The 57,671-nt window shown below is 69.4% G+C and carries 46 protein-coding genes and 2 pseudogenes; 39 read left to right on the forward strand and 9 right to left on the reverse strand.

Annotated features, from left to right (window positions below; translation table 11 throughout):
• Nucleotides 1–5: 5 nt before the first annotated feature.
• The 4 genes and pseudogenes from CM1CMNOD_RS09065 (at nucleotide 6) to CM1CMNOD_RS09080 (ending at nucleotide 5,918) form a co-directional block, all read left to right on the forward strand.
• Nucleotides 6–1,417 (forward strand): annotated as a pseudogene (locus CM1CMNOD_RS09065) (LLM class flavin-dependent oxidoreductase).
• Between the two features lie 79 nt (nucleotides 1,418–1,496).
• Nucleotides 1,497–2,636 (forward strand): isopenicillin N synthase family dioxygenase, encoded by a 1,140-nt coding sequence (locus CM1CMNOD_RS09070; protein WP_013873359.1) that lies wholly within the window; start codon nucleotides 1,497–1,499, stop codon nucleotides 2,634–2,636.
• Between the two features lie 129 nt (nucleotides 2,637–2,765).
• Nucleotides 2,766–4,073, forward strand: coding sequence for a bifunctional o-acetylhomoserine/o-acetylserine sulfhydrylase (locus CM1CMNOD_RS09075; protein ID WP_013873360.1), 1,308 nt, complete (start codon nucleotides 2,766–2,768; stop codon nucleotides 4,071–4,073).
• Between the two features lie 291 nt (nucleotides 4,074–4,364).
• Complete coding sequence (locus CM1CMNOD_RS09080; RefSeq protein WP_013873361.1) at nucleotides 4,365–5,918, forward strand: NAD(P)/FAD-dependent oxidoreductase; 1,554 nt, start codon at nucleotides 4,365–4,367, stop codon at nucleotides 5,916–5,918.
• Nucleotides 5,919–6,237: 319 nt separating this feature from the next.
• Here CM1CMNOD_RS09080 and CM1CMNOD_RS09085 read toward each other — a convergent pair whose 3' ends face one another.
• A complete protein-coding gene (locus CM1CMNOD_RS09085) occupies nucleotides 6,238–7,401 on the reverse strand; it encodes a helix-turn-helix transcriptional regulator (RefSeq protein ID WP_050803455.1) in 1,164 nt (387 codons plus the stop codon).
• Nucleotides 7,402–8,303: 902 nt separating this feature from the next.
• The gene (locus CM1CMNOD_RS09095; RefSeq protein ID WP_013873364.1) at nucleotides 8,304–9,932 is read right to left on the reverse strand and encodes a long-chain fatty acid--CoA ligase; all 1,629 of its coding nucleotides are present in this window, start codon (nucleotides 9,930–9,932) and stop codon (nucleotides 8,304–8,306) included.
• A 924-nt stretch (nucleotides 9,933–10,856) separates the two neighbouring features.
• Between CM1CMNOD_RS09095 and CM1CMNOD_RS21665 the strand changes: the two genes are divergently transcribed.
• From CM1CMNOD_RS21665 to CM1CMNOD_RS09115, 4 genes are all read left to right on the forward strand, one after another.
• The gene (locus CM1CMNOD_RS21665) at nucleotides 10,857–11,966 is read left to right on the forward strand and encodes a LuxR C-terminal-related transcriptional regulator (RefSeq protein ID WP_165001419.1); all 1,110 of its coding nucleotides are present in this window, start codon (nucleotides 10,857–10,859) and stop codon (nucleotides 11,964–11,966) included.
• A 77-nt stretch (nucleotides 11,967–12,043) separates the two neighbouring features.
• A complete protein-coding gene (locus CM1CMNOD_RS09105) occupies nucleotides 12,044–13,024 on the forward strand; it encodes a zinc-binding dehydrogenase (protein WP_013873367.1) in 981 nt (326 codons plus the stop codon).
• A 29-nt stretch (nucleotides 13,025–13,053) separates the two neighbouring features.
• Complete coding sequence (locus tag CM1CMNOD_RS09110; RefSeq protein ID WP_013873368.1) at nucleotides 13,054–13,839, forward strand: enoyl-CoA hydratase/isomerase family protein; 786 nt, start codon at nucleotides 13,054–13,056, stop codon at nucleotides 13,837–13,839.
• Between the two features lie 143 nt (nucleotides 13,840–13,982).
• Entirely contained in the window at nucleotides 13,983–15,653 is a 1,671-nt protein-coding gene (locus tag CM1CMNOD_RS09115; RefSeq protein WP_013873369.1) for an AMP-binding protein, read from the forward strand.
• A gap of 135 nt (nucleotides 15,654–15,788) precedes the next feature.
• On the opposite strand, the gene CM1CMNOD_RS09120 is transcribed toward CM1CMNOD_RS09115, so the two are convergent.
• On the reverse strand, nucleotides 15,789–16,247 hold the full coding sequence (locus CM1CMNOD_RS09120; RefSeq protein WP_013873370.1) for a MaoC/PaaZ C-terminal domain-containing protein: 459 nt from the start codon (nucleotides 16,245–16,247) through the stop codon (nucleotides 15,789–15,791).
• Nucleotides 16,244–16,699, reverse strand: coding sequence for an FAS1-like dehydratase domain-containing protein (locus CM1CMNOD_RS09125; protein WP_013873371.1), 456 nt, complete (start codon nucleotides 16,697–16,699; stop codon nucleotides 16,244–16,246). Before CM1CMNOD_RS09125 ends, CM1CMNOD_RS09120 begins: the two co-directional genes overlap by 4 nt.
• Before the next feature lie 143 nt (nucleotides 16,700–16,842).
• Between CM1CMNOD_RS09125 and CM1CMNOD_RS09130 the strand changes: the two genes are divergently transcribed.
• Together CM1CMNOD_RS09130 and CM1CMNOD_RS09135 are read left to right on the forward strand one after the other, a co-directional pair.
• The gene (locus CM1CMNOD_RS09130) at nucleotides 16,843–18,018 is read left to right on the forward strand and encodes an acyl-CoA dehydrogenase family protein (protein ID WP_013873372.1); all 1,176 of its coding nucleotides are present in this window, start codon (nucleotides 16,843–16,845) and stop codon (nucleotides 18,016–18,018) included.
• 2 nt (nucleotides 18,019–18,020) lie between these two features.
• Nucleotides 18,021–20,024 carry an AMP-binding protein gene (locus CM1CMNOD_RS09135; protein ID WP_013873373.1) on the forward strand — a complete coding sequence of 668 codons (2,004 nt, stop codon included), beginning with the start codon at nucleotides 18,021–18,023 and terminating at the stop codon, nucleotides 20,022–20,024.
• 62 nt (nucleotides 20,025–20,086) lie between these two features.
• Here the strand turns inward: CM1CMNOD_RS09135 and CM1CMNOD_RS09140 are convergent, their stop codons facing one another.
• Entirely contained in the window at nucleotides 20,087–20,854 is a 768-nt protein-coding gene (locus CM1CMNOD_RS09140; protein WP_013873374.1) for a FadR/GntR family transcriptional regulator, read from the reverse strand.
• A 95-nt stretch (nucleotides 20,855–20,949) separates the two neighbouring features.
• Here CM1CMNOD_RS09140 and CM1CMNOD_RS09145 point away from each other — a divergent pair, with 95 nt between their 5' ends.
• From CM1CMNOD_RS09145 to CM1CMNOD_RS23945, 11 genes and pseudogenes are all read left to right on the forward strand, one after another.
• Nucleotides 20,950–22,059: an acyl-CoA dehydrogenase family protein gene (locus tag CM1CMNOD_RS09145; protein ID WP_013873375.1), complete on the forward strand. Its 1,110-nt coding sequence runs from the start codon at nucleotides 20,950–20,952 to the stop codon at nucleotides 22,057–22,059.
• A gap of 74 nt (nucleotides 22,060–22,133) precedes the next feature.
• The gene (locus CM1CMNOD_RS09150) at nucleotides 22,134–23,300 is read left to right on the forward strand and encodes an acyl-CoA dehydrogenase family protein (protein WP_013873376.1); all 1,167 of its coding nucleotides are present in this window, start codon (nucleotides 22,134–22,136) and stop codon (nucleotides 23,298–23,300) included.
• Complete coding sequence (locus CM1CMNOD_RS09155; protein WP_013873377.1) at nucleotides 23,300–24,049, forward strand: SDR family NAD(P)-dependent oxidoreductase; 750 nt, start codon at nucleotides 23,300–23,302, stop codon at nucleotides 24,047–24,049. Before CM1CMNOD_RS09150 ends, CM1CMNOD_RS09155 begins: the two co-directional genes overlap by 1 nt.
• The gene (locus CM1CMNOD_RS09160; RefSeq protein ID WP_013873378.1) at nucleotides 24,049–25,251 is read left to right on the forward strand and encodes a thiolase family protein; all 1,203 of its coding nucleotides are present in this window, start codon (nucleotides 24,049–24,051) and stop codon (nucleotides 25,249–25,251) included. Before CM1CMNOD_RS09155 ends, CM1CMNOD_RS09160 begins: the two co-directional genes overlap by 1 nt.
• Entirely contained in the window at nucleotides 25,248–26,477 is a 1,230-nt protein-coding gene (locus CM1CMNOD_RS09165) for an acetyl-CoA hydrolase/transferase family protein (protein WP_013873379.1), read from the forward strand. The genes CM1CMNOD_RS09160 and CM1CMNOD_RS09165 overlap by 4 nt, the downstream gene beginning before the upstream one ends.
• Nucleotides 26,478–26,536: 59 nt before the next feature.
• The gene (locus CM1CMNOD_RS09170) at nucleotides 26,537–27,466 is read left to right on the forward strand and encodes a hydroxymethylglutaryl-CoA lyase (protein WP_013873380.1); all 930 of its coding nucleotides are present in this window, start codon (nucleotides 26,537–26,539) and stop codon (nucleotides 27,464–27,466) included.
• Between the two features lie 90 nt (nucleotides 27,467–27,556).
• A complete protein-coding gene (locus CM1CMNOD_RS09175; RefSeq protein ID WP_013873381.1) occupies nucleotides 27,557–28,315 on the forward strand; it encodes an SDR family NAD(P)-dependent oxidoreductase in 759 nt (252 codons plus the stop codon).
• A 136-nt stretch (nucleotides 28,316–28,451) separates the two neighbouring features.
• Nucleotides 28,452–29,249 (forward strand): enoyl-CoA hydratase/isomerase family protein, encoded by a 798-nt coding sequence (locus CM1CMNOD_RS09180; protein ID WP_013873382.1) that lies wholly within the window; start codon nucleotides 28,452–28,454, stop codon nucleotides 29,247–29,249.
• A gap of 147 nt (nucleotides 29,250–29,396) precedes the next feature.
• The gene (locus CM1CMNOD_RS09185) at nucleotides 29,397–29,891 is read left to right on the forward strand and encodes a helix-turn-helix domain-containing protein (RefSeq protein ID WP_050803458.1); all 495 of its coding nucleotides are present in this window, start codon (nucleotides 29,397–29,399) and stop codon (nucleotides 29,889–29,891) included.
• Nucleotides 29,892–29,902: 11 nt separating this feature from the next.
• A pseudogene (locus tag CM1CMNOD_RS23940) lies at nucleotides 29,903–30,700 on the forward strand (enoyl-CoA hydratase/isomerase family protein); the annotation flags it as partial.
• A 129-nt stretch (nucleotides 30,701–30,829) separates the two neighbouring features.
• Nucleotides 30,830–31,645, forward strand: coding sequence for an enoyl-CoA hydratase-related protein (locus CM1CMNOD_RS23945; RefSeq protein WP_043605967.1), 816 nt, complete (start codon nucleotides 30,830–30,832; stop codon nucleotides 31,643–31,645).
• Between the two features lie 195 nt (nucleotides 31,646–31,840).
• On the opposite strand, the gene CM1CMNOD_RS09200 is transcribed toward CM1CMNOD_RS23945, so the two are convergent.
• Nucleotides 31,841–32,746 (reverse strand): SDR family oxidoreductase, encoded by a 906-nt coding sequence (locus CM1CMNOD_RS09200; RefSeq protein WP_013873385.1) that lies wholly within the window; start codon nucleotides 32,744–32,746, stop codon nucleotides 31,841–31,843.
• A gap of 236 nt (nucleotides 32,747–32,982) precedes the next feature.
• Entirely contained in the window at nucleotides 32,983–33,780 is a 798-nt protein-coding gene (locus tag CM1CMNOD_RS09205) for an enoyl-CoA hydratase-related protein (protein WP_013873386.1), read from the reverse strand.
• Nucleotides 33,781–34,457: 677 nt separating this feature from the next.
• On the opposite strand from CM1CMNOD_RS09205, the gene CM1CMNOD_RS09210 reads away from it, so the two are divergent.
• From CM1CMNOD_RS09210 to CM1CMNOD_RS09235, 6 genes are all read left to right on the forward strand, one after another.
• On the forward strand, nucleotides 34,458–35,783 hold the full coding sequence (locus CM1CMNOD_RS09210; protein ID WP_013873388.1) for a cytochrome P450: 1,326 nt from the start codon (nucleotides 34,458–34,460) through the stop codon (nucleotides 35,781–35,783).
• Nucleotides 35,780–37,018 carry an NAD(P)/FAD-dependent oxidoreductase gene (locus tag CM1CMNOD_RS09215; protein WP_013873389.1) on the forward strand — a complete coding sequence of 413 codons (1,239 nt, stop codon included), beginning with the start codon at nucleotides 35,780–35,782 and terminating at the stop codon, nucleotides 37,016–37,018. Before CM1CMNOD_RS09210 ends, CM1CMNOD_RS09215 begins: the two co-directional genes overlap by 4 nt.
• 124 nt (nucleotides 37,019–37,142) lie before the next feature.
• On the forward strand, nucleotides 37,143–37,463 hold the full coding sequence (locus CM1CMNOD_RS09220) for a 2Fe-2S iron-sulfur cluster-binding protein (RefSeq protein ID WP_013873390.1): 321 nt from the start codon (nucleotides 37,143–37,145) through the stop codon (nucleotides 37,461–37,463).
• Between the two features lie 157 nt (nucleotides 37,464–37,620).
• Entirely contained in the window at nucleotides 37,621–38,727 is a 1,107-nt protein-coding gene (locus CM1CMNOD_RS09225) for an alcohol dehydrogenase catalytic domain-containing protein (protein ID WP_043605970.1), read from the forward strand.
• 59 nt (nucleotides 38,728–38,786) lie between these two features.
• The gene (locus tag CM1CMNOD_RS09230; protein WP_013873392.1) at nucleotides 38,787–40,247 is read left to right on the forward strand and encodes an aldehyde dehydrogenase; all 1,461 of its coding nucleotides are present in this window, start codon (nucleotides 38,787–38,789) and stop codon (nucleotides 40,245–40,247) included.
• 205 nt (nucleotides 40,248–40,452) lie between these two features.
• Complete coding sequence (locus CM1CMNOD_RS09235) at nucleotides 40,453–40,890, forward strand: ester cyclase (protein ID WP_013873393.1); 438 nt, start codon at nucleotides 40,453–40,455, stop codon at nucleotides 40,888–40,890.
• 284 nt (nucleotides 40,891–41,174) lie between these two features.
• Here the strand turns inward: CM1CMNOD_RS09235 and CM1CMNOD_RS09240 are convergent, their stop codons facing one another.
• Nucleotides 41,175–41,870, reverse strand: coding sequence for a FadR/GntR family transcriptional regulator (locus CM1CMNOD_RS09240; RefSeq protein WP_013873394.1), 696 nt, complete (start codon nucleotides 41,868–41,870; stop codon nucleotides 41,175–41,177).
• 427 nt (nucleotides 41,871–42,297) lie between these two features.
• On the opposite strand from CM1CMNOD_RS09240, the gene CM1CMNOD_RS09245 reads away from it, so the two are divergent.
• From CM1CMNOD_RS09245 to CM1CMNOD_RS09290, 10 genes are all read left to right on the forward strand, one after another.
• Nucleotides 42,298–43,419 carry an amidohydrolase family protein gene (locus tag CM1CMNOD_RS09245; RefSeq protein ID WP_013873395.1) on the forward strand — a complete coding sequence of 374 codons (1,122 nt, stop codon included), beginning with the start codon at nucleotides 42,298–42,300 and terminating at the stop codon, nucleotides 43,417–43,419.
• A gap of 3 nt (nucleotides 43,420–43,422) precedes the next feature.
• Nucleotides 43,423–44,499, forward strand: a complete 1,077-nt coding sequence (locus CM1CMNOD_RS09250; RefSeq protein ID WP_013873396.1) for an extradiol ring-cleavage dioxygenase class III protein subunit B — start codon at nucleotides 43,423–43,425, stop codon at nucleotides 44,497–44,499.
• The gene (locus CM1CMNOD_RS09255) at nucleotides 44,496–45,347 is read left to right on the forward strand and encodes an alpha/beta fold hydrolase (RefSeq protein ID WP_013873397.1); all 852 of its coding nucleotides are present in this window, start codon (nucleotides 44,496–44,498) and stop codon (nucleotides 45,345–45,347) included. The genes CM1CMNOD_RS09250 and CM1CMNOD_RS09255 overlap by 4 nt, the downstream gene beginning before the upstream one ends.
• Before the next feature lie 159 nt (nucleotides 45,348–45,506).
• Nucleotides 45,507–46,709: an SRPBCC family protein gene (locus CM1CMNOD_RS09260; protein WP_131772438.1), complete on the forward strand. Its 1,203-nt coding sequence runs from the start codon at nucleotides 45,507–45,509 to the stop codon at nucleotides 46,707–46,709.
• On the forward strand, nucleotides 46,706–47,311 hold the full coding sequence (locus CM1CMNOD_RS09265; RefSeq protein ID WP_013873399.1) for an aromatic-ring-hydroxylating dioxygenase subunit beta: 606 nt from the start codon (nucleotides 46,706–46,708) through the stop codon (nucleotides 47,309–47,311). The genes CM1CMNOD_RS09260 and CM1CMNOD_RS09265 overlap by 4 nt, the downstream gene beginning before the upstream one ends.
• Nucleotides 47,308–48,090, forward strand: coding sequence for an SDR family NAD(P)-dependent oxidoreductase (locus CM1CMNOD_RS09270; protein WP_013873400.1), 783 nt, complete (start codon nucleotides 47,308–47,310; stop codon nucleotides 48,088–48,090). Before CM1CMNOD_RS09265 ends, CM1CMNOD_RS09270 begins: the two co-directional genes overlap by 4 nt.
• Before the next feature lie 122 nt (nucleotides 48,091–48,212).
• Nucleotides 48,213–49,040, forward strand: a complete 828-nt coding sequence (locus tag CM1CMNOD_RS09275) for a 2-keto-4-pentenoate hydratase (protein ID WP_013873401.1) — start codon at nucleotides 48,213–48,215, stop codon at nucleotides 49,038–49,040.
• Entirely contained in the window at nucleotides 49,037–50,053 is a 1,017-nt protein-coding gene (locus CM1CMNOD_RS09280; protein WP_013873402.1) for an acetaldehyde dehydrogenase (acetylating), read from the forward strand. The genes CM1CMNOD_RS09275 and CM1CMNOD_RS09280 overlap by 4 nt, the downstream gene beginning before the upstream one ends.
• A complete protein-coding gene (gene dmpG, locus CM1CMNOD_RS09285; protein WP_013873403.1) occupies nucleotides 50,050–51,192 on the forward strand; it encodes a 4-hydroxy-2-oxovalerate aldolase in 1,143 nt (380 codons plus the stop codon). The genes CM1CMNOD_RS09280 and dmpG overlap by 4 nt, the downstream gene beginning before the upstream one ends.
• Nucleotides 51,193–51,325: 133 nt before the next feature.
• Nucleotides 51,326–53,086, forward strand: coding sequence for an AMP-binding protein (locus CM1CMNOD_RS09290; protein ID WP_013873404.1), 1,761 nt, complete (start codon nucleotides 51,326–51,328; stop codon nucleotides 53,084–53,086).
• Nucleotides 53,087–53,170: 84 nt separating this feature from the next.
• On the opposite strand, the gene CM1CMNOD_RS09295 is transcribed toward CM1CMNOD_RS09290, so the two are convergent.
• The gene (locus CM1CMNOD_RS09295) at nucleotides 53,171–54,439 is read right to left on the reverse strand and encodes a LuxR C-terminal-related transcriptional regulator (RefSeq protein WP_013873405.1); all 1,269 of its coding nucleotides are present in this window, start codon (nucleotides 54,437–54,439) and stop codon (nucleotides 53,171–53,173) included.
• Between the two features lie 831 nt (nucleotides 54,440–55,270).
• Between CM1CMNOD_RS09295 and CM1CMNOD_RS09300 the strand changes: the two genes are divergently transcribed.
• Both CM1CMNOD_RS09300 and CM1CMNOD_RS09305 read left to right on the forward strand, forming a co-directional pair.
• A complete protein-coding gene (locus tag CM1CMNOD_RS09300) occupies nucleotides 55,271–56,422 on the forward strand; it encodes an acyl-CoA dehydrogenase family protein (protein ID WP_013873406.1) in 1,152 nt (383 codons plus the stop codon).
• Entirely contained in the window at nucleotides 56,419–57,342 is a 924-nt protein-coding gene (locus tag CM1CMNOD_RS09305) for an LLM class flavin-dependent oxidoreductase (RefSeq protein ID WP_013873407.1), read from the forward strand. Before CM1CMNOD_RS09300 ends, CM1CMNOD_RS09305 begins: the two co-directional genes overlap by 4 nt.
• Nucleotides 57,343–57,671 lie beyond the last annotated feature (329 nt).

Genomic DNA, 57,671 nt, shown 5'->3' on the forward strand with positions numbered 1-57,671 from the left:
GACCCATGGCATCTGACGTGGCACCCGACGCTACCGGTGACGCCGGCACCACCGGCGCAGCCGGCGTCACCGAGCACGGCGGCCGGCGACGGCTGCATCTCAACGCCTTCCTCAAGCCGCCGGGGGAGTTCCTGGCCGCCTGGCGGCACCCGGGCGCCGTCCCGGACGCGGGCGTGAACATCCGGCACCTGATCGACCTGGCGCGGACCGCCGAGCGGGCCCGCTTCGACGCGCTCTTCTTCGCCGACCTCGTCGGGGTGCCCTTCGCCGACCAGGAGGTGCTGCGCCGGGTCTCGGTGGTCAACGACTCCTTCGAGCCGACGACCCTGCTCGCCGCGCTGGCCACCGCCACCAGCCGGATCGGGCTCATCGCCACCGCGTCCACCACCTACAACGAGCCCTACCACCTGGCGCGCACGTTCGCCTCGCTGGACCACCTCAGCCGGGGACGGGCCGGCTGGAACCTGGTCACCTCGCTCAACGACGCCGAGGCACGCAACTTCGGCCTGCCCGAGCACGTCGAGCACGCCGAGCGCTATTGGCGGGCCGCGGAGTTCCACCAGGTGGTGACCGGCCTGTGGGACAGCTTCGACGACGACGCGTTCCGCCACGACCAGGCGTCCGGGATCTACTTCGACGACGACAAGGTGCACCGGCTCGACTACCGGGGCAGGTACTTCTCGGTGACCGGGCCGTTGAACGTCCCCCGGCCGCCGCAGGGCCGGCCGGTGATCGTCCAGGCCGGCTCCTCCGAGGCCGGCAGGTCGCTGGCGGCGGCGGTCGCGGACGTCGTCTTCACCCACCATCCCGACAGCGCCGCCGCCCGGGCCTTCTACACCGAGATCAAGGCGCGGGCGGCCGCGGCCGGCCGCAACCCGGAGCATGTCCTCGTCCTGCCGGCGCTGTCCACGATCGTCGGCCGCACCCTCACCGAGGCCGAGGACAAGGCCGAGCGGCTGTACGTGCTGCTCGACCCGCGGGTGGCGCTGGCCGATCTCGCCTACTGGCTCGGCGGCGTCGACCTGTCGACGTACCCGTTGGACGGGCCGCTGCCGCAGCTGCCCCCTCGAACCAGAGCCGCAGCGCCCAGCGGCTCATCGTGGACCGGGCCCGGGCCCGCAACCTGACCATCCGCGAGCTCGCCAGGGGGCTGGCCCGTGACGAGCGGACCATCGTCGGCACCCCCGAGACGATCGCCGACCACATCCAGGAGTGGTTCGAGACTCAGGCCGCGGACGGTTTCAACGTGATCTTTCCGTATCTGCCGGAGACACTCGACGACTTCGCGGACCTGGTCATCCCGCACCTGCGACGGCGTGGCCTGTTCCGGACCTCCTACGAGGGCCGGACCCTGCGCGAGAACCTGGGACTGCCCCGCCCGGCCAGCCGGTACGCCCGTGATCGGCACAGCGCGTGATCGCTGCCAGGCGCATCCGACCGAACGGCGGTCACCGACCGCCGTCACTTCCGGCCCACGACCGACAAGGAGGCCGACGATGACCGAGACGACCCACACCGACAACGCCAGCGCCGGCGGCATCGGCATCGGCTCGGACGGGCCGGGGCCTGCCGGGCCGGTGGCCGCCCTGCCCACGCTGGACATCGGCCCCTACCGCACGGGCGGCCCCGGGCGGGTGGCGTTCCTGGCGGCGTTGCGCGCGGCCTGCCACGGGCCGGGCTTCTTCTACCTCACCGGGCACGGGATCCCGCCGGCCACCGCCGCCGCCATGCTGGCGGTCAGCCGGGAGTTCTTCCACCTGCCCGAGGACGTCAAGCTCGAGATCGAGAACGTCCACTCGCCGCACTTCCGCGGCTACACCCGGCTCGGCCACGAGATCACCCGGGACAACCCCGACATCCGTGAGCAGATCGACGTCGGCGACGAGCGCCCCGTCCGCCAGCTCGGCCCGCACGACCCGCCCTACCTGCGCCTCGACGGCCCCAACCAGTGGCCGGCCGCGCTCCCGCGGATGCGGGAGATCGTCGATGCCTACATGGCCGAGCTGGGACGGCTCGCCCGCACGCTGGTCCACGCGTTCGCCGAATCGCTCGGCCTGGCCGCCGACCAGCTGGACCCGACGTTCGCCGTCGACCCCCGCTCGCATCTGAAGCTGATCCGCTACCTGCCCGCGCCGGCGGGCTTCACGGCCGACTACGACCAGGGCGTCGGCGCGCACAAGGACGGCGGTTTCGTCACGTTCGTCCTGCAGGACGACACCGGCGGCCTGCAGGACGCACGCAGCCCGCAGGCGGGTACGGACGTGCCGGCCGACGGCTGGATCGACGTCACCCCGGTACCGGGGACCTTCGTGGTCAACATCGGCGAGATGTTCGAGCTGGCGACCCAGCGTTACTACCGGGCGACCGTGCACCGGGTCGTCAGCCCACCGGCCGGGACGGAGCGGGTGTCGGCGGCCTTCTTCTTCGGCCCGCACCTGTCGGCGACGCTGGCACCCCTGCCGCTGCCGGAGGAACTGCGCCGGCAGCTACCGCCGTCCGAGCCTCCCGACCCGCGCAACCCGATCTTTGCCGAGCACGGCGTCAACACCCTCAAGAGCTGGCTGCGCAGCCATCCCGAGGTGGCCCGGCGGTACTACTCCGACGTCGAGGCGCCCGCCGGCCGAAGAGCGCACTGATCATGCTGCCCGGCCCGCCGGTTGTGGGCAGGCGAGCCGGCAGCGGCCGGACGGCGGCCGGACAGTGAGCGGTGACAGACGGCGGCCAGGCAGTGAACCGACCAGGTAGCGAGCAGTGAGAGGAAACCCGTGACGAGCGAGTCCACGACGTACAGCTTCGAGACCCGGCAGGTCCATGCCGGCGCCCGGCCGGATCCGGCGACGGGCGCCCGCGCGGTGCCGATCTACCAGAGCACGTCGTTCGTCTTCGAGGACACCCGCCACGCGGCGGACCTGTTCTCGCTCGCCGAGTTCGGGTTCACCTACACCCGGGTGGTCAACCCGACCCAGGACGTCTTGGAGCAGCGGGTCGCGGACCTCGAAGGCGGTGCCGCGGCGCTGGCGACGGCCAGCGGGCAGGCGGCGCAGGCGCTGGCGATCCTCACCATCGCCTCCGCCTGCGATCATCTGGTCTCGTCGTCGTCGCTGTACGGCGGGACGTACGCGCTGTTCGCCCACACGCTGTCCGAGTTCGGTATCGAGACGACCTTCATCGACGATCCCGACGACCTGGGCGCCTGGAAGGCCGCCGCGCGCCCGAACACCGCAGCCTTCTACGGGGAGACGATCGGCAATCCGCGCGGGAACGTCCTCGACATCGCCGGGGTGGCCGAGGTCGCGCACGAGGCGGGCGCGCCGCTCATCGTCGACAACACCCTGGCCTCCCCGTATCTGTCCCGCCCGCTCGAGCATGGCGCCGACGTGATCGTGCACTCGGCGACGAAGTTCATCGGCGGGCACGGCACGTCCATCGGCGGGGTAATCGTCGATGGCGGCCGGTTCGACTGGGGCAACGGGCGTTACCCACGGTTCACCAGACCGGATCCGTCCTACAACGGGCTGGTGTTCCTCGAGGCCTTCCCGGAGCTTGCCTACATCGTGCGGGCCCGGGCGAAGCTGCTGCGCGACCTCGGCCCGGCGTTGTCGCCGGTCAACGCCTTCCTGCTGCTGCAGGGGCTGGAGACGCTGTCGCTGCGGGTGCAGCGGCACTCGGAGAACGCGCTGGCGGTGGCGCGCTGGCTTGAGGGCCGCGACGACGTGCTGTGGGTCGCCTACCCGGGGCTGGAGAGCAGCCGCTGGCACGCGGCGGCGACGCGCTACCTGCCGGCCGGCGCCGGCGCCGTGCTGGCCTTCGGGATCCGCGGCGGCGCGGCGGCGGGCCGGGCCTTCGTCGAGGCCCTTGCGCTGCACAGCCATCTGGCCAACGTCGGTGACGTGCGCTCGCTGGCCATTCATCCCGCCACGACCACCCACGCCCAGCTCACCGCGGCCGAGCAGGCCGCGAGTGGGGTCAGCGGCGAACTGGTCCGGCTCTCGGTCGGTCTGGAGGGGATCGACGACATCCTTGCCGACCTGCGCACCGGCTTCGCCGCGGCGGCCGGAGCATCCGACGCCTGAGCCGTCACCCGAACGGCCACCCGGGCGGCCACCGGACGGCCACTCGGGCGGCTGTGGTGAGACCCGCCGTCCCCCCGCCCTCGCGGACTATCTACTCTGGTGAAGATGGAAAGCGTGATCATTGCGGGCGACGCGGGAACGGTCATCGAAGATGACGATCCCCGATCGGGTCGTGACCGCCATGTCACACCACGTAGCCACCGCGGGCTGGCCAGCGCAGGGTGACCGGCACCGCCGGGTAGTCAGCCGCAGGAATCGTCCCCTTCAGCCATCAAGGAGCCGTTGCATCCCATGACCGAGCTTTCAACGCCGCCCGCGGAACCCGGTCGCGAGATCCTGGTGATAGGCGCCGGTCCAGCGGGTCTGAGCGCGGCCTTCCAACTGCACAAGTACGGGATCGCCTCCACCGTCCTCGAGGCGGACAGCCAGGTCGGCGGCATCTCCCGGACGGTCGAGCGCGACGGCTGGCGGTTCGACATCGGCGGCCACCGGTTCTTCACCAAGGTCCGGGCGGTCGAGGAGCTCTGGCACGAGATTCTCGACGACGCCGACTTCCTGCTGCGGCCGCGCAAGAGCCGGATCTTCTACAACGGCGCCTACTACGACTATCCGATCAACGCCGGGAACGCGTTGCGCAACCTCGGCCCGGCCGAGGCCGCCCGGTGCGTCGGCTCGTACCTGTGGGCCAGGGCCCGGCCGCCGAAGGACCAGACGGACTACGAAAGCTGGCTGGTCGCCCGGTTCGGCTGGCGCCTCTACCGCACCTTCTTCAAGACCTACACCGAGAAGGTCTGGGGGGTGCCGGTCAGCGAGATGCCGGCGGACTGGGCCGCCCAGCGGGTGAAGAGCCTGTCGCTGGCGAACGCCATCGTCAACGCGGTCTCGCCGAGCCGTAACCAAAAGAAGATCACCTCGTTGATTGAGGAGTTCCAGTACCCCAAGTACGGCCCCGGGATGATGTGGGAGGTCTGCCGTGACAAGGTCACCGCGGCCGGCAGCAAGGTGGTGATGAACACGACCGTGGCGGGCATCAGGCATGCCGACGGCCGCGCGACGGCGGTCGTCGCGCGCGACGGCGACGGGGGGACCACCGTCTACCCCTGTACCGACGTCGTGTCGTCCATGCCGATCTCCGAGCTGATCACGGCGATGGACCCGCCCGTCCCGGCCGCTGTGGCGCAGGCCGCGCGCGACCTGCGCTACCGGGACTTCATCACCGTCGCGCTCGTGGTGCCCGCCGACAAGGTGCCCTGGAACGACAACTGGATCTACATTCACGACCCGCAGGTGCGGACCATGCGCATCCAGAACTTCGGTTCCTGGTCGCCGTTCCTGGTCAAGGACGGCCGTAACGTGCTCGGCCTGGAGTACACGGTCTTCGAGAGCGACGCCGCCTGGACGGCTCCCGACGACGAGCTCATCGAGCAGGGCAGGCGGGAGCTGGCCAAGCTCGGCCTCGTCGACTACGACGACGTCGAGGCGGGATATGTGGTCCGCCAGGGCAAGGCCTATCCCATCTACGACGACCGTTACCGGGCGAACGTCGACGTGATACGCGGCTGGCTCGCCGAGCACGCCACCAACGTCCACCCGGTCGGCCGCAACGGCATGTTCCGGTACAACAACCAGGACCATTCGATGCTCACCGCGATGCTCACCGCCGAGAACATCGCCACCGGCACGACCCACGACGTCTGGTCGGTCAACGTCGAGGAGGAGTACCACGAAGAGAGCGCAGGCTCCCCGGCCGGCCGGCCCGGCGGCTCCCTCGGGACGGGACGTGACGCCCCGGTCCTCTCGCGTACCTCGCTCGACGCCGCGGCAGACTCGGCGGCACGGTCGTGACGGCCCGGTAGGACGTCACCAGGAGTTACTCCTGTCGGCGCCTGTCTGTGTTCCAGCGGCTCGCTGCCATCACTGACTGTAATATTTTAGCCTCTGACGGTCCCGTCCCTCCCACGCCGGGATTCCAGGTGCGGGAGGGATGCTGCCGGTCGCCTGGGCGAACCACCCACCGATCTGACCTGATGGTCAGGAGGGTGATGATCGGGGTGGTGTCGTGAACGGTGTCAACCCGTCCGTGCTCCGGTGTGTCGTCGGACGGACATCGTCTGTTCGTTGTCGGTCGTCTGTTTGTCGCTGGCGCGGGGCTGTTCCCGGCGGCTCATGACGCCTCCCGCTCGCTGTGCAGCCAGATCGACACCGCTTCGGTACGGCTGGCCGCGTTCAGCTTGCGCAGGATGTGCTTGACGTGGGACTTCACGGTTCCCTCGGAGATGATCAGCCGGTCGGCGATGCGCGCGTTGGTGTTGCCGGCGGCCATCAGCCTGAGCACGTCGATCTCCCGCCTGGTCAGGCGGGAGTCCGCGGGCCAGGGGGTGTCGTGGAACGGGCGTACGGGCTGGGCGAACCCGTGGTTCATCCCGTATGCGCCAAACCTGATCGGCTCCTCGATGTCGTTCATCGTCGCGGCCAGCCCGGCGGTGTAGCGCAGCATCTCGGTGCGCATCTGGGCCAGGCGGTCGAGGAGGACCGCGCGCTCCAGCGCATAGCCCAGGCCTTCGGCGAAGACCGCCAGGATGTCCCGGTCGAACTCGGCGAGCTCGCCGCGGTGGTAGTAGCGGTCGGCGTGCAGGAAACCGATCACCTGGGAGGAGGTCGTGATCGGTACCGCGACATAGCTTCTGACCCGGGCCGCCTCGGCCATCGCCCGGTGGACCCGCGCCTCATCCTGGACGTTGGTGACGATGAGTGGCCGTCTTCGCCGTACGATCTCCGTCTCGAACAAGGGGGGCACGAGCTTCTGCGGATTGTCCTGCCCGGCTCGCACGATGAGCTGGGCCCATTCCCGGTCTCCCTCGACGTACATCGTCTCGGGTACCCAGATCGACTCGTGGATGCGTGACATGATCGCCCGGTCGAACCCGATCGTGCACGCGATGCCCGGGGTTGCCTCGATCAGTTCGGATACCGAGGACAGCTGGTGTAATCGACTGAGAGCGTTCTGAACCTTACGGATCGTGCTGGAATGGTGGTGGGCGTGCTCCTCGCGTACGTCGTCGTCGGTGTTCTTCAGCTGGATGAGCAGCGGGAGCAGGTCGTCGGCACCGGCCAAGCGGTCGGCGGTGGCGTGGTCACCGGCCGCGGCCGCGCATACGCCGTGCCAGACGGCCTCCAATGCGCTGCTGGCGGCGGGTAAGTCGTCGATCTCCGTGGTGTCGGGCAGTTGCTGGGAGCACAGGAGCGCCTGAGCCTTGCCGATGATGGTGAGTACCTCGCTCACCGTCCGGTCGGAGATCGACCGCTGGTGTGTGCGGTCGCCGATCATCGGTCTGTGGTTTCTCCCGTGGCACCTGATGTCCCCGGTGGACACGATGAGCCTCCTCGACTGGCGCAGGCGTCCAGCACTGGACACCTGGCGGATCAGAAGTCAAAGTCCGGCCTTGTCACGTTCTGTCGATCTCTGTCACTCGACCGCGTTGTGGACGCGCCAAACCATACGGCTGACTGACCCGCTGGGTCACCCACGTGTGCACGACCGAGCTTCTTTTTCGAAGAGGGTAGCGTGCGTGCCGTACGCAGAAGCGCTGATTCGTAGCGGATCCTATCGAATTGACGGTTAATAAGATCAATAATATCACTTATTAAGTTGATTTACTTACTTAAAGTAACATCTTGTTGACGTCGTGCTGTGATCGTCGATGTGCCCTGGACGCCTGACTGTTCCACTTCGAAGATCCTTATCGCCTTCGTGGCCACCTGTAGCGGCTCCCGTAAGCGAGCGAGGCGGCTGCCCGGTTGCGCCGATGCCCGGGTGGCGGCCTCGTGAACGCGCCTGCGATCAGCGCTTCTCAGGGGTCCGCGTCGCGGGGAGGCTCTTGATCCCGTTGATGAGGTTGGCGACCGGGAAGTTCGGCTCGGGACGGGAACGTCCGGCATCCGGGGCCGACCTCGGTCGGTTCCGGTCATCGCCTCGATGCGGGGGCGGGCTGGCGGTCCGGTTCGGCTTCCCGTTGCGGTAGAGCCCGCCTCCCGGCGTCCCGCGGGCGGCGAACGAGCGGACGAGCGGACGAGCGGACAAACAGGGTCGCGGTGTCAGGGATGATCCCTGGCACCGCGTACCCATGGCCCGGGGTGTGGCCGTCCGCCTCACGGCCCCCGGGTTCCCGCAGCCGTCCCGCTACCTCGCGGTGTACCGGTGCACGTCGCCTGTCCGTCGCCCTGGCGGCGTCAGATGGTCTGTACTGTCAGAAGCTGGTCCGCGTGCTGGCGGCGCAGCACCTTCTTGTCGTACTTGCCGGTCGCCGTCAGCGGGACCGCGTCCACGAACGACCAGTTCTCCGGCAGCCACCACTTCGCGACCCTGCCCGTCAGCCACGTCCGCAGCTCCTCGGCCGTCACGCTCGCTCCGTCCCGCAGCACCACGACCGCGAGCGGACGCTCCTGCCACCGCTCGTCGGGCACGCCGATGACGGCGGCCTGGAGCACGTCCGGATGGCCGATGATCGTGTTCTCCAGCTCGACCGAGGAGATCCACTCGCCACCCGACTTGATGACGTCCTTCGTCCGGTCGGTCAGCGTGACGTAGTGCAGGGGGTCGACCCTGCCGATGTCGCCGGTACGCAGCCAGCCGTCGTGGAACTTCTCCGGGTCGTCGTCGCGGTAGTAGCCCCCGGTGACCCAGGGCCCGCGGACCTCGAGCTCGCCGATCGACTTCCCGTCCGCGGGCAGTTCGATGCCGTTGTCGTCGACGATGCGAAGATCCACGCCCGCGATCGGCCTGCCCTGGGTGACCCGGAAGCGCATCATCTCCTCCTCGTCGAGGCCGGCCGGCGGCCGGGCGATCGCCGCCAGCGGAGAGGTCTCTGTCATCCCCCAGGCATGCAGGATCCGGACGCCGAACTCCTTGTCGAAGGCCTCCATCAACGAGCGCGGCACCGCCGATCCGCCGCACAGCACCAGACGCAACGAGGACAGGTCGGGTCCGGGGTTGTTCCGCAGGTGGTTCAGGATGTCGTTCCAGATGGTGGGAACGGCTCCCGACACGGTCGGGCGTTCCTGATCGATGGTCCCGACCGGCGTCTGGGCCTGCAGGAAGGGCCCGGGCAGCAGCAGATTGGCACCACTCATCAGAGCGGCGTACGGCAGGCCCCAGGCGTTGGCGTGAAACATCGGCACGATGGTGAGAATCGTGTCGTCAGCGTTGATACTGAAACCCTGCGCGGTGCAGGCAGCCTGCGAATGTAACCACAGCGACCGGTGGCTGTAAACCACTCCTTTGGGGTTGCCCGTTGTGCCGCTGGTGTAGCACATCGAAGCCGCGTCGCGTTCGTCAACGGCCGGCCAGTCGAATTCCTCGGGCTCGGCGGCAAGGACCTCCTCGTACCGGAGAATCTGCTTGCCGGCATCCTCCAGGGCGAAGGCGTCCCCGTCGCCGTTCACCAGCACCGTGTGCACGCTGTCTATCTTCGGCAGGGCCCCGGCCAGCAGTGGGATCAGGGAATCGTCGACGATGATGACCTGGTCCTCGGCGTGGTTGGCGATGTAGGCCACCTGCTCGGCGGCCAGGCGGATGTTCAGCGTGTGCAGCACGGCTCCCATCGCCGGTACGGCCGCGTACGCCTCGAGGTGCTGCTGGTTGCTCCACTGGAAGGTCGCCACCCGCTGGTCCCCGACGATGCCGAGCCGGCGCAGGGCACCTGCCAGCCGGGCGGCTCGCGCACCGATCTCGGCATACGTGGCACGGCTGACCTGGCCTGGTGCGATCACGGTCCGCGCACCGTGATCGCCGTGGACCGAGACGCCGTGCGCCACTATCGAACGCACCGTCAGAGGGAAGTCCTGCATCGTGCTTCGCACAGCGTACATCCTTTTTCGTCAGGCCCGGCTTTGGGTCGCGAGTGGGGACACCACCATGGATGGGCCGGCCGGAACCGCTTCGGCAACGGCAGGGCGCACCTGTTCACTCCTCGATCACGATGGCGGACATCGGGCACATCGATGTCGCGCGTTGCACGGAAGAACGCAGGCCGTCATCCGGTCGGCTATACAACAATGTCACCTGGTCGGCGTCATCCGCAAGGTCGAAGACCGTGGGTAGGGCAAGCAGGTAGCAAGCATGCGGCAAGCAACTACTACCCATGCCCGGCACGCGGGTCGCGGTTCACCGAGACATTCATGATGCCTTCTCCCGGGTTTCTCCTTCGGAAAAGCCCGTCCGTACCGGAGCGGGGTGCGCGCGTCGTGGCCTCGCCGCCTGTCCGCACGGCCCTGACCTGCGTTTTTGCGCCGCTCGAGGCCCCGCCCGCGGACCGGTCCCGCGAAGCGCCGCCACTGCCGTCCCCATCGGCGGTTCTCCTGTCACCCCTCGCAGCCCGACCCTTTTGTCACCACAAGTCCACGATCGTGTACATCGATGGGCTTGTTCCCACCGTCGGAAGCCCCTGGCGGCAGAGCCGCGCACGCCATCGCTGGCGGAAACGGGCCGGCGATGAGCCGGCGCTGGCGGGGTGGGGCGGGCCGCCCCGGGGGTTCGCCGGCCGTGAAGATTGGTCAGACCTAATCCGGGATTGGTCAGGCCTAAACCGACTGGTCGGGCCTAGACTTACATGCCACACGCCACACCGGTTCGGTGCGCAGACCGGTGCGGTACGTCCTTACGAACTGGATCTGGCAGCGATGACTCCACCGAAGGGAAGAGACCCCCGGGACGCCGCGGATGCGATGGTTCCGGTCGGGACGCGTCGGCGGCCTGACCTGATGCGTCGTGCGCGTGAACTGCTGGTGACTGCCGATCAGCTGGTCGATGGCGTCGGGCGGGACATCGCCCGCAGGCCCGCGGACGACCTCAACGCTGTCGACGGGCAACTCGCGGTCATGAGTGGCCTGCTCCGCGAGCGGCTCGTCTCACCCGCGAAGTACCCGGACGGTGCTTCGCTCGTCAACGTGAGCACGGCGCTGGCGGGACTGCACACCATCCGCTACGAGATCCACGACTTTCTCGTCCATGAGCGCCTGCGACGTCTGGACATGCTCGACGCCGGCCTGGTTCAGCTACGCAAAGTGCATGAACCGGATGAGCTGCTGAACCGTGTGTGCGAGTCGGTCGTGCACGGCTGCGGTTTCGACCGAGTGATGCTCTCCCGGGTCGAGGGCTCGGTGTGGCGGCCGTGGAAGAGCTACGCGGTCACCGACCAGGAGGTGGAGCGGACCTTCCGGAAGTGGATCAGCGCCATCCCGGAGATCCACCTCGATCATCTGCTACTCGAGAGCGAGATGGTGCGGCGGTGTGAACCGGCGCTGGTCACCGACGGCGCGCACGACCGGCGGGTCTACCGCCCGCTCCTGGACGCCTCCGAGCTGCGTTCCTACGTCGCGGCGCCGCTCATGCCGACCGGCCGGGTGATCGGTTTCCTGCACGCGGACTACAAGTCCGAGCAGGTGTCCGCCCTCGACCGGGACATCCTGTGGGCCTTCGCCGAGGGTTTCGGGCAGATCTTCGAGCGTGCCGTGCTGCTGGGGCGGCTGCGTGACCAGCGCGAGCAGGTGCGCAGTGCGATGCAGACCGTCGAGTCGGTGCTGGACGACCTTGCGGGTGCCGAGATCGATCTCGCCAGCCGGGAGCACGCCACCGCGCTCGCTGCCACCCGGCCCGCCCGGCTGCTGCACACCACGCGCTCGTCGAAGATGGAGTCGCTCACGGGCCGTGAGCTCGAGGTGCTGACGCTGATGGCGACGGGCGCGACGAACAACAGGATCGCCGAGAAACTCGTGATCACCAACGGTACCGTGAAGTCGCATGTGAAGCGCATTCTGCGCAAGCTGGGCGCGGAGAACCGCGCGGAGGCCATCTCCCAGTACCTGCGTCTGACGATCGGCCAGAACCACCTGTAGCGGGGCCGCTTGCGCCCCCGCGCCCGCCAGCACTAGGGTCCAATGGTCAGACCTTTAGTTGGGGTTCTGGAGGTAGGGTGCGCGCGGTTGTCCTCGACGAGTTCGGCCCGGCGGGCAACCTTCGGTTCGCCGACTTCCCCGACCCGCGGCCGGAGCCCGGGTGGGCCACGGTGCGGCTGCGGGCCAGCGCCCTGAACTGGCACGACGTGCTGGTCCGGCAGGGCAGGTACCACTCCCCGCTGCCGCACGTGCTCGGCGCGGACGGCGCGGGCGTGCGGGTGGACACCGGCGAGGAAGTGGTGATCGTGCCCTCGCTGTGGTGGGGCGAGGACGACAGCGCGCCGGGCGCGTCCTGGGAGATCCTCGGCGACCACCGGCCGGGCACCTACGCCGAACTGGTGCGGGTGCCCGTCGAATGTGTGGTGCCGAAGCCCGCCGGGCTCAGCTGGCCGCAGGCGGCTGCCCTGCCACTGGTGGGGCTGACCACCTATCGCGCGCTGTTCACCCGCGGCCGGCTGCGTGCCGGGGAGTCCGCCCTGGTGCTCGGCGCCGGTGGCGGCGTCGCCACGATGGCGGTCAGCCTCGCGGTCGGCATCGGCGCCTCGGTGGCGGTCACCTCGTCCTCGGTCGGCAAGATCGAGTCTGCTCGTGGGCTCGGGGCCGGCGGCGGCGTGCTCTACACCGAGCCCGACTGGCCACAGGCGGCCAGGGAGCTCTCACCCGGGGGAAGGGGCTTCGACCTCGTGCTGGATTCGGTGGGCACCTGGCAGGAGTCGATCCGGGCGTTGCGGCCGGGCGGCCGGCTGGTGGTTCTCGGCGCGTCGCGCGCGCAGGAGGCGCGCATCGACGTACGGCACTTCTATTTCGGGCAGTTCGACCTGCTCGGTACCACAATGGGTGGTCCCCGCGACTTCGCCGGGCTGCTGGAGCTGCTGACGTCCCGGCGGGTGGCGCCCCCGGTCATCGACCGGGTCTTTCCGCTCGACCAGGCCGACCAGGCGCATCAGTACCTCGAGCGGGGCGGCGGGTTCGGAAAGATCGTCCTGACACAGGACTGAACACCCCGTACCGGGAAGGGACAACGCCGATGACAGACAAGCTCGTCCGCTACGAGGTCGACGACCACGGCGTCGCCCTCGTGACGCTGGATCACCCGCAGACCCGCAACGCGCTCAGCGACGATCTCCTCGATGATCTCCTGGACGCGCTGGAGGAGGCAAAGATCGACACTGGCGTGCGGGTCGCGGTGCTCACCTCGTCGCATGAGCGGATCTTCTCCGCGGGCGGCAACCTCAAGGCGTTCGCCGACGATCGTCCGACGATCACCAAGTACGCCGGGCTCGACCGCTTCCCGCGCCTGTTCAAGCTGATCGGGGCCCTGGGCAAGCCGGTGATCTGCGCCGCCAACGGCGACGTGCTCGCGGGGGCGTTCGGGCTGGCGCTGGCCTGCGACCTGGTGATCGCGAAGGAGTCGGTCCGGTTCGGCTGCCCGGAGATCAACGTGGGCGCGTTCCCCTTCATGATCTCGGCTCTCATCTACCGCAACGTCGGTCGGCTCAAGGCCAACGAGCTGATGCTGCTCGGTGAGCTCGTCAGCGCTTCGGAAGCCCGTGACCTGGGCATTGTGAACACGGTGGTGCCCGACGCCGAGTTCGACGACACCGTCCGGGCCTGGGCGCGCAAGCTGGCGTCGAAGTCGCCGCTGCTGATCAGGCTCGGTAAGGACGCCATCAACACCACTCGGGACCTCGCGCTCGGCGAGGCACTGGACGTGCTGCAGGCCCAGCTCGCGCTGGCCTTCACCACCGAGGACCTCGTCGAGGGGGTGCGGGCGTTCCGGGAGAAGCGGGCTCCCGAGTGGAAGATGCGGTGATCGTCTGACTCCGAGATCGTCCAGTTCTGACCCGTTGTCGGCGTTCGGCTCCAACTCGTTGCCTTTTTGGTCCAACCATTCTAAGGTTGACTGAAATGGTGTGACCTGGGGCACGGTAGCTGTTGACGACGAGGAAGATCACGATGACGTTCACAACGGTGACGGACCGCTACTCGCACGACGACATCACCACCTACTACGCGACCGGTGTATGGCGTGCGGAAACCCTGTTCGACATCCTGGAGACGCAGGCCTCCCAGCAGCCAGACAAAGTGTTCGTCACGGACAACAGCGCGTCCCTGAGCTACCAGGAACTGCGGGACAGCGGGTTACGCCTCGCGGCCAGCCTGCGGCGCCTCGGCGTCGGCAGGGGGGACCGCGTCAGCGTCCAGCTCCCCAACTGGACGGAATTCGTGCAGGTCGTGGTGGCGCTGTCACGGCTCGGCGCCATCGCGATACCGATCATGCCGATCTACCGGAACGAGGAGGTCGGCTACATCCTGCGCGACGGTGGCGTCCGGCTGGCCGTCACCAGCGAGAAGTTCCGCAACTTCGACTACCTCGACATGTACACCAAGCTCCAGGCCGACAGCCCGAGCCTGGAGAAGATCATCGTGGTGCGGGGGAGTTCCTCCGACGAGCGCGACACGGTGATCCCCTTCGAATCGCTGCTGGCGGCCACCGGCCCGGCGCCCACGGCCGATGAACTCGGCGCGGGTGCCGGCGCCGACGACCCCTTCGTGATCGTCTACAGCTCGGGCACGACGTCCAACCCCAAGGGCTGCCTGCACACCTTCAACACCTTCGCTGGCGGTTCGCGGCTGCTCGGCAAGGGTCTCGGCTACCGCCAGTCCGACGTCCAGTTCGGCCCGTCGCCCATCACGCACACCACCGGGTTCATCACCAGCCTCCTCATACCGTTGATCCACGGCGCCGCCTCCCACTTGATGGACGTGTGGGAGCCCCGCGCGGGGCTGCAGCAGATCGGTAAGTTCCGCTGCACCGTCTCGGTGACCGCGACGACGTTCCTGCAGATGCTCATCGACGTCTACGACCCCGACCAGCACGATTCCAGCAGTCTGCGGATCTGGGTCTCCGCGGGCGCGCCCATACCGGGCTCCTTCGTGGAACGGGCCCGTGACCTGCTGCCGAACTGCCAGATAGAGAGCCTCTACGGCCGTACGGAGAACGCCGTGAGCACCATGTGCACGGTGGAGGACGACCCGACCCGTTCGATCACCTCCGACGGGTCGGCGCTGCCCGGCAGCTCGATCAGGATCGTCGACGAGGCGGGCCACGAGGTGCCGCGTGGCCAGGAGGGCGACATCGCCTTCCGCGGGCCCAGCCACATGCTCGAGTACATCAACAACCCACCGGAGACCGCCGCCCTGTTCACCCCGGACGGCTACTCGCGCTCCGGCGACCTGGGGGTCATGGACGCCGACGGGTACGTGCGGGTGACCGGCCGGCTGAAGGACATCGTCATCCGCGGCGGCATGAACATCAGCGTCCGCCAGGTCGAGGACCTGCTCACCGCCCACCCGGCCATCGGCGATGTCGCGGTCGTCGGGATGCCGGACGAGCGGCTGGGGGAGCGGCTGTGCGGCTACCTCGTGCTCGCCGCGGGGCACGAGCCGCTGACGCTGGAGGACGTGCGGGCCTACCTGCTCGGCCGGGGGCTGGCCATCCAGAAGGTGCCCGAGCGCCTGGAGATCGTCTCGCGGCTGCCGATGACCGCGACGGGCAAGGTCCAGAAACACGTCCTGCGCGCCGACATCGCCGAGAAGCTCAGGGCCGAGAAGCTCGGGGCGTGAGCCGGGGCGTCTCCCGCGGATCCCGCTCAGCGCCGAGCGGAGCTCCGCGGGAGACGCCCCGACAGCGGCGTGGCGGCCACCGGTGGTGGCCGCCGGCGTGGGAGGTGGTGGGCGCCGGCGCGGGCCGCGGCGACCTCAGGACGAGGCGACGACGGCCTTCGCGCTGGCCCGTACCACTGTGTCGTCGCCCCGGCGCACCGACAGGGCGATCTCGGCGACCGACTCCGTGACCGGCTCGGCGGCCGAGGCAGGGCCCGGCCCGTCGACCGCGACGATTTCACCGGACAGGCGCAGTACGTCGCCGAGGAAAACCGGGGCGACGAAACGCACCTCGAATTCTCGCAGGTGCTCCACGCCCAGCCAGTCCGACAGCCAGCCGGCCAGCATCCCGGCCTGCAGCTGCCCCATCGAGATGACACCGGGAAAGCCGCTCGAGCGCACGAACTCGGGATCGTGGTGCAACGGGTTGAAATCGCCGCCCGCGCCGGCGAAACGCACGATGTCGGTCTGCGTGAGCGGCCCGATCTCTCGGGCCGGATGGGTGTCCCCGACCGCGGCCCGAATGGGTTGCCTGGCCCGAACAGGGTGACTCATGCGCTCTTTCCTCGCTCGATGAGCACATCCCGCTGCCGGACGACCGGTGTTCCCGTGGCGTCGACATACTCGGTTTCCAGTGTCACGACGCGCATGGAGCCACCGCGTTTCCCGTCGCGGCGTTCGTCGCCGACGACGCGGCGCACGGCGCGCAGCGAGTCCCCGGCCCGCAGCGGGCGCAGGTACTGCCAGCGCACCGAGCCCACGACCACACGCTCGAGGGCCAGGCCGAGCCTGTCGACGAAGGCGCGCTGGTCACGCCAGTGCCCGACGACGACGACGTGGGTCGGGGTGGCCAGCAGATCGTCGAAACCCGCGGCGCGCGCGGCGTCCGCGTCCGTGTGTACGGGGTCCGTGGTGAACGTCGCCCGGGCGAACTCCCAGATCTTGCCGCGCTCGACGTCGAAGGCGATCTTGTCCACGACCGTGCCGATGAGTTTCCCGTCGCTCACCCGTTGTTCCTCGCCACCGTGAAAGCCGCCACCGCGCAAGTCCTCCCCGTGCCAGCGGCCACCGTGCATGTGGCCACTGCGAAAACCCCTTTTCGGTCTGACCTATAGTACCATCGCATCAATCGCGGATGAGGGGTGCAAGCATGGATCTTGCGGACTCGCCAGGGGAACGACACTTCCGCGCCGAGGTCCGGGAATGGCTGGCGACGGCACTTCCGCGCCTTCCCTGGCCGGAGCCGGCCGATCTGGTCGAGAAGCTGCCGTTCTGGCGGCAGTGGCAACGTCTGTTGTTCGACGCCGGTTATGCCGGGCTGTCGTGGCCGAAGGAGTACGGCGGCGGTGGCGCCGACGCGAAAATACGCGCGGTCTTCGCCGAGGAGACCGACCGCGCCGGCGTCCCCGAACGGCTGAACATCATCGGTGAGGACCTCGCGGGTCCGACGATCATCGAGTTCGGCACGGACGAGCAGAAGGAGCGCTTCCTGCGGCCGATCCTCACCGGCGAGGAGATCTGGTGCCAGCTCTTCTCCGAGCCGGAGGCCGGCTCGGACCTGGCGTCGTTGCGGACCAGGGCGACCAGGGTCGACGGCGGCTGGCTGCTCCAGGGCCAGAAGATCTGGACCAGCCGGGCGCACCTCGCCGCCAACGGCATCCTGCTCGCGCGCACCGGCGGCGGGCCGCGCCACAAGGGGATCACCTACTTCCTGCTGCCGATGGACGCCGACGGCGTCACCATCCGTCCGCTCGCGCACATGCTGGGCGAGGCCGAGTTCAACGAGGTCTTCCTCGACGACGTCTTCATCCCGGACGACAGGGTCGTCGGCGAGGTGGACGGCGGCTGGCGGGTCGCGATGGCCACGCTGTCCTACGAGCGGGTCGCCATTGCCACCGGCCGGGTGAACACCAAGCGCGCCGTCGACACCATCATCGCCGACATCGGCCGGCGCACCGGCGACGACGGGCGCCCGCTGGGGGAGGACCCGGCGATCCGCCAGAAGGTCGCCGACCTCTACGGGCGCGCCCTGATCCACTATCTCATCGGCCAGCGGGTGGTCACGCTCGCCGCCGCCGACGGCCCGCCCGGGCCGGTCACCTCGATCGGCAAGCTCTACTTCTGCCCGCTCGTCGAGGACCTGGCCGACTTCCGGCTCTCGCTGGAGCCGCTGGGCGGCCAGTTCTCCCCGGATGCCAGGGAACTGGACAGCACGCGCTGGCTCCGGCTGGCCTACCAGGCCCGCGGCACCGCGATCGCCGGCGGATCCACCTTCATCCAGCGCAACATCGTCGCTGAACGTATCCTCGACATGCCCCGGAGCTGACCGTGACCGAGCATACTGGGACCGAGCACACCGGGACCGAACACGCCGGGACCGGGTACACCTGGACCCCCACCTCGGAGTACATCGAGAACGCCAACGTCACCCGGTTGGCGCGGGCGCACGGCCTGTCGTCGCTGGCCGAGTTGCGCGAGCGCTCGGTGCGCGACATCGGCTGGTACTGGGACGCCGTGGTCAAGGACCTGGGCCTGCCCTTCCGCACGCCGTACTCGCGGGTGGTCGACCTCTCCGCGGGTATCGAGCATCCCGACTGGTTCGTGGGCGGCGAGCTCAACATCGTCGACGCCTGCCTGGGGCGCTGGGACGGTGACGCCTCGGTCGCGAACCGGCCGGCCGTCATCCACACGGCCGAGGACGGCACGACCACGACGGTGACCTACCGTGAGCTCACCCGGCAGGTGGAGCGGGTCAGCGCCGGCCTGCGCCGGCTCGGGATCGGCAGGGGCGACGCGGTCGCCCTGTTCCTGCCGATGATCCCCGAGGCCGTCGTCGCCTCCTACGCGGTCGCCCGCATCGGCGCGGTCCTGGTGCCGCTGTTCTCCGGGTTCGCGCCCTCCGCCATCGCCTCCCGTATCCAGGACGCCGACGCCAGGGCGGTCGTCGTCGCCGACGGCACCATCCGGCGCCGCCGCGCGGTGGCCATGAAACCGCTGCTCGATGAGGCGTTGCGGTCCTGCCCGACGGTGGAGCACGTCGTCGTCGTCGGCAACCTCGACGATGCCCCGGAGACCTCCGCGACCAGGGATGTCCGGTGGAGCGACCTGCTCACCGGCCCGGATGACGCCGGCCCGGACGGCGCTGGCGAGGCCGAGGCGCTGCGCGCGACCGACACCCTGCTGCTGGCGTACACCTCCGGGACGACGGGCCGGCCCAAGGGTGCCGTCCACACCCACGCAGGCTTCCTGGTGAAGGTGGCCAGCGAGGTCGCCTACTCCTTCGACGTCGGCCCGGGGGGCGTGTTCTGCTGGGTGACGGACATGGGCTGGATCATGGGCCCATTATCGATCTTCGGGACGCACGCCAACGGCGCGACGCTGCTGCTCTACGAGGGCTCGCCCGACGTGCCCGACACCAACCGCCTGTGGGACCTGGTGGACCGGCACCGCGTCACCATGCTCGGGGTCTCGCCGACGCTGATCCGCACGCTGCGCTCCAGCGAGAAGATCTCGCTGGACGACTTCGATCTGTCGTCGGTGCGCGTGCTCGGCTCGACGGGTGAGCCATGGCACCCCGACTCCTACGAATGGCTGGCCAGGGACGTCTTCGGGGGGCGGGTCCCGATCATCAATTTCTCGGGCGGCACCGAGGTCGGCGGATCCTTCCTCGCGCCGTACCCGGTCGAGCCCATCCGCAGCTGCTCGCTGGGCGGCCCGTCGCTGGGCATGGACGTCGACGTGGTGGACGACCGGGCACAGCCGGTGCGCGGTGAGGTCGGCGAGCTGGTGTGCCGTCAGCCCTGGCCGGCGATGACGCGCGGGGTGTGGCGGGACGAGGCCCGCTATCTCGAGGCGTACTGGTCGACCTTCCCCGGCCTGTGGCGCCACGGCGACTTCGCCCTGGTCGACAAGGACGGGCAGTGGTTCATCCTGGGCCGCTCCGACGACGTCATGAACGTGGCGGGCAAGCGCCTGGCACCGGCCGAGGTCGAATCTGTCATGATCACCCATCCGGCGGTGGCCGAGGCGGCGGCGGTCGGCGTCCCGGACCCGAAGAAGGGCGAGGCTGTCTGGGCGTTCTGGGTTCCCCGCCCGGACGCGACGGAGGACGTCTCGGCGCAGTTGCGGGAGATGGTCGCGGCCGAGCTCGGCAAGCCCTTCGCCCCGGGGCTGGTCCGGCGTGTGTCGCAACTGCCCAAGACGCGGTCGGCGAAGATACTGCGGCGCGCGGTGCGGGCGGCGGCCCTGGGCCGGGATCCCGGGGATCTTTCCGGCGCGGAGAACCCGGACGCGGTGGAGGAGATCCGCGCGGCGGTCGGGCTGGACGCCTGAGCGCGGGTGGACCGGAATCGGGGCGGGTTCCGACGGGGCCTCGGTGGGCGGGTGACCGCCTGTCACGTCCCGTTGGGCACCGAGATCTCGGTGCGTTCCTCGACCTCGAGGACCGCCTGGGCGTAGGAGTGGACGTGACGGTTCATCCGGCGTACCGCGGCCTCGGGGTCCCGCGCGCGAATGGCCCTGGTGATGGACACGTGCGCCTTCGCCGTCAGCCGTCGCACCTCATCGTTGATGAACCGCTCGTTCTCGGTGGCCGTGTAGATCGCCCGCGACAGGGCGGTCATGAGGCCGATCAGCAACTCGTTGTGGCTGGCGGTGGCCACGCCCACGTGCCAGTCGACGTTGGCCTGCAGGAACGCCGCCAGCGTGCTGCCGGTGTCGGTGATGGCCTCGTTGGCGGCATCGAGCGCCTTCAGGTCGTCCTCCGTGCGGTACCGGGCGGCGAGCTGGGCGCAGAACGGCTCGATGGCCTCGCGGGTCTCCAGCAGCGCGGCCAGCCGGATCTGCTGGCCCCTGATCACCAGGCTCACCGAGGTCTCGACCGCGTCCTTGCTTGGCCGCTGGACAAAGGCGCCACCGGCCCGGCCGGCCTTGATCCGGACCAGGCCCTGAACCTCAAGGATGCGCAGGGCCTCCCGGACGGTTGAACGGCTCATCCGGGTCTGCGTGACCAGCTCACGCTCTGGTGGAAGCGGTGTGTCCTCGGTGAACTCGCCGGTGAGGATGCGCTCGCGAAGCTCGTTCGCCAGCACGTCCGATGCCTTGGGGACCTCCATGGGAGCGAGCCGGATCGCCGATCGATCCTTCTTCAACGCGTCGGCCATGTGATTCCATCTATCGATGGTCTATTGGTCAGACCTAAGTTACCATCCGAACATCGTGCGCAGGGCAATCATGGACGAGCATGACAGGAGCGGGCATGCGGTGGGATCTGGCCGACGAGCAGGAGATGTTCCGGGACTCGTTGGGCGAGTGGCTGGACCGTTTCGCCCCCGCCGAGACCGTGCACAACTGGCTCGGCGCCGGTGACGCCGCCACCTTCGAGGGGCTGTTCGTCTCGGAGGGCTGGCTGGCCGTGGGGTTCGCGGAGGAGTACGGCGGTCAGGGCGGCGGCCTGTTGGAGCTCGCGCTCACGGCCGAGCGGCTGGGGCGGCACAGCGCCCCGTCCAGCGCGTGGACGGCGTCGGTGCTCGCCGTCGAGGCGTTGACCGGCCTGCCGGGGCGGGTCGCCGCGGTGCTCACCGACGGCAGCTTCGCGGCTCTCGCCGTGGACGCGGACAGGCCGCCGGACGAGCCCGGCTCGGTTGTCCGGGTGGAGGCCGACCGGGCCGGCCTGGACGGCCAGGAGATCGGAGTCCTGCGCGGCACCGTACGGTCGGTCCTCGGCGCGGACCGCGCCCGGTACCTGGTCGTTCCGGCGAGCACGGCCGCGGGGCGGGCGTTGTTCCTGGTCGACGTCGACACCGAGGGTGTGGGGATCAGGGCTCGCGAACTGCTGGACCGCAGCCGCTCGGTGGCGGATGTGGATCTTGCCGACGTTCCCGCCCGGCGGCTGGACGTCGACGCCGAGCGGGTGCTCGCCCAGGCCGCGCTGCGGGCGGCCGTTCTCGTCGCCGCCGACAGCCTCGGGGCCGCGGAGCGCATGCTGCGTCTCGCGGTGGAGTACAGCAAGCAGCGACGGCAGTTCGGGGTCCCGATCGGCTCGTTCCAGGCGGTGAAGCACGCGGCCGCCTCCATCCTGGTCTCGGTCGAGGCAGCTCGGTCCATCGTCTACTTCGCCGCCGCGTCCGTGGACCAGGGGAACGAGGAGGCGGCGCTGCACGCGGCGACCGCGAAGGCGCAGGTCACGGCCGCCGGTGAGCAGGCGGCCGACAGCGCGCTGACCATGCACGGCGCCATCGGCTACACCTGGGAGCACGAACTGCAGCTCGCCTACAAGCGGGCGAAGCTGAACAAACGGCTCTTCGGCGCGCCGGGCGTGTGGAACGAGCGGCTGGCCGCGGCACTGCCTCTGCTGCCCGTCAGCTGATACAGACTTTTTGGTCTGTCCTTTGATACGCTCCATCCAAAAGTTGTCGTGCCTGGCTGAACAGGAGACCTGCCGTGGACTTCGACCTGACAGAGGACCAGGCGACGATCCGCAAAGCTGTCGCCGAACTCGCGAACAAGTTTGACGATCAGTACTGGTTAGAGAAGGACTCCGCACACGAGTTCCCGACCGAGTTCTACGACGCGTTCGCCAGAGGCGGCTGGTTGGGGATCACCACGCCCGAGGAGTACGGCGGTCACGGCCTCGGTATCACCGAGGCGTCGATCCTGCTCGAAGAGGTGTCGGCGTCCGGCGGCGGCATGAACGCCGCGAGCTCGATGCACCTGTCGATCTTCGGGATGCACCCGGTCATCGTCCACGGCTCGGAAGAGCTCAAGCGGCGCAACCTGCCCCGCATCGTCAACGGCGACCTGCACGTGTGCTTCGGGGTCACCGAGCCGGGCGCGGGGCTCGACACCACGCGCATCACCACGTTCGCCCGCCGGGACGGCGATCACTACGTGGTCAACGGGCGCAAGGTGTGGATCTCCAAGGCGCTGGAGTCCGAGAAGGTCCTCCTGCTCACCAGGACGACCAAGTACGAGGACGTGAAGAAGAAGACCGACGGCATGACCCTCTTCCTGACCAACCTCGACCGCAACGCGGTCGACATCCGGCCGATCAGGAAGATGGGGCGCAACGCGGTCAGCTCGAACGAGCTCTTCATCGACGACCTACGCATTCCGGTGGAGGACCGGGTCGGCGAGGAGGGTGCGGGGTTCCGGTACCTGCTGGACGGGCTGAACCCGGAGCGGATGCTGATAGCCGCCGAGGCGCTCGGGCTGGGCCGCGCCGCGCTGCGGCAGGCCGTCCGCTACGGCAACGAGCGCGAGGTGTTCGGCCGTCCCATCGGCAAGAACCAGGGCCTGCAGTTCCCGCTGGCCGACTCGCTGGCCCACCTCGACGCGGCTGAACTGGTGCTGCGCAAGGCGACCTGGCTCTACGACCAGGGCAAGCCCTGCGCCCGGGAGGCGAACACCGCCAAGTACCTGTGCGCCGACGCCGGTTTCCAGGCGGCCGACCGGGCGCTGCAGACGCACGGCGGAATGGGCTACTCCGAGGAGTACCCCGTCGCGCGCTACTTCCGGGAGGCGCGGCTGCTGCGGATCGCCCCGATCAGCCAGGAAATGGTCCTGAACTATCTCGGCCCACACGTTCTCGGTCTGCCCAGGAGCTACTGATGTTCGGTTTGCACGGCCGCTCGGCACTGGTGACGGGGGCGGGCAGCGGGATCGGGGCGGCGGTCGCGGAGGCGTTCGCGGCCGCGGGCGCCGCGGTCCTCGTCTCCGACATCGACGAACAGGCGGCGAAGTCGGTGGCGGAACGGATCCGCGCCACCGGAGGCACGACGGACTCCTTCGCCCTCGACGTCCGCGACGGCACGGCCGCCGCCGAGGCCGCCCGGCGCGCGGCGGCGCTCGCCGACGGCACCCTGCACATCCTGGTCAACATCGCCGGCGCGATCGCACCGGCGATGTTCCCCGACCTCACCCAGGAGGCGTTCCGCCGGATCATCGACATCCACCTGGTCGGCAGCTTCGTGTGCAGCCAGGCCGCCCTGCCGTACCTGCCCGAGGACGGCAGCGGGCGCATCATCAACGTGACCTCGGCCGCGGGGCTGCAGGGCACGATCGGGCAGGCCAACTACGGGGCGGCGAAGGCCGGCATCATCGGCCTGACGAAGTCGCTGGCCAAGGAGCTCGCGCGGCGCAACGTCACGGTCAACGCGCTGGCCCCGCTGGCGGCCACACCCATGACGCAGAACATCCGCAGCAACGAGAAGCTGGCGCAGAAGACACTGGCGAGAATCCCGCTCGGCCGCTGGGCGCAGCCGGCGGAGATCGCCGGCAGTTTCGTGTTCTTCGCCTCCGACGCGGCCGCGTACATCACGGGCCAGGTGCTGCCCGTCGACGGTGGAACGGTGATGTGATGACCAGGGCGACCACAAGCCCCTTCCTGCACACCGGCCGGGAGGTGCTGATAGCGGAGGCCGTCCGCACACCCATCGGCAGGTCGCACCCGGAGCGGGGCTGGTACCGCGACACCCACCCCAACGCGATCCTCGCCGCCTGCTACACCGAGCTGATCGCCCGCGGCGGTATCGCTCCCGACGTGGTCGAGGACCTCGTCATCGGCTGTACGGCGCCCTTCGGCGAGCAGTCGCGCAACATCGGGCGCAACGCCTGGCTGCAGGCCGGCTACCCGCCCGAGGTGCCCGCCGTCACCCTCGACCGGCGCTGCGGGTCGGCGCAGACCGCGCTCGCCATGGCGGCCGCGCTGATCGGCTCCGGCACGCACGACGTGGTCATCGCCGGCGGCGTCGAGCATATGGGGCACGTCCCCATCAACTCGCCAGGCAAGATCTCCGAACTGTACGGCGACCCGTGGCCGCTTCAGCTGCGCGACCGGTACTCCTTCGTCCACCAGGGCGAGAGCGCCGAGCTGATCGCGGACCGCTGGCAGATCAGCCGCACGGAGATGGACGAGTTCGCGGTGCGCTCGCACCAGCTGGCCGTCGCGGCGGTCGACGAGGGCCGCTTCGCCGCCGAGATGGTGCCCCTGGAACTGGCGGGGGAGATCCGTAGCAGCGACCAGAGCATCCGGCCGGGCACCAACCTGGAGACGCTGGCCGGCCTGAAGCCTTCCTTCCGCCCGGAGGACGGGCGCATCACGGCCGGCAGCTCGTCACCGATCTCCGACGGCGCCGCCGCCGTGCTGCTCGCCTCCCGCCCGGCCGCGCAGCGTCACGGCCTGAAGGTCCGGGCCCGCGTCCTCGACCAGACCACGGTCGGGGTCGACCCGATCATCATGTTGACCGGCCCCATCCCCGCGACGCGCAAGCTGCTCGAGCGCAACGGGCTCACGATCGACGACATCGACCTGATCGAGATCAACGAGGCGTTCAGCTCCGTGGTGCTTGCCTGGGAACGCGAGCTCAAGCCCGACATGGACCGGGTCAACGTCAACGGCGGGGCCATCGCGCTCGGGCATCCCGTCGGCGCCACCGGCTCGCGCCTGACCGCCACGATCCTCGCCGAACTGCAACGGCGCGACGCCGAGCTCGGCCTGATCACGATGTGCTGCGGCGGCGGGCTCGGCACCGCCACCCTGGTGCAGCGGCTCGACGGATGATCGATCTCACGAGGTACCTGGCGCCGGGTGCCGGTGTCTGGTGGGGCCAGGCGAGCGCGGAACCGCAGCCGCTGGTGCACGCGCTGCTCGACCAGATCGACCGGCTCGGCCCGCGGCGCGCCTTCTGCGGGCTGAGCTGGGACAAGCGGCTCACCCGGGAGCTGCCCGAGGCACTCCGTCTGGTCTCCTACGGCGGCCTGGGCGAGTTACGGGTGCTCAGCCGTGCCGGGCGCCTCGACGTGCTGCCGTGCCACTACTCCGCGCTACCGCGGATGTTCGCCGAGGGGCACCTGCCCCGCGACGTCGGCTTCGTTCAGGTCTCGCCGCCGGACGCCGACGGCACCTGCTCGCTCGGTGTCGGCGTGGACTACGCCGCCGACGCCGTGCGGCACACCCCCGTGCTGATCGCCGAGATCAACCAACGGATGCCGGCGACCGTCGGCACGCCACGGATCCCGCTGAGCCGGTTCGCGGCCGTGGTGGAGACCGACCGCCCGCTGCGGCAGGCACCCGAACGCCCGCCGGACAGCACGGACCAGGCCATCGCGCGCAACGTTGCGCAGCTCGTCGAGGACGGGAACACCCTCCAGATGGGTGTCGGTCCACTTCCATCCGCGGTCCTCGACTGCCTCGTCGGCCACCGGGACCTCGGCTTCCACTCCGGGATGATCTCCGACGGCATCATGCGCCTGGTCGACAAGGGCGTGCTGACCGGGGCGCGCAAGGAGATCGACCAGGGCGTCGTCGTCACCGGCGCGGCGCTCGGCAGCACCGAACTGTACGAACGGCTGGCCGAACTGCCGGTCGAGTTCCGCCCCGCCAGCTACACGCACGCCCCGGCGACACTGTCCCACCTGCGTTCGCTGGTGTCGATCAACTCGGCCATCGAGGTCGACCTGACCGGGCAGGTCGGAGCCGAGGTACGGCGCGGCGCCCTGATCGGGGCGGTCGGCGGCCAGGTCGACTTCTCGCGGGCGGCGGCCCTGACCGGGACCCGTTCCGTCATCGCGCTGCGCGCGCGTTCCGGAGCGGAGTCCACGATCAGGCCGGCTCTCGAGGCAGGAGTGGTGACGACGTCCCGGTCGGACGTGGACGTGGTCGTGACGGAGTACGGCGCCGCGCACCTGCGCGGCTGTGACCTTGTGGAACGTGCCCGGCGCCTGATCGCCATCGCCGCGCCGGAGCATCAGGAAGCCCTCGAGCGGGCTGTCTCGGACAGATCCTGAGCAGCCCGGTCAGGCCCGCGGCGACACAGGCCCGCGGAGAACGGAGAGGAGTCCGAACAATGAGCACGCACCGCCCCGACCGTGTGCACATCCGGGAGGTCGGCCCACGGGACGGTTTCCAGAACGAGCCGGAACGCATCGCCACCGACAACAAGGTCCGGCTCATCAACGCCCTGGGCCGAGCCGGTTTCAAACGGATCGAGGTGGCCAGCTTCGTCCGCCCGGACGTGATCCCACAGCTTGCCGACCGCGTGCAGGTACTTGAGCGCATCGACGTGCCCGACGACGTGTCGCTCATGGTCCTCGTCCCGAACAGCAGGGGGCTGGACAACGCGCTGAAGGTGCGCCACCTCTTCCACGAGATCGCGGTCTTCGTGTCCGCGTCGGAGACGCACAACAAGAAGAACGTCAACCGCACCGTCGACGAGACGATGGCCGACAACGACGTCATGGTCGGCCGGATCCGGGCGGAGGGGCTGCGCTGCGCCGCCGTCATCGCGACGTCCTTCGGCTGCCCGTACGAGGGCAGGATCGAGCTGAAGCGGGTGCTGGACATCGCGGAGCGGTTCGCCGAGGCGGGGGCGACCGAGATCGGTTTCGGTGACACCACCGGGATGGCCAACCCCGCGTACGCCGGCGAGTTCTTCACCGCGGCGCTCGAACGGCTGCCCGGCGTCGAGGTCACCGCCCACTTCCACAACACGCGGGGGCAGGGGCTGGCCAACGCGTTCGCCGCGCTGGAAGCCGGCTGCTCCAGCTTCGAGTCGAGCTTCGGTGAGCTCGGTGGCTGCCCCGTCCCGGCCGGGTCGACCGGCAACATCGCCACCGAGGACCTGGTGAGCATGTTCCACGAGATGGGTGTGGCCACCGGCCTGTCGCTGCCCGCGATCATCGAGGCGGCCCGCGAGGCGCAGTCGGTGCTCGGCCGCACCCTCACCAGCCACTCGCTCATCGCCGGGCCGGTGAACTGGCCGTCCAGCGCCGCCTGACGGCTTTTCCGCCGGCACGGTTTTCCCGGCGGCACGGCTTTTCCAGCGACACGACGAACACACGACACGACGAGCACAGCGGAGACAAACATGAGCAATCGGGTCGCCTTCGTCACCGGCGGCGCGCAGGGCATCGGCGAGGGCATCTCGCGGACGCTCGGGGCCAGGGGTTTCCAGGTCGCCGTCGCCGACCTCAACTTCGAGGCGGCGACGGCCACCGCCGCGGCCGTCAACGCCGCCGGCGGCAAGGCCATCGCCGTCCACGTGGACGTGACGGACACCGCCTCCGTCCAGGCCGGGGTGAAGGCGGTGACCGGCGAGCTCGGCCCGGTCGAGATCGCCGTGAACAACGCCGGCTGGGACGACTTCCTCAAGTTCGTCGACACCACCGAGGAGTTCTGGGACCGCATCCTGGAAATCAACTTCAAGGGGGCGCTGCGGGTCACCAAGACCGTGGTACCCGGCATGCTGGAGCGGGGCTGGGGGCGCATCATCAACATCGGCTCCGACGCGGGCCGGGTCGGCTCCTCGCTCGAGGCGGTGTACTCCGGTGCCAAGGGCGGCATCATCGCCTTCACCAAGACGCTCGCCCGCGAGGTGGCCACCAGGGGCGTCACCGCGAACACCGTCTGCCCCGGCCCCACCGACACGCCCGCCCTGCGCAAGTTCGCCGACAACGCCGGCCAGGACGCCGAGAAGGTCATCGCCGGAATGACGCGGTCGGTGCCCCTGCGCCGCCTGGCGCAGCCGAGCGACGTGGCGGCGGCCGTCGCGTTCTTCGCCTCCGACGACAGCGGCTACATCACCGGTCAGACGCTGTCGGTCAGCGGCGGGCTCACCATGGCCTGACCGGCCCGCCGGCCCGGCCGAAGACGTTTCACCCGGAAAGATATCCGCCCAGAATGGCAGGCGGCGGCCGGCACCCGTTTCACGGGTCGTGTCCGTGGCCACCGCGGATCCACGAGCTGCTGATGAGGATGGCGCAATGCCCGACCCTGGTAGGCCCGACGTTGGTAACACGGCCGTCAGATGGGATCGCGTGGCGGACGGCGTTCTGCGTGTGACGCTGGAACGGCCGCCCGCGAACGCGCTCGGCAAGCCCATTATCGAAGGGCTGGCCGCCGCGCTGGACGAGCTGGACGCGGCGGGCAACGTCATAACCGTCGTCACGTCCGCCATTCCGGGTTTCTTCGCCGCCGGCGCGGATATCAAGCACATGTCCGGGGTGGACGCCGAGTCCTTCCTGGCCTATGGCAACGAGCTGCGTGGCGTGCTCGACCGACTTGCCGCGCCGAACCGCGTCACGATCGCGGCCATTGACGGGCTGGCCCTCGGCGGTGGGCTTGAGCTCGCGATGGCGTGCACGCTGCGGATTGCCGGGGCCGGGGCGCGCCTCGGTCTGCCCGAGGCCAGGCTCGGCCTGATTCCCGGCGCGGGCGGCACCCAGCGGTTGCCTCGGCTCGTCGGCCGTGGCCGGGCCCTCGACATCATGTTGACGGCCAGGCAGGTGCCCGCGCCGGAAGCCCACGCGATCGGCCTCGTCGACCGGCTCGTCGCGGACGGGCAGGCCGAGCAGGAGGCGCTCAAACTCGCCGCCGAACTGCGCCGGCTGTCACAGCCCGCTCTGCATGCCGTGATCCGGACGGTCGACGCCGCGTTCGACCTGCCGCTGTCGGCGGGTTTTGCCTACGAAGTCGCCCAGGAACAGGAGCTGTTCGAGTCGGGCGAAGCAAAAGAGGGGCTGGCGGCGTTCCTGGAGAAGCGTCCGCCGAAATTCGTCTGACAGCCGGCCCGGTCGACCGGTCAGCCCGCCGTCGGGGTGGGCCGGTATCCGTAACGGCAGTGGATTTGCTCCTCGGATTCTGACGGGATTTTTTCCATGGCAGTGAATCGTTATACGTTGACCGACGAACAGCGATCAGAGCTGATTATGCTGGTTCGCGGTTCGGCCGAGGAACGGGCGGTTGCCGACCGGGCGCGGATGGTTCTGTGGTGGGACGAGGGTATGTCGGCCCGCGCGATAGCCGCTCTGCTGCACGTGTCGCCACCCACCGTGTACCTGTGGCCGGCCCGTTTCGCCAGGCTCGGGACCGAGGGACTTTACGACGCGCCGCGGCCCGCGCCGCCGCCTGTTCATGACGGGCGGGTGCGTGCGAGGATTCTCGCGCTGACACGGCAGTCGCCTCCCGCGGAGACCGGGCTGCGGCGCTGGTCGAGCCGTGCGATGGCGCGGTATCTGCAGCGCTCCGAGGGAGTCGCGGTGTCACACACCTTCATCGCCGACCTCTGGCGGGAGAACAACCTTCAGCCGTATCGGACGGGAACCTTCAGGCTGCCGGCAGGCCCGGGCCCGCGGGCGCCGGACAGCGCCGCTGCCGACCGGTTCCAGCGTTTACCGCGTGGCGAGATGCACACGAACAGTTGAGGGGAAGAACTGTGGGGAGCCTCGAGGAAACGGCGTTCGAGACCATCCGGATCGAACGCCCCACGGACGGCATCGTCGTCGCCACCCTGAACCGTCCGGAGCGGCTGAACGCGATGACGGTGCGCATGTTCGAGGAACTCGAGGACCTGGCCCTGGCGGTGGACAGCGACCTCGACGCGCGCGCCCTGATCATCACGGGCGCGGGGGACCGGGCCTTCTGCGCCGGCTACGACCTCGACGACGCCGAGGAGCTGTCGAGCCTGTCGCCCATGGGCATGCTCGTACGCCAGGAGCGTGCCGCCCGGGCGCTGGCGACGGTCCGCTCGATCCGGATCCCGGTGATCGCGGCGATCAACGGCACCGCCGCGGGCGGCGGGATGTCACTCGTGCTCGTCGCCGACATCCGGCTGGCCACGCCGTCGGCCAAGTTCAACGCCGCCTTCGTGCGCATCGGCCTGTCCGCCGGGGACATGGGCTCCTCCTGGCTGCTGCCGCGCATCGTCGGCCCCGGACGCAGCGCCGACATCGCCTTTACCGCGCGTTTCGTCGGGGCGGAGGAGGCCGAGGAGATCGGTCTCGTCAACAGGATCGTCCCGGCGGACAGCCTGCTGGCCGAGGCCATCGCCATGGCCGAGCTCATCCGTGCCAACCCGGCCGGCGGTATACAGCTGTCCAAACGGTCGCTGCAGGCCAACATGGAGGTGTCCTCGTACCCGGCCGCCCTGGAGCTGGAGAACCGCGGCCAGGTGGTGCTCACCAGGGACGAGGAGATCGACATCCCGGCGGCCCTCGAGGCTCTCAGGCGGGAGTACGCCGACGCGCTGGAGCACACCGGCGCTCCTGTTCCCGGGCCGGCCGTTGCCGGGCCAGCTGTTGCCGGGCCGGCCGTTTCCAGGCCGGTGACGACGGATCGGACCAACAGTGGGGAAGGCGGTTTCATGCTCCAGTTCGAGCCACCGAAGTTGGAGACGCTGACACTTGAGCCCCTTGAGGGCGGCAGCGTGTTGTTGACGGTCAACCGTCCCACCCGGATGAACTCGCTGACGGTCAAGATGTTCGAGGAGTTCAACACCGTCGCCTACGCGCTGCGGGACACCGACGCCAGGGCACTGATCCTCACCGGGTCGGGCGACCGCGCGTTCTGCGCGGGTTTCGACCTGGACGAGATCGGCGTCATCGCCACCATGGGCGTGCGTGAGTTCCTGCGTTTCCAGGAGGTGGCCGCCGGAGGTTTCGCGGCGATTCGCGGTCTTCCCTTCCCCGTGATCGCGGCCATCCACGGGGCGGCCTCGGGAGGCGGGCTGGCCCTCGCGCTCGCCGCGGACATCCGCCTGGTCGCGCCGACCGCCAAGTTCAACGCCCCGTTCGTCCGGCTCGGGCTGTCCATCGGGGACCTGGGCACCTCATGGCAGCTGACGCGGCTGGTCGGGCCCGGCCGGGCGGCTGAGATCGCCTACACCGTGCGTACCGTCGAGGCCGAGGAGGCGGTCCGCATCGGGCTGGCGAACCGGCTCGTGCCGTCGGAGACGCTGTTGGAGGAGGCGTTCACGGTCGCGAGGCAGATCGCCAGCAACTCACCCGCTGGTATCCGCATGTCCAAGCGCGCGCTGCAGCACAACCTGGAGAACGCCTCCTTCGCGGCGGCACTTGAGCTGGAGAACCGCGGCCAGGCGCTGCTGACGCGCGGCGAGGACATGACCGAGGCCCTGACGGCGTTCAAGGCACGCCGGCCGCCACGTTTCACCGGCCAGTAGGGGACAGCCGGGGGAGAGGGTCGGAAGGACACGCCGTCGGACGCCTGGTTGGCAGGCGGACCGGCGGCGCGAAAAATGGGGAGGTTTCAGCGGGAAAGCGAGTTCGAGAAACCGAGAAAACGAAAGAATGCCCCCGAAAAATCGCCGTCCGGGAGCATTCTTTCACGTGCAAGGAGGGGCAGGAGGGAGGTACCGTCAGACGGTGCGCTGGGCCTTGCTCTGCGCGCTCGCCAGCTGGCTGCGCTCGCGGATGTCCGCCCAGTCCTGGTCGCTCAGGGTGGTCAGGCCCGCGAACGTGCCCGGGCCGGCCAGTTTCTGCCCCCCGTCCATCGCGATCGTCTCGCCGGTGAGGTAGTCGCAGGCGTCCGACAGGAGGAAGATCACGAGGTTCGCCAGTTCCTCGACGGTGCCCACGCGGCGCATCGGGATCTGGTCGGCCTGGGTCGCCCCGACCGAGCTCTTGTCCGTGGGGTTGAGCATCTCCCAGGCGTAGTCCGTCGGGATGGGCCCGGGCGCGAGGGCGTTGACGCGGATGCCGTAGCGGGCCCACTCGACCGCCAGCGACATGGTCATGGCGTGCACGGCGGTCTTGCCCATCGCGGAGGGGACCACGAACGCGGAGCCGGTCCAGATCCAGGTGGTGAGCATGGACAGCACCGCTCCTGGCAGCCCCTCGGCGATCCACCGGCGGCCGGCGGCGTGGGTGGTGTTGAAGGAGCCGTTCATCACGGTCGAGCTGACAGTCTCGAAGGCGCGCGCGCTCAGGCTGGCGGTCGGCGCGATGAAGTTCGCCGCGGCATTGTTGACGACGCTGGTCAACGGCCCGTACCGGGCCCAGATCTCGGCGATGGCCGCGTCGACGAGATCTGCCCTGCGCACGTCGACCGTCTGCACCTGGACGCTGCCCGGCCGGGAGGCCGACGCCTGCGCGGCGGCCTCCTCCAGGACGGCCTGCCTGCGTCCCCACAGGTGGACCTCGGCGCCGTGCTGCACCAGGTGAGCCGCCACTCCCCGGCCGAGGCCGGTCCCACCGCCGGTGATGAGAATCCGCTTTCCCTGCAGCACGTCTGGTGAGTAGATGGACTTCGAGCTGTCAGCCATGGGTGTCCCTTGCCGGCTCTGCCGACTCTGTTGGCCCTGTAGTGGGGTTCTGTCGGCCCTTGTGGAGCCCCCTGGAGCTTTTTCTGGTTGCTCCGGGGGGCTTCTGGTGGCCCTGTCCGTGTTGGCGCTGCTGTCCGCCGCGCGCCCGCGGTCATGACGGGCCGTAAGCCGCGTCCGCGGCACCGCTGTTGTGTTCCTGTGCTTTGCCGCGGTGCCGCGGTGCCGCGGACGGGACTTCAGTTGCCCCGGTACACGGAGAAGTCCGGCGGGCGCTTCTCGTTGAAGGCGGTGATGCCTTCCCTGGCCTCGGGGGACTCACCGAACAGCTTGAGGTTGGAGTACGCCAGTTGCCCGATTCCCGCGAAGTGCTCGGTGTCGGTGTTCAGCGACTGCTTGAGCACCTTGAGCGAGGTGGGCGACAGCAGGAGGATCTCATCCGCCCAGGCGCGGACCTCCGCCCGCAACTGGTCGGCCGGGACCACCTTGTTGACCAGGCCCCAGTCCGCGGCCTGCTGGGCGCTGTACTGGCGGCAGAGGAACCAGATCTCGCGGGCGCGTTTCTCACCGATCACGCGGGCGAGATAGCCGGTGCCGAAACCGGCGTCGAACGACCCGACCCGCGGGCCGTTCTGGCCGAAGCGAGCGGTCTCGGACGCGATACTGAGGTCGCACAACAGGTGCAGAACGTGGCCGCCGCCGATGGCGAAACCGTTCACCGCCGCGATGACGGGCTTGGGCACGTCACGAATGACCCGGTGCAGGGCGTCCACCTCGAACAGACCGCTGTCCGACGGCCCGTAGTCGCCGGTCTCCAGACGCTGTTTCTGGTCACCGCCGGTGCAGAAGGCCTTCTCGCCGGCGCCGGTGAGGGCGATGACGCCCACCTCCTCGCTGGCCCAGGCGCGCTTGAAGCTCTTGATCAGCTCGTCGACAGTGCGGGCCCGGAACGAATTGTAACGTTCCGGTCGGTTGATAGTGATCCAGGCCAGGCCGTTTTCGACCTTGTACGTCACGTCAGTGAACTGGTCGTCCATTGAACCGATGACCCTCTTCGATCGGGAAGCGAGCAGGGTCGCTGCTCGTCAGGGAGTAGATGGCATGATCTTCCTGGCTGCCCGCCCGGAAAACGCCGGTGCGCCGGAGAGCAAATGTACTGGCACGAACGGCCTTTTTCAAGGCGGCGTCGGGCTGGGTATTTGAATACCACTGACGGGAGACGGGAATTACCTCCAAAGGGGGACCGGGGCTGTGGTTCGGGCGGGTGTCGCCCTCACCGAGGGTGATGGATCGTCGTCGGACGGGTTCGGTGGCAAGGTCGACCAGCCGGTCGACGGAGCCTTGTCGCGCCGCTCGTGCGTGCCGGTCTGCGGGGGGAGAGCTCTCCGGGTCTGTCGGGCTGGCCGGGACTGTCTCCCTGGCCGCGGGCTTCCTCGCCATGGGTCGGTGGTCCTCGACAGAGATTTTGGTAACGCAGGGAGATATTATGATTACATCGTGTTCCTAAGGTGGTACCTCACGTATCCGCAAGGGGTATGAGGATTTCCCCTATGGGTGATGCAGGACACAGTTCTGCCGCCTACCGTTGACCCGACCAGACGCCAGCGTCGTCGCCTGCGGTTCGCCTCTGGGCAACATCGACAGGAGAGGGGGCTGTTGATCATCCTCCCACCTTCGGTGGACCTGGATTCAAGATCATGTACAAGGAGAGCTCGTGGTCGCGATCGCACCTGTGAACGCCCGCCCGATACCGGACGAGATCGCTCGTCAGATCGTCTTACCTGAGGGACACGCCGACGAGGACCGGTTGTTTGCCGCCTACCAGTGGCTGCGTGAGAACAATCCGCTCGGCCAGGTCAGGGTGGAAGGTTACGATCCGGTCTGGCTGGTCACCAAGCACGCCGACATCATGGAGATCGAGCGGCAGCCGGACATTTTCAGCAGCGGTGGTGGTGACCAGCCGGGCTCCCACAACCCGATTCTGCAGAACCAGGCCGGCGACGAGTTCACCAAGAGCCTCACCGGTGGCAGCCTGCGCATTCTCGACACCCTCACCTACCTTGACCCGCCGGAGCACACCGCGGTCAAGGACGTCGCGGTCGAGTGGTTCCGTCCCGCGAACCTGAAGAAGTGGGAGGACATCATCCGCGAGCTTGCCCGGGAGGCCATCGGCAAGTTCCTGCACGAAGGCGAGAACAATATCGACTTCGTCAAGGAGTTCGCGCTCTTCTATCCGCTGCACGTCATCATGACCCTCTTCGGCGTGCCCGAGGAGGACGAGCCGAGGATGATGGCGCTGAGCCAGGAGTTCTTCGGCACGGAGGACCCCGAAGCGCGTCGGGCGGATGTCGAGGCGCTCACCCCGGAGGCGGCCGCGCAGCAGTGGTCCGCGGCGATCAGGGACTTCTACGCCTACTTCGACGTGCTGGTGGAGAACCGGCGGAAGGAACCCAGGGACGACCTCGCCACGATCATCGCGCTCGCGAAGGGGGAGGACGGCGAGTTCTACCCGAAGGAGTTCGCCTACGGCTGGTTCATCGCGATCGCCACGGCCGGTCACGACACGACGTCGAGCACGCTCTCGGGCGCGCTCGAACAGCTCGCGCTCCACCCCGACCAGCTCAAAAGGGTCCAGGAGGATCTGTCGCTCGTCCCGCACCTGGTCAACGAGGCGCTGCGCTGGGCGTCGCCGGTCAAGCAGTTCACCCGGCAGGCCACCCAGGACTACACGCTGAACGGAAGCGAGATCAGGAAGGGTGACCGGCTGATGCTGCTGTACCAGTCGGCCAACCGCGACGCCGACATATTCGACGATCCCGACTCGTTCCGGATCGACCGCCGGCCGAACAAGCACATCGCCTTCGGCTACGGCCCCCACATGTGCATCGGCCAGCACGTGGCCAAGCTCGAGCTGAAGATCATGTTCGAGGAGCTGCTGCCGCGTATCAGGAAGGTCAGCCTGGACGGCGAGCGCAAGGTCGTCCAGACGAACTTCGTCGGCGGGCTGAAGAAACTGCCGGTAAGTCTGGAGCTGCAGTGACCCATCAGCAGGTTTCCCCCGACGGCCGCCGGGTGGTGGTCGTCGGAGGAGGCCACGCGGGTGGCACGCTGGTCGGGCTGCTCCGGCAGGCAGGCTTCGCCGGTGAGATCGTGCTGTTCGGCCAGGAGACGGACCTGCCGTACCACCGTCCGCCGCTGTCCAAGAAGTTCATCGACGGCGATCTTGAGCACTGGCTGCGCGAGCCGGAGTTCTACCAGGAGCAGGACATCTCCGTCCGGCTGGGCGAGTCGGTCGAGTCGGTCGATCCCGCGGCGCGCCGCGTGCACACGAGCGGCGCGCAGGCCCTCGACTACGACGTGCTTGTCCTCGCCACCGGGGCCGAGCCCCGGTGGCTGCCGACGCCCGGGTCCGATCTTGCCGGTGTGCTCACCCTGCGTACCCTCGCCGACGCCCGTGTCCTGCGTAAGGCCGTCATCAGCGGGAGCCGGATCGCGATCATCGGTGGTGGGTACGTCGGCCTGGAGGTCGCGGCGGTGGCGCGGGCGAACGGCGTCGAGGTGACGGTCATCGAACGCGAGGAGCGGGTGCTCGCGAGAGTGGCGAGCACCCAGCTGTCGGAGATCATGCAGGCGTACCACCGGGAGCGTGGCACGACGATCATCACCGGGGCGCAGGTCGTCAGCCTGTCCGGCGAGGACGGCCGGGTCAGGGACGTGCTTCTCGGTGACGGGACGCGGGTGCCCTGCGACATCGCCCTGGTGGGCATCGGCGCCGTCCCGCGCGACGAGCTCGCGGCGGCGGCCGGCCTGGTCGTCGACCAGGGGATCCTGGTCGACGACCAGGCACACACCAGCGATCCGGCGATCTTCGCGATCGGGGACGTCACCCGCCGGCCGCTGCCGGGCATCGACGGGTTGCTGCGGCTGGAGAGCATCCCCAGCGCGGTGGAGCAGGCCAAGCAGGCCGCGGCCGCGATCGTCGGCGCGGCGCCCCCCCACGCGGAGGTGCCCTGGTTCTGGTCCGACCAGTTCGACCTGAAGCTCAAGATAGCCGGGGTCGTGTCCGCACCACCCGGTACCGTCCTGCGCGGTGACCCGGCGTCGGGGCGCTTCGCCCTGTTTCATCACACGGACGGCAGGGTCACGGCGGTGGAGTCCGCGAACGCGGCGGGCGACTTCATGGCCGGCAAGAAGCTCATCGCCGGTGGCGAGCGGGTCGACCCGGTGCGGCTGGCCGACCCCGCCGTGCCACTTCGCAACGCTGTCATCAAATAAACCGCCATCAAATAAACCGCCACCAGACAGGCCATTACCAGACAGACCGTCACCAGAACAAGCTGTCATTACGTCAGGCCGTCAGCAAGCCATATGAAACAATCGGATGAGCACGGAGCGCGCAATGCCCATAGTCACCTATGTTCTGCCCGACGGCTCCGAACACGCGGTCGACGTCCCACCTGGGCAGACCGTGATGGATGGTTCGGTTCGCAACAACCTGCCGGGAATCGTCGCCGAGTGCGGCGGTAGCTGCTCGTGCGCGACGTGCCACGTCTACGTCGATCCGGAGTCGCAGGCGTTCTTCGACGAGATGACCGACGAGGAACGCGAACTGCTGGAGTTCGCCGACGGCGCGCAGGACAACTCCCGGCTGTCCTGCCAGCTCGTCATCACCGGCGAATGCGAAGGGGTCCGGGTGACGGTGTCGGCCGAGAACGGCTGATCCGGATCCTTCCGGGACGCCGGCCGGCGGGATGCCCGCCGGCCGGCGGTGACACATCGGGGCACTGGCCGACCGGCTCGCCTCCGGTAGCTCGGCTGGCCGGCAGTTCGGCGGTCAACAACATGCAATCAGCGGAACAGACGAGGGAGCGGGCATGGTGGACATCACTGCGGCGGTGGTGACAGCGGTCGGTGGAGAGTTTTCGCTGGACAAGCTCTCCCTCGACGGGCCGGCGGCGGACGAGGTGCTCGTCGAGATCGCCGGGGTCGGGCTGTGCCACACCGATCTGGCGGTCAAGGAGGGGCATCTGCCCTTCCCACTGCCCGGAGTTCTCGGCCATGAGGGCAGCGGCGTGGTCGTCGAGGTGGGCAGCGCCGTCACCAAGGTCCAGAAAGGTGACAGGGTGGTCCTGAGCTTCAACAGCTGCGGGACGTGCCCGCAGTGCAAGAAGGACTCGCCGGCCTACTGTCACAATTTCATGGCCTTCAACTTCAGCGGTGTCCGGCCCGACGGGACCAGCGCACTGAGCATTGCCGGGACCACGGCGGGCAGCAACTTCTTCGGGCAGTCGTCGTTCGGGACGCACGCCCTCGCGCACGAACGGAACGTGGTCAGGGTCACCGACCCCACCGCTCCGCTGGCCCTGCTGGGGCCGCTGGGATGCGGCATCCAGACGGGTGCCGGCGCGGTGCTGAACTCGCTCGACGCCGAGGCCGGCTCCTCGCTGCTGGTCCTCGGCGGCGGCTCTGTCGGCCTGTCCGCTGTGCTCGCCGCGGTCGTCCGCGAGCTCTCGGTAATCATTGTCGTCGAGCCGCTCCAGTCCCGCCGGGATCTCGCGCTCTCCCTGGGCGCGACCCATGTGATCGACCCGGCGGCCGGGCCGCTGTCCGAGCAGGTTCGTGCGATCATCCCTGGCGGCGTGGACTACGCGGTCGACACGACCGCGATCGTGTCCGTTCTCGAGCAGACGTTGCTGTCGTTGGCGCCCCACGCGTCCCTGGGGATTCTCGGCGTCCCGTCCGACCCGACGGCCGCGCTGTCGCTCAACCTGATTCAGGCCCAGGTGCTGGGAGTGACCATCTACGGGATCGTGGAGGGCGACAGCGACCCGGACCGGTTCATCCCCGAGCTGCTCGCGCTGCACCAGGCCGGGAAGTTCCCCTTCGACAAGCTGATCACCACGGTGCCGTTCACGCAGATCAACGAAGCCGTGGCGGCGCAGCATCGCGGCGAGGCGGTGAAGATCGTTCTTGTCCACGAGTGAGCGCGGCGGGAGTGAGCGCGGCGGCTCGCACAGGATTCCGTTCTCGTGAGGAGAATGCAATGACGACGACGATCGACTACGACCAGTTCTATATCGACGGCGGCTGGCAGGCGCCGGCCTCGAACGGCAGTATCCCCGTGCACTCGGCCAGCACCGAGGAGCGGGTGGGCAGCGTCCCGGAGGGGACCGAACGCGACATCGACCTGGCGGTGGCGGCGGCGCGCCGCGCCTTCGACGACCCGGACGGATGGTCCAGGTGGTCACCGGCGCGCCGCGCGGAGGCGCTGGAGCGGTTCGCGGCCGCGCTGGAGGCACGCGGCGCGGAAACCGCGCGCCGGGTCAGCGTCCAGAACGGGATGCCGATCTGGTTAGCCAACCAGTTCGAAGCGGGCTTCCCGCCGTTGCTGCTGCGCTACTACAGCGGTCTGGTCGCGGAGAGCGGCCTGGAGGAGATACGCCCCGGCATCCTGGGCGGCCGCTCCCTGGTCATCCGTGAGCCCGTCGGTGTGGTCGGCGCCGTGGTCCCGTGGAACGTGCCGCAGGCGATCTCCTTCCTGAAGATCGCGCCAGCGCTGGCCAGCGGCTCCACCGTCGTGATCAAGCCTGCGCCGGAGACCGTGCTGGACGCCTTCCTCGTGGGTGAGGCCGCGCTGGAGGCCGGGCTGCCCGCGGGCGTGCTCAACATTGTCCCCGGCGGCCGCGAGGTCGGCGCCTACCTCGTCTCCCACCCCGGGGTCGACAAGGTCTCCTTCACCGGGTCGACCGCCGCCGGGCGCGCGATCGCCGAGACCTGCGGCCGGCTGCTGCGGCTGGTGACCCTCGAACTGGGCGGCAAGTCGGCCGCCATCGTGCTCGACGACGCCGACCTGGCGGCCAACATCCAGAGCTTCTTCGCCTCGACCCTGCTCAACAACGGCCAGATCTGCTGGCTCGGCACGCGGATCCTCGCCCCCCAGCGCCGGTACCAGGAGGTCGTCGACACCATCACCGGGCTCGCCAGCTCGCTGGCGGTGGGGGACCCGCTCGACCCGGCGACCCAGCTGGGTCCGCTGGTGTCGTCCCGGCAGCGGGAGCGGGTGGAGTCCTACATCGCCAAGGGCGAGAGCGAAGGGGCCCGGCTGACCACCGGCGGCAAGCGGCCCAAGGAGCTCGACAGGGGATGGTACGTCGAGCCCACGGTCTTCGCGGACGTGGACAACAAGCAGACCATCGCCCAGGAGGAGATCTTCGGGCCGGTACTGGCGGTGATCCCCTACTCCTCCGAGGAGGAGGCCGTCGCCATCGCGAACGACACCGACTACGGCCTCGGCGGATCGGTGTGGACAGCCGATCCGGAGCGCGGCACCGCGCTCGCCCGGAAGGTCCAGTCCGGCACGATCGGGATCAACGCCTACGTCAACGACCCCACCGCCCCGTTCGGCGGGATCAAGTCGAGCGGGATCGGCCGCGAACTCGGCCCGGAGGGGCTGCACGCCTTCCAGGTTCTCAAGACGATCTATCTCGACGCGTCCAGCAGCTGACCCCGAGCGCCATGTGACGTGTACGCGCGGACGGGACGGATGTTCCAGCCGGCCGGTTGGGGCGCTGGTCGTCAGTGAGCCGCGACGTCCATGGCTCGCAGGTTCCCCCGTCACGCGGGGCCGGTTACGCCGGCCCCGCGTGACGGGGACGCCGCTGGGACGGGCGGACAGCGGTGGTGCCATGACCAGTCAACGAGGAGGGATCATGGGAATCTCGATACGCGAGTCCCTGACCACGTATCCGGGACACTACTTCGCCGCCTGGAACGGGCGGGATCTTCAGGTTGTCGCCGGCCTGCTGGCAGGCCGTTTCAGGTGGGTCGACCCGTCGCTGCCGGCCGACATCACCGATCTCGAAGGGGCACACGGGTTCTTCCAGGCGGCCTGGCAGGGGTTTCCCGACCTGCGTTTCGAAGCGGTGGGCGATCCCCTCGTCGACGAGATCACCGGTCGTGTCGCCCAGGAATGGCGCATGATCGGGACTCACACCGGTGAGGGCTTCCCGCCCGGGGTGCCACCCACCGGCCGGGCGTTCGACGTGGCGGGCACCGACGTCTTCACCGTCGACCCCGAAGGCCGCGCGACCGCCATCCACGCCTACTGGGACGTCACGACGCTGGCCCGTCAGCTCGGGCTCGCCTGAAACGAAAGCCAGGACAGGGCCGGCACAGGGGAGACGGGAGAGCGGGGGCGGGCCACGACGATCGCCATGTCGGCGGCCACGAGCTCCGTCACCTCCGGTTCCCCGGTTACCGGACGTACCTGGCGCGGGGGCATGAACAGGTGCGGACCTCGCGTAACCGGGCAGCCGCGACGGCACGGGGCGGATGCCGCTCCGCCCCGGTCGTACGCCTCGCCGTGCTGGGCGCCGGCCGGCCGGCGGCGATGCCGCGGACGCCGGCCGGCCGCGCCCGTCCGCCCGCCTGGTCAGGTGATGCGGACCATGTCCTGGCGGTGCAGCGCGACGATCTTCTCCATTGCGACCATGTCCTGCTCCCGGATCGCGGCGACGAGGTTGCTGTGCACCTCCAGGTTGTGGCGGCGCAGCTCCTCGCTGCCCTCCACGTACGTCGCCTTCGTGAGCGTGGCGCTGAGGATCGACACGATCGTCTGGTAGAGCCCGACCAGGACCTCGATCCGGGACGCCCGCGCGATGGCCAGGTGCAGGCGCATGTTCGCGGCCAGATAGGCGTGCGGGTCGTCCGTCGCCGCCTGCATGTCGTGCAGGGCCCATTCCATCGCCCGCACGTCCTCGGGCGAGGCGCGCCGCAGCGCCACCGGCGGGAAGAGCGTGTCCAGGTAGGCGCGTGCCTCGAAGAGATGCTCGGGGTCGACGGTCAGCCCCTGATGCCACAGGTCGACACCGCCGAGACGGACCTGGGGCGGTGGGTTGGCCACGAACACCCCGCCGTTGGGCCCGGGCCGGACCGTGATCAGGTCGCGTTCGCGCAGGATGCCCAGGGCCTCGTTCATCACCGAGGGGCTGACCTCGAAACGGCTGATCAGTTCGGTGCGCAGCCCGAGCCGGCTGCCGGCGGGCAGCCGCTCGGCGAGGATCCGGGCCTCTATCTCCGCCGCGACCTGCTGCGCGCGAGAACTTCGAGGCGTCGCGTCAGCTGGCATCGTCCGCGCTCCTTACTGGTCCGCGTCCCACTGGTCCACATCCCGGTCCACATCGGTACCCCGGCTGGCGGTGCTCCGGTCGGTGGCGTTCCGGCCGGCGGTGCTCCGGTCGGCAGGGGCCCGCCCAGGGATCGGGCGAATATCCGATCACCATCGAATCTTGTAACAAGATTATGCTGTCTCCTGTCAGCAGACTCCACTGATGGTAGCTGCTCATAAAGGCACAGTCAGATGTTGCAGATATGATCTTCATATATATGCTTGAAACATGTATGCAGAATAGTTATGGTTGCGCCAGTCGGATGGCAGACCTTGGCGGTCCCGGAGAAGGACTGGTGCCAATTGATCATCTATCGACCGGCCCCTGAGCGGACGTCCGTGAACACGCCGTCCTCGCCCGCCGACGACGCCTTCGGCGGGTAGCGCCATGACAGGCGAGGTGGCGGCAGGGGAAGCGGTGGCCGGCGGCATGCCGGTCGGCGAGCGGTCGCCCGACGCGGGCCTGATCGACACGGGCCTGGTCGACGTGCACACGCACGCCATCGCGCCGTGGCTGCCCGATCTCGCCAGCCGCGACGGCTGGCGGGGCTGGCCCTGCGTCCAACGGCTCGGCGACACCCGGGCGCGCATTCTCGTCGGCGGGCGGCCGTACCGCGACATCGACGACCGCTGCTGGTCGGCGCGGCGCCGGCTGGCCGACATGGACGCCGAAGGCGTCGCGGTGCAGGTGCTGTCCCCGATCCCGATCACTTTCTGCCATGACGCCCCGGCCGGCGGCGCGGCGGTCCTCGCGCGGTCGCAGAACGACTTCCTCGCCTCGCTGGTCGCCGAGTACCCCCGGCGTTTCCGCGCCCTGGGCGCGGTGCCGTTGCAGGATCCCGCCGCGGCCGTCACCGAGCTGTACCGGTGCGTGCGGGAGCTGGGCTTCCTCGGTGTCGAGATCGGCACCCGGGTCGGCCAGGCCGAGCTGGGTGACCCCGAGTTCGACCCGTTCTTCGCCGCCGCCGGGGAACTCGGCGCCCTGGTGCTGGTGCATCCCGCCGACTCGACGCTGGATCCGCGGCTGGCCCGGCTCGGGGTGGGTTTCGGCGCCGGCATGCCGTCCGAGACCGGGATCGCGATCGCCGGCCTGCTGACCGGCGGTGCCCCCGCACGCCGGCCGGGGCTGCGGCTGTGCCTGGCGCACGGCGGTGGCTGCCTGCCGTGGCTGCTGCCCCGGCTGGACCGGGGACGGCTCATCAGCGATCCGGCGCTGCCAGCGGACCAGTTACCGAGCGCGCTGGCCCGTTCGTTCTACAGCGACTCGCTGACCTACGACGTGGACAGCCTGCTGCTGGCGGTGGCGCGCTTCGGCGCCGAGCACGTCCTGCTCGGTACCGACTATCCCTTCGCGGCACGGGAGAGCCCGGCGGGCGCGGTGCTCGCCGGGCCGCACGAGCGGCTGACCGCCGGCCTGCGGGCCGCCATCGGCCGGCAGAACGCGCTCGAGCTCATCGGCCTGGACAGACGGCTCGTGCCAACGGGCCGTCCGGGCGAACCAAAGGAGTGAGACATGGCGGAGTTTCTCGGGCTCGGGCTGACCCACTATCCGTTACTCGCCGGCACCGACGAGCACATGGCCGGGCTGCTGCGGTGGACGCTGCAGGATCCCGACATCCCCGAGGCGGAGAAGGATCCGGCGTCCTGGCCGGAGCTGATGCGCCGGGAGTGGGCTGACGACCAGGGAGTCGCGGCCGCCGCCGAGCACCGCCGCGAGCTGCGCGCGGGCCTTGCCCGGTGCCGGGCCGCGCTCGACGCCTTCCAGCCGGACCTGCTCGTGGTGTGGGGCGACGACCAGTACGAGAACTTCCGGGAGGAGGTGATACCGCCCTTCTGCGTACTGGCCTACGACGACACCAAGGTGCACCCGTTCGCGCTGATGAACGAGCGGGGCAGCCCGAACGCCTGGGGCCGGCCGGACGACATGACGTTCACCCTGCGCTCCGACGCCGCCGCGGCCCGGGCGCTCACCGACGACCTGCTCCAGGACGGTTTCGACGTCGCCTACTCCTACCGGAAGCGGGTCGGCGCCCACTTCCCCCACGCGATCGTCAACACCCAGCTGTTCCTGGACTACGACCACGCCGGTACCGAGTTCCCCTACCGGCTGCTGCCGATCACGGTGAACTGCTACGGCCAGCACGCGATCGCCCGCCGGGGCGCGCTGGCCCGGTTCGCCGAGATCCGCGACGAGCAGCTGGACCCGGTCGGCCCGTCCCCGGCGCGCTGCTTCGATCTCGGCCGGGCGGTGGCGCGCGCGCTGAGCCACGGCAACAAGCGGATCGCCCTGGTGGCCTCGTCCAGCTGGTCGCACGCGTTCCTCACCGACGCCTCCTGGCACCTGCGCCCCGACACCGCGGCCGACCTGCGGCTGTACGAGGCGTTCGTGCGGGGCGACTACGCGACGTGGACCAGCGTCACCGGCGCGCAGATCGTGCGGGCCGGGCAGCACGAGATGCTCAACTGGTTCTGCCTGGCCGGCGCCATGGACGAGCTCGGCATGCCGCTGAGCTGGTCCACCTTCGTGGTCACCGACGTCTTCAACTCCAACAAGTGTTTCGCGATCTTCGAGGGAGAGGTCGGTCTGTGAGCGCAACGACGGTCACCGACGAGGCCACCGGGCGGACGATCGACGCCGGTGGCATCCCGACGCACTACCACGACCTCGGCTCCGGGGATCCGGTGCTGCTGCTGCACGGATCCGGACCCGGGGTCTCGGCGTGGGCGAACTGGCGCCTGACGATCCCCGCGCTCGCCCAGCAGTACCGGGTGATCGCCCCCGACATCGTCGGCTTCGGCCACACCGAACGGCCCGCCGACATCCACTACTCGCTGGCCACCTGGATCGACCACACCTGGGCGCTGCTGGACGCCCTCGAGCTCGAGCGGGTGTCAGTGGTCGGCAACTCGCTGGGCGGGCGGATCGCGCTGGGGATGGCCTCGCAGCACCCCGAACGGCTGGACCGGCTGGTGCTGATGGGCGTCCCCGGCGTGGGGATGACGCCTACCGAGGGCCTGCGCGCGCTGCGGGAGTACGAGCCGTCGCTGGAGAACATGCGCCGGCTGCTGCTCGACTGCTTCGCGGTCGACCCGACCATCATCACCGACGACCTGGTGCGCATCCGGCACGAGGCCAGCGTCGCCCCGGGCGCCTTCGAGGCCTACCGCGACATGTTCTTCAGCCCCCGCCACGCCGGCAGCCAGCTCGCCATCGAGGCCGACGAGGTCGTCACCATCACCACCCCGACACTGCTGGTGCACGGGCGGGAGGACAAGGTCGTCCCGGTCGAGGTCGCCTGGAACATGGTCCGCCTGCTGCCCGACGCCGACCTGGCGGTCTTCGCCCGCTGCGGGCACTGGACGCAGATCGAGCGTCCCGACGACTTCTCCGAGATCGTGCGCCGTTTCCTGGCGCGCCCGGCCGCCATCCGTTCGTGACCTTCCCGCGGAGATGATCCCGTGACTTCCATATCGAGAACATCAGAATTACCGAGAGTGTCGACGGCGCTGCTCGACGCGGCGCCCGCTACCGACAACCGATTTCCGCTGGTCGACGAGGACACCGACCAGCACCGGTTCCGCGTCCACCGCTCGACGATGACCTCACCGGAGGTGTTCCGCGCGGAGCTGGACCGGGTGTTCAGCCACTCGGGGCTCTACGTCGGCCACGAGTCCGAGGTGTCCAGGCCGGGAGACTACGTCCGCCGGCCGATCGGCGGCCGGCCGGTGTTCATGGTCCGCGGGGCGAAGAGCGGCCGGATAAACGTCTTCCACAACACCTGCACCCATCGGGGCGCGGTGGTCTGCCGGCAGCCGACCGGCAACGCCAAGGCGTTCTCGTGCTTCTACCACGCCTGGACCTTCGACTCCGAAGGACGCCTGATGGGGATCCCCGACCGGGACGCGTACGGCGGGGAGCTCGATCTGGCCGCGCTGTCCCTCAGACCGGTGGCCCGGGTGGAAAGCTACCGGGGGTTCGTGTTCGCCAGCTTCGACCCGGACATCCAGGACCTGGTCAGCTACCTCGCCGGCGCGGTCGAGTACCTGGACCTGGTGATCGACTCCACCGACGGGGAAATGGAGATCATCAAGGGGGTCAACGAGTACTGCATCGAGGCGAACTGGAAGCTGCTCGCCGAGAACAGCATCGACGGCTACCACGCCGTCTCCACCCACGACACCTACTTCAAGTACCTGCTGGCGCTGGGCACCGACCTCGCCGGCGGAGTGAACGGAACCTCCTACGACCTGGGCAACGGGCACGCCGTGCTGGAGTACCGGGCCCCCTGGGGACGGCCGATCGCCAAGTGGGAGCCGCTGTTCGGCGAGGACTCCCGGGAGGAGATCGCCCGCATGCGCGCCGACCTGATCTCCCGGCACGGCGAGGTGCGCGGCAGCCGGATGGCCGACGCCAACCGCAACCTGCTGATCTACCCGAACCTGGTCGTCAACGACATCATGGCGATCACGGTGCGTACCTTCATGCCGCTGGCACCCGACCGGATGGACGTCACCGCGTGGGAGCTCGCGCCCCGCGACGAGCTCGCCCAGCTGCGCCAGCGCCGGCTCGACAGCTTCCTGACCTTCCTCGGTCCGGCCGGTTTCGCCACCCCGGACGACCTGGAGGCGCTGGAGTCCTGCCAGCAGGGGTTCACCAGCGGCGGCGTGGAGTGGAACGACATCTCCCGCGGGATGGCCCGCACCCCCGCGGCCAACGACGAGGCGCAGATGCGCGCCTTCTGGCGACGCTGGAGCCAGCAGATGGGCACGGCCGGCTACGGGGAGAGGGAGTCCCGATGACCACGACCACAGGTGCCCCGGCCAGTCCGGCCGCCCGGCCCGCCGAGGCGGCCCAGACCGCGCAGCCGGCCCAACCCACCTGGCCGACCTGGCCGGTCCGGCCCGACGAGGTCGTCGACCTGGACACGCTCGGCCGGTCGCGGATCGAGGACTTCCTCTGCCTGGAGGCCCAGTTACTCGACGCCTGGGATCTCGACACCTGGCTCACGCTGTTCGCGCCCGAGGCGTCCTATGTCGTGCCGTGCAACGACAGCCCGGACGGCGACCCCACCCGGGACCTCGTCCTCATCGACGACGACGAACTGCGCCTGCGGCTGCGGGTGGAGCGCCTCAACAGCCGCCGGGCGTACCGCGAGTACCCGCACTCGCGCACGAACCACCAGTTCAGCAATGTCGTGGTGGGCGTGCGGGAGGGCGACGAGCTGCCGGTCGTGGCGTCCTTCACGGTGTGGCGGTTCCGCAACGGCAAGGCGTCCTACTACGTGGGGAAGTACCACTACCGGTTCGTCGCGATCGACGGGCGGCTGCGGATCCGGTCCAAGCGTGTGGTCCTGGACATGACGACCCTGCGCCCGGCCGGCGACCTGGCGATCATCCTGTGACTGCCCCGCTGCAGGGCCGCACGGCGGTGGTCACCGGCGGGGCGACCGGGATCGGGCTGGGGATCACGCGCCGGCTGCTCGCGGACGGGGCCCGTGTGCTGGTCGCCGCCCTGCACACCGAGGAGCTCAAGCGCGCCTATGGCGAGCTGGGCGACCACCGCACCGGTGTGGACCTGGCCGGGCATGTCGGGGACCTGTCCCAGCCGGGTGCGGGCGAGGACCTGCTACAGGCGGCGGTCGAGGCCTTCGGCGGTGTCGACATCCTGGTCAACAACGCCGGTGGCGGGGTGATCAGACCGACGCTGGAACACACCGAGCAGACCCTGCGGTCGACGATCGACAACAACCTGTGGACGGTGCTGCGCTGCACGCTGGCGGTGCTGCCGCACATGGCCGCCCGTGGGTACGGCCGGATCATCAGCATCGGTGCCGAGTCGGTGCGCAACGGGCTGGTGGACCATGCCGTGTACAACGCCGCCAAGGGCGGGGTGCACGCCCTGACCACCGGCCTGGCGCGTGAGTTCGCCCCCGCCGGGATCACCGTCAACGTCGTCGCCCCGTCCTACGTGCGCACTCCGGAGCTTGACGCGGGCCTGCGCGCGGGCTCGCTGCCGGACCGGCTGGTGCACGTCATCGATCGCGCCGTCGAGCTGATCCCGCTGAACCGGCCCGGCGACGTGGACGACGTCGCCGCGGCCGTGGCATACCTGGCCCGTCAGGACTCGGGGTTCGTCACCGGGCAGGTCCTCAGCGTCAACGGCGGCAGCAGCATGGGCTGACCGGCGGCCGTGCCGGCGGCGCGGCCCTGCCGGCGACGGCACGGCCGTACCGCCGGCGGGAAGCTTCGGACAGGAAGATCTTCAGGGCAGGAAGCTTCAGCACATCGGGAGTACGTGTCACCATGACGAGCTCACCCACATCCGCCGGCACCGTGCCCGACCTGGAGCGGTACCGGCAGGCAGCCGACCGGCTGACGGCGGCGACCCGGCAGCGCACACCCTGCCCGCCCGTGCGGGACCTGCTGGGCGAGTCGGACATCGCCGCCGCGTACGCGGTGCAGCGGCTGCTCACCAGGGCTGCGGTGGGCTCCCACCGCAGCCTCGCCGGGCACAAGATCGGACTGACCTCCCCCGCGGTCCAGCGGCAGCTCGGCGTCGACCAGCCCGACAGCGGTGTGCTCTTCGCCGACATGGCCAGGGCCGAGGGCTCCCCGATCGACCCGGCGGATCTGCTCCAGCCTCGGATCGAGGCCGAGGTGGCGTTCGTCCTCGGCGCCGACCTCGACCAACCCAATTTTGATCTTGAGACGGCGCGGGCCTCGGTGGCCCAGGTCCTGCCGGCGTTGGAGATCGTCGACAGCAGGATCGCGAACTGGGACATCAGCATCGTCGACACGGTCGCGGACAACGCCTCCTGCGGCCTGTTCGTCCTCGGCGCCCACCGCCAGCCGCTCGGCGATCTGGACCTGACCACCCTGACCATGGCCATGACCGCCGACGAGCGGGTGGTCTCCGAGGGCGTCGGCGCGGCCTGCCTCGGGGATCCGTGCCAGGCGCTGCTGTGGCTGGCACGCACCGCCCGGGAGTTCGGATCCCCGCTGCGCGCGGGCGATCTGGTCCTCTCCGGCGCGCTCGGCCCGATGGTCCCCGTGACGCCCGGCACCACCTACCGGGCGACCATCACCGGGCTTGGCGCCGTCACCGCATCCTTCCGGAAGGATCTGCCATGAGCACCACCAAGGTCGCGGTCATCGGCTCGGGGAACATCGGCACCGATCTGATGATCAAAATCATGCGGCTCTCGTCCACGCTGGAGATAGCGGCCATGGTGGGCATCGATCCCGCCTCCGACGGGCTGGCCCGCGCGGCCCGCCTGAAGGTGCCGACCACGGCGAACGGGGTCCAGGGCCTGATCGACCTGCCGGGCTTCGACGAGATCGGCGTCGTGTTCGACGCGACGTCGGCCAAGGCTCACGTGGCGAACGCGCGTGCGCTGGCCGGGTACGGCAAGCGGCTGGTGGACCTGACCCCCGCCGCTATCGGGCCGTACGTCGTCCCGGCGGTCAACCTCTCCCAGCACCTCGACGCGCCCAACGTGAACATGGTGACCTGCGGCGGGCAGGCCACCATCCCGATGATCGCCGCGGTGTCCCGGGTGACCCGTGTCCGCTACGGGGAGATCGTGGCGTCGATCGCCTCGAAGTCGGCCGGCCCGGGCACCCGCGCGAACATCGACGAGTTCACCGAGACCACCGCGCGCGCCATCGAGGTCGTCGGCGGCGCGGACGTCGGGAAAGCAATCATCGTCCTCAACCCGGCCGAACCGCCGATGATCATGCGTGACACCGTGCTGTGCCTGGCGGACGACGCCGACCCCGACGACATCCGCGCCAGCATCGCCGCGATGGCCGCGGAGGTGGCCCGTTACGTGCCCGGATACCGGCTCAAGCAGCAGGTCCAGATCGCCCCTGTCGACCCGGACGAGCCGCTGCGAACCCTGATCGGCGACGCCGGCCCGCGGCCGGCCTGGAAGGTGTCGGTCTTCCTGGAGGTCGAGGGAGCCGCCCACTACCTGCCGGCATACGCCGGGAACCTCGACATCATGACCTCGGCCGCGCTACAAACCGCTGAACGACTGTCCGCCGCGGGGTCACCGGCCATCGCGTGGCCCGCGCCGGTGGGGGAGCCGGCAGCGTCACCGGCGGTGTCAGCCGTTCCAGTCAGCTCGGAGGTGGCCCTGTGACCCCACCCAGGCTCTACATCCAGGACGTGACCCTTCGGGATGGTATGCACGCTATCCGTCACCGCCTTGCCCCGGAGCGGGTACGCACGATCGCCGCCGCGCTGGACGCCGCCGGTGTGGACGCCATTGAGGTCGCTCACGGTGACGGCCTGGCGGGCGCCAGCCTGACCTACGGGCCGGGTAGCAACAGCGACTGGGAGTGGATCTCCGCGGCCGCCGAGGTGGTCACCAACGCCGTGCTCACCACCCTCCTGCTGCCCGGCATCGGCACCATCCACCATCTTGAACGGGCCTTCGACCTCGGCGTCAGGTCCGTGCGGGTGGCCACCCACGCCACCGAGGCCGACATCAGCCCGCAGCACATCACCCGGGCCCGCGAGCTCGGCATGGACGTCTCCGGCTTCCTGATGATGAGCCATCTGGCACCCCCAGCCGAGCTGGCGCGGCAGGCGAAGATCATGGAGGATGCCGGCGCGCACTGCGTGTACGTGACAGACTCCGGCGGGCGCCTGACGATGGACGACGTCCGCGACCGGGTCCGCGCCTACCGGGACGTCCTCGACCCGGCCACCCAGATCGGCGTGCACGCCCACGAGAACCTGTCGCTGTCCGTGGCCAACTCGGTGGTGGCCGTCGAGGAAGGCGTCACCCGGGTCGACGCGTCGCTCGCCGGCCAGGGCGCCGGCGCCGGCAACTGCCCGATCGAGGCGTTCATCGCGGTGGCGAACCTGCTGGGCTGGCAGCACGGCTGCGGCCTGTTCGCGCTCCAGGACGCCGCCGACGACATCGTCCGCCCACTGCAGGACCGGCCGGTGCGGGTGGACCGGGAGACACTGACCCTCGGCTACGCCGGTGTCTATTCCAGCTTCCTGCGGCACGCCGAGCGGGCGGCCCGCGAGCACGGGCTGGACACCCGCGACATCCTGGTGGAGGTGGGCCGCCGCAGCCTCGTCGGCGGCCAGGAGGACATGATCGTCGACGTCGCGCTCGACCTTGTCGCGGCCGGTGCCGCCCGGGGCGGCGCGGTTCCCACCGGCGTTGGCGGCAACGACGCCGTCCTGGCCGGTGCTGTCGGCGGTGGCGCCGTCCCCGCCGGTGCCGTCCCCGCCGGTGCTGTCGAAGCCGGGCGGCCCGGGTGAGCGCGGCGGGACCGGCTGCCGCGCACCGGCCGTCGGTCGTACGGATACTGGTCGTACAGTCGCTGACCGCACAGCTGAGGGCCGCACAGCCGGGAGTCCCACCGCTCACGGGGTTACCACTCAGGGAGAACAGTTGACATCGCAGGCGCCGGGTGCAGGTGGTCTGGCCGCGTTCCGCGCGGCGCGGGACTTCCTGCTCGCCCACCGGGAGGACTACGACAGCGCGTACGCCGGGTTCCACTGGCCGGAGCTGACGGAGTTCAACTGGGCGTTGGAGTGGTTCGACCATCTCGGCGCCGACCCGGACAGCTCCGGCCGGACCGCGTTATGGATCGTCGAACAGGACGGCTCGGAGCGGCGTCAGACCTTCGCGCAGCTGTCCGCCCGCTCGAACCAGGTGGCCAACTGGCTGCGCGGGCGGGGCGTGACGCGCGGTGACCGCATCGTGCTCATGCTGGGCAACCAGGTCGAGCTGTGGGAGACGCTGCTCGCGGCGATCAAGCTCGGCGCGGTCGTCATCCCGGCGACCACGCTGCTCGCGCCCGCCGACCTGCGGGACCGGATCACCCGTGGCCAGGCCCGCTACGTCGTCGTCGGCGCGGCCGACACCGACAAGTTCGCCGACGTGCCCGGCGAGTACGACCGGATCGCGGTCGGAGCGCCGGTGGCGGGCTGGGCCTCCTACACCGACGCGGCCCAGGCGCCCGCCGCGTTCGTCCCGGACGGTGTGACCCGGGCCAGCGACCCGTTGCTGCTCTACTTCACCTCGGGCACCACCGCGGCCCCGAAGCTCGTCGAGCACACCCACGCCTCCTACCCGGCCGGGCATCTGTCGACGATGTACTGGATCGGGCTCACACCCGGTGACGTGCACCTGAACATCTCCTCGCCGGGCTGGGCCAAGCACGCGTGGAGCAACGTCTTCGCTCCCTGGAACGCCGGGGCCACGGTGTTGATCTACAACTACAGCCGGTTCGACGCCGCCGCGCTGCTGGCGCAGATCGACCGGTGCGGGGTGGACAGCTTCTGCGCGCCCCCGACGGTGTGGCGGATGCTGATCCAGGCCGACCTCACGGTGGTGCGCAACCCGCCATGCAAGATCGTCGGTGCGGGCGAGCCGCTCAACCCCGAGGTCATCGAGCAGGTGGAGAAGGCCTGGGGGGTGCGCATCCGGGACGGCTTCGGGCAGACCGAGACCACCGTGCAGATCGCCAACTCGCCGGGCCAGCTCGTCAAACCGGGCTCCATGGGACGCCCGGTGCCCGGATACCACGTCACGCTGGTCGACGTCACCACCGGTAAGCCGGCTCAGGAGGGCGAGATCTGCCTGGACCTCGTCCAGCGTCCGCTGGGGCTGATGGTCGGCTACCGGGACGACGCCGTGCGCAACGCCGAGGCGATGGCGGGTGGCTACTACCACACCGGTGACGTGGCCTCGCGTGACGCCGACGGGTACATCACCTACATCGGCCGCGCGGACGACGTGTTCAAGGCGTCGGACTACCGGATCTCGCCGTTCGAGCTGGAGAGCGTGCTGATCGAGCATCCTGCCGTCGCCGAGGCCGCCGTTGTCCCGTCACCGGACGCGATCCGGCTGGCGGTCCCGAAGGCGTACGTGGTACTCACCGACGGTCACGCGCCCGACCGGGACACCGCGCTGTCGATTCTGCGCCACGCCCGCCAGCAGCTCGCGCCGTACAAGCGGATACGCCGCCTTGAATTCGCCGAGCTGCCCAAGACGATATCCGGCAAGATCCGGCGGGTGGAACTTCGCCGTCGGGAGGAGGAACTGCATCCGCTCGGCGCCACCGCGGCCACCGCGGCCGCTGTGGCGGGCAGTGGGGCGGCCGTCCGTGAATACCGCGACGAGGAGTTTCCGGAGCTACGGGAGTGACGCTTTTCCGGACCGGCGGGAACTGTTCTGACAGGACCCGCCGCCCGGGAGGCGCCGGTAACGGTGCGCGCCGGGAGAAGACGCCTAGTTGTTCCAGAGGAATTTTTTTCCGAAAGAACTGGCGGGTTCCGGCCGGCGGCGTTGCATCGTGTTCAGATAGCGTGAGACGGCCTCTGCCCGGTTGGTGGCTCCGAGCTTGCGCAGAATGTGTTTCACGTGCACCTTCACGGTTCCTTCGGAAACCATCAGACGGGTGGCGATCCGCGCATTGGTGGCGCCATCGGCCATATGCCGCAGAACTTCGATCTCCCGACGGGTCAGAGGCGAGTCCACAACGTCCTCGATCGCCCTGACCAGCACGTTCGTCCCGATACCCGGAACGGGCTCGGCAGGGGTGCCGGCGGGTTTCAGGGACATGTCGTCCTCCGTGAAGGAGGCCATCAGGTCGGAGATACCCGCCGTATAGGTACACAACTGGTCGCGAAGGGCCAGCATCCGGTCGGCGAACACGGCACGCTCGATCGCGTAGCCCAGGCCATCCATGAACAGCCCGATGGCCTCGCGGTCCAGAGTGTCCACGTGCCGCCGGTCGATGTACGCGTCGGCGTGCATGAAGCCGATCACCGACGACATCGACACGATCGGTGCGGCGACGTAGGAACGTGAGCCAGTCACAACCTTGAGCAGGGGATGTACCTGCGGGTTTGTCTGGGCATCCCTGATCAGGATCGGCTGCCGCCGGTGGACCATGTCGGTCTCCAGCACCTGCTGGTCCAGCAGGACCGGGTCCGTGCTGCCGGCCTTCACCATCAGTGCGGCAAGATCCGGATCGCCTCGGACGTAGGCCGACCTCGCCACCCAGCGGGAGTTCTGGATCTGGGACAGCAGAGCACGTCCGAAACCGAGTTTTTCGACCTCGGCGGGAGCTCTGGTTATCAGGTCCTGGACCGTGGAGAGATCCCGCAACCGGCTCAACGTATTGCGTACGTCGGCCAGCGTCGACGTTCGCTGGGCCAGCATCGCGTCACGCAGGGATATCCGGATCTGGCAGAGCCGGGTGAGCGCCGCGATCAGTTCCGCGTGCGCCTGGCCGCCGGTCTGCTCCACACCGGCGGCCAGCCGTTCGGTAAGGGCGTCCTGGGCTGCCGCCAGGGACATCTCCGCGGTGTGCGCGTCCAACGGGGTGATGCTCAGCGGCGCACAGTCCCAGCCGGTCAGCCTGGCTACCAGCTGGAGAATGGAACGCACACGTTCGAGCTCTTTGCGTGGCAGCTCGGGACGGCGGAGGAACCAGTTCTCGCCCCGCGCCGCGCGCGAGCGTCCGCCACCATCACCAGAGCTGGTAATGGACATGATGGCCTCCGTTTCCTCGTCATCGAGAGCCGTCCGGAACACGAATCGCGGTCGGTGCCGCCGGGGCGACGCGCGGGCCGGTCCGCCTGACGCGGAAAGGTGTTGCTTGTCCAAGATTGAATAGTAGGACGACGACGCGCTCCGGGCCAGCAGGTACCGGGTTCCGAGGGGCGTTCCGAAGGGGCGCTGAGGGATGTTGAGGGGGATGCTGAGGGGGTGCTGAGAAGTTTTGTGGTGCCTGCTCCGGCGCTGGTCGTCAGCGTACATCCGTTTGACGCGGCGCCCGGTGCGGGTTGTCCGGTATGCCCTGTCGGCGATCACTGTTGATCCCTTCGGGGCGGGTGGCGGTCACGCTCCGTCATGCTTTTGACCGGCCCGGTGGAACTCCTCGTACCAGCGTCCCCGTATCGGCCTCCCTCCGCGCCGGCGGCTGGAGCCGTCCCGCGAAGCCGAGTCCGTGATCGTCGGTACCGGATGTTGGATAGAGGTGTTGACCCGTTGCCGGTCGGTCCTGGTTGGGTCATGATGCTGAAAAGGCCGCATGTGGCGATCTTGCGGCTGTTGTGGTGTGACCAGGCTGGGCACCGTTGGCCCCGATTCGATCGGGATCCCGGTGTTCCGCCGTTGACGGCCATGCTCCGGCGTTGGTGTCGTCGGTGACGCGGCATCACCGACGTGCCCCTGCTGGTAGCCGACTGTGCGCGACCGTGACGAGGCAATCATCCTTTGTGGCGGCGTGCCGGTGCGGTGTCATCTCGGGAATGGGACAGGCATAGCGGCCAACGCGATCGTGGTTGTCGCGTTCCGCGCCTTATTCTAAGGCGGAATAAAATGATCTCTTTCGAGTTCTCCGAGGAACAGGAGGACTTCCGGCGTGCGCTCGTCCAGTTCACTGAGAATGTACTGCTGCCCGGTTATCGGGACCGGGCGGCCCGTACGGACTACCCGTTCGACATCCAGCGTCAGCTCGCCGATCTCGGTGTGCTCGGCATCGGCCTGCCCGAGCAGTTCGGCGGCACCGGCGTCGAGGATCCGATCACGCTCGGGCTTGCGGCGGAGACGCTGGCCTACGGCGACGTGAACATCGCGTCCGCGCCGGTGCAGGTCGGGCTTGTGGGATCCCAGCTGGCACACGGCACCACGGCCGTGCAGAAGGAATACCTGCCGCGGCTGATCGCCGGTGAGATCACGGTGGCGATCGCGCTCACCGAGCCCGGCTCCGGGTCCGACGCGGGCGCGCTGCGCACGGTCGCCGAGCCGGTGGCCGGCGGCTGGCGGCTGCGCGGTGAGAAGACCGCCATCTCGTGGGCCTGCAACGCCACCGCGACGCTCGTCTACGCCCGCGAGCCGGGGTCCGCGCGCTCGAAGGGGGTGAGCTGTTTCGTCGTCCCGACCGATACTCCGGGCGTGACCGTCAGCCACATGCCGGGGATGGGCTGCCTGCCGCTGGGCTGGGGATCGATCCACTTCGACGAGGTGTTCGTGCCGACGGAGAACCTCATCGGTGAGTACGGCCGGGGCTTCCACAGCGTCATGGGCCACTTTGATTTCAGCCGTGCCGCGCTGGGCCTGATGTGTCTCGGCGCGGCCCGGGCCAGCCTCGACGAAGCCGCTGACTATGCCCTGCAGCGGGAGGCTTTTGGCCGTCCGATCGCCGAGTACCAGGGCATATCTTTTCTTCTTGCCGAGCAGGCCACCTATCTGGAGGCCGCGCGGTGGCTGTGCTATCGGGCGTTGTGGCTGCGCCATGCCGGCCGGCCGCACACCGCGCATGCCTCCATGAGCAAGTGGTGGCCGCCAATTGTCGCCAAGGACGCGATCGAGGCGGCCATGAAGATCTACGGTAATCTCGGCTATGCGACCGAGTTCCCGTTGCAGCAGAGATTTCGTGATGTCATGGCCTATCTGGTCGCGGACGGCACGGCAGAGATCCAGAAGCGCATTATCGCCAAGGACGTTCTGGGCGGGAGGCACGGGAAATGATCACGGTCGGACTGGACGTGCACGAGTCGATTCTCTCGACGAGCCCACGGCAGCGGCGTGATCTGCTCGGTCGTGTCCACGCCGCGGGGCTCGACCACGTGGTCGTCGCCGATCATGTCAGCTTCCACGGCGGCCGGGGCTTCGACGGGCTGGTGTCCGCCACCGCGGCCCTGACCAGCAACGACGATCTGCCCGTGCTGCTGGGCGTCTACCAGCTCGCGCTGCGGCATCCGACCACCGTCGCCCGCCAGCTCGCCTCGGTCTCCCAACTGGCGCCGGGCCGGCTGATTCTCGGGGTCGGCGTGGGCGGGGAGGACCGCTCCGAGCCGCTCAACTGCGGCGTCGACCCGTCGACCCGGGGACGCCGCCTCGACGAGAGCCTGCGCGTGCTGCGTGCGCTCGCCTCGGGCGAGGCGGTCGATCACAGCGGGGAGTTCTTCGAGCTCAAGGACGCGCGGGTGCTGCCGGCTCCGACGCCCAGGATCCCGATCGTGATCGGCGGCTCGTCGGCGGCCGCGGTACGGCGGACCGTGCGCTTCGGCGACGGCTGGCTGGGGATCTTCTGCTCCGCCCGGCGCTTCGCCGCGACCCGCGAGCAGATCGCCGAGGTGGCCCAGCAGGAGGGCAGGCCGCTGCCGTCCTGGTACGGGCTGAACCTCTGGTGCGGGATCGACACCCAGGCGAGCAGGGCCAGGCAGCTGGTGGCCGAGCGGATGGAGCGGCTCTACCACCTGCCCTACGAGAAGTTCGAGCGGCTGGCGCCCGCTGGCACGCCGGAACAGGTGGGGGAGTGGCTGCTGCCCTACCTCGAGGCCGGCTGCGAGCACTTCACACTGGTGGCGACCAGCACGAGCTGGGAGGCCGGCGTCGAGTACACGGCCGAGGTGAAGCGGTACCTGCTCGAGCACGCGCCAGCCTGATCCGCCCCGGGCGCGCCCGGCCCTCGTCCGCCCCGGGCGCGCCCGCGGGAGGCCCGGATGTTCTTACCGGCCGACATCAACAAATTATCAACGCGAAACACCGGCCGAACAAGTAGCGTATGATCATGCTTCCCGCGCGTTCTCCCAGCTCCCGGGGAACCCAGGCCTGCCGCCAGCGGGAAAGCCGTTCTCCGGGTGGGCCGTGGCCTATCCGATGACCTACCTGGTGGCCCACCTGTCGTCGTGAGCTCGTTGCCGTCGGGGGAAAGCCTCTCTTTGGAGGGGCAACTACCCCCCCACTGAGAGATGTGATCCGGCGCACAAAACGG

The organism is Protofrankia symbiont of Coriaria myrtifolia, assembly GCF_900634755.1.
Taxonomy (GTDB): domain Bacteria; phylum Actinomycetota; class Actinomycetes; order Frankiales; family Frankiaceae; genus Protofrankia; species Protofrankia coriariae.

Bases quoted from the DNA above. Each gene is read 5' to 3' on its own strand.
- CM1CMNOD_RS09180 (WP_013873382.1), top strand. From the start codon at position 28,452: ATGCCCGACCCTGGTAGGCCCGACGTTGGTAACACGGCCGTCAGATGG.
- CM1CMNOD_RS09280 (WP_013873402.1), top strand. From the start codon at position 49,037: ATGAGCACCACCAAGGTCGCGGTCATCGGCTCGGGGAACATCGGCACC.
- CM1CMNOD_RS09245 (WP_013873395.1), top strand. From the start codon at position 42,298: ATGACAGGCGAGGTGGCGGCAGGGGAAGCGGTGGCCGGCGGCATGCCG.
- CM1CMNOD_RS09205 (WP_013873386.1), bottom strand. From the start codon at position 33,780: ATGGACGACCAGTTCACTGACGTGACGTACAAGGTCGAAAACGGCCTG.
- CM1CMNOD_RS09145 (WP_013873375.1), top strand. From the start codon at position 20,950: ATGCGGTGGGATCTGGCCGACGAGCAGGAGATGTTCCGGGACTCGTTG.
- CM1CMNOD_RS09265 (WP_013873399.1), top strand. From the start codon at position 46,706: ATGACCACGACCACAGGTGCCCCGGCCAGTCCGGCCGCCCGGCCCGCC.
- CM1CMNOD_RS09070 (WP_013873359.1), top strand. From the start codon at position 1,497: ATGACCGAGACGACCCACACCGACAACGCCAGCGCCGGCGGCATCGGC.
- CM1CMNOD_RS09300 (WP_013873406.1), top strand. From the start codon at position 55,271: ATGATCTCTTTCGAGTTCTCCGAGGAACAGGAGGACTTCCGGCGTGCG.
- CM1CMNOD_RS09200 (WP_013873385.1), bottom strand. From the start codon at position 32,746: ATGGCTGACAGCTCGAAGTCCATCTACTCACCAGACGTGCTGCAGGGA.
- CM1CMNOD_RS09230 (WP_013873392.1), top strand. From the start codon at position 38,787: ATGACGACGACGATCGACTACGACCAGTTCTATATCGACGGCGGCTGG.
- CM1CMNOD_RS09220 (WP_013873390.1), top strand. From the start codon at position 37,143: ATGCCCATAGTCACCTATGTTCTGCCCGACGGCTCCGAACACGCGGTC.
- CM1CMNOD_RS09240 (WP_013873394.1), bottom strand. From the start codon at position 41,870: ATGCCAGCTGACGCGACGCCTCGAAGTTCTCGCGCGCAGCAGGTCGCG.
- CM1CMNOD_RS09305 (WP_013873407.1), top strand. From the start codon at position 56,419: ATGATCACGGTCGGACTGGACGTGCACGAGTCGATTCTCTCGACGAGC.
- CM1CMNOD_RS09295 (WP_013873405.1), bottom strand. From the start codon at position 54,439: ATGTCCATTACCAGCTCTGGTGATGGTGGCGGACGCTCGCGCGCGGCG.
- CM1CMNOD_RS09275 (WP_013873401.1), top strand. From the start codon at position 48,213: ATGACGAGCTCACCCACATCCGCCGGCACCGTGCCCGACCTGGAGCGG.
- CM1CMNOD_RS09080 (WP_013873361.1), top strand. From the start codon at position 4,365: ATGACCGAGCTTTCAACGCCGCCCGCGGAACCCGGTCGCGAGATCCTG.
- CM1CMNOD_RS09110 (WP_013873368.1), top strand. From the start codon at position 13,054: ATGACAGACAAGCTCGTCCGCTACGAGGTCGACGACCACGGCGTCGCC.
- CM1CMNOD_RS09085 (WP_050803455.1), bottom strand. From the start codon at position 7,401: ATGATCGGCGACCGCACACACCAGCGGTCGATCTCCGACCGGACGGTG.
- CM1CMNOD_RS09250 (WP_013873396.1), top strand. From the start codon at position 43,423: ATGGCGGAGTTTCTCGGGCTCGGGCTGACCCACTATCCGTTACTCGCC.
- CM1CMNOD_RS09120 (WP_013873370.1), bottom strand. From the start codon at position 16,247: ATGAGTCACCCTGTTCGGGCCAGGCAACCCATTCGGGCCGCGGTCGGG.
- CM1CMNOD_RS09115 (WP_013873369.1), top strand. From the start codon at position 13,983: ATGACGTTCACAACGGTGACGGACCGCTACTCGCACGACGACATCACC.
- CM1CMNOD_RS09155 (WP_013873377.1), top strand. From the start codon at position 23,300: ATGTTCGGTTTGCACGGCCGCTCGGCACTGGTGACGGGGGCGGGCAGC.
- CM1CMNOD_RS09170 (WP_013873380.1), top strand. From the start codon at position 26,537: ATGAGCACGCACCGCCCCGACCGTGTGCACATCCGGGAGGTCGGCCCA.
- CM1CMNOD_RS09260 (WP_131772438.1), top strand. From the start codon at position 45,507: ATGACCTCACCGGAGGTGTTCCGCGCGGAGCTGGACCGGGTGTTCAGC.
- CM1CMNOD_RS09185 (WP_050803458.1), top strand. From the start codon at position 29,397: ATGCTGGTTCGCGGTTCGGCCGAGGAACGGGCGGTTGCCGACCGGGCG.
- CM1CMNOD_RS09130 (WP_013873372.1), top strand. From the start codon at position 16,843: ATGGATCTTGCGGACTCGCCAGGGGAACGACACTTCCGCGCCGAGGTC.
- CM1CMNOD_RS09165 (WP_013873379.1), top strand. From the start codon at position 25,248: ATGATCGATCTCACGAGGTACCTGGCGCCGGGTGCCGGTGTCTGGTGG.
- CM1CMNOD_RS23945 (WP_043605967.1), top strand. From the start codon at position 30,830: ATGCTCCAGTTCGAGCCACCGAAGTTGGAGACGCTGACACTTGAGCCC.
- CM1CMNOD_RS09160 (WP_013873378.1), top strand. From the start codon at position 24,049: ATGACCAGGGCGACCACAAGCCCCTTCCTGCACACCGGCCGGGAGGTG.
- CM1CMNOD_RS09175 (WP_013873381.1), top strand. From the start codon at position 27,557: ATGAGCAATCGGGTCGCCTTCGTCACCGGCGGCGCGCAGGGCATCGGC.
- CM1CMNOD_RS09235 (WP_013873393.1), top strand. From the start codon at position 40,453: ATGGGAATCTCGATACGCGAGTCCCTGACCACGTATCCGGGACACTAC.
- CM1CMNOD_RS09140 (WP_013873374.1), bottom strand. From the start codon at position 20,854: ATGGCCGACGCGTTGAAGAAGGATCGATCGGCGATCCGGCTCGCTCCC.